This is a genomic window from Streptomyces rishiriensis, assembly GCF_003112535.1.
GTDB classification, from domain to species: Bacteria; Actinomycetota; Actinomycetes; order Streptomycetales; family Streptomycetaceae; genus Streptomyces; species Streptomyces rishiriensis.
On record NZ_BEWA01000008.1, the window covers coordinates 227,826 to 283,891 of the forward strand.

The window sequence follows — 56,066 nt, forward strand, 5'->3', positions numbered from 1 at the left end:
GGTGCGCGGCGACGCCCTGCTCCTCGCGCGGGAGGAAGACCAGCCCGGTCTCGAAGAGCGCCAGATCGTGCGAGCCCCGCCCGTCGTTGCGCCGCAGCGCGCCCAGCAGGCCCGGCAGCAGCGACGTGCGGAGCGCGGGCTCCTCGTCGTTGAGCGGGTTGGTGAGCTTCACGACGCGGCGGGCCGGGTCCTCGGCGTCCAGACCGAGCTGGTCGAAGACCTGCTCGCTGACGAACGGGTAGTTCGGCGCCTCGACGTAACCGGCCCCGGCCAGCGCGCGGCCGACCCGGCGGTGCAGGCGCTGGCGGTGGGTGAGTCCGCGGCCCGAGGGCGGCTTGGGCAGCGTGGAGGGCAGGTTCTCGTAGCCCTCCAGCCGGATGACCTCCTCCGCCAGGTCGTTGACCTCGGCGAGGTCGGGCCGCCAGGACGGGACGGTGACGATCAGCTCGTCCTGCCCGTACACGTCGCAGCCGATCTCCTGGAGGCGGCGGACGACGGTCTCCCGCCCGTACTCCACTCCCGCGACCTTGTCCGGGTGGTCGGCCGGGACGCTGATCGAGTGCGGGGCGGACGGGGCGATGATCTCCGTGACGCCCGCGTCGGCGGTGCCGCCCGCGAGCAGCACCAGCAGGTCCACCGTGCGCTGTGCGGCGGCAGCGGCGGCCTGCGGGTCGACGCCCCGCTCGAAGCGCCGGGACGCCTCGGAGGACAGCTTGTGGCGACGCGCCGTGCGCGCGATCGACACCGCGTCGAAGTGGGCGGCCTCGATGACCACATCGGTCGTCGGGCTCTGCGCGTCGTCGTGGTCGGCGATCTCGGTGTTCGCGCCGCCCATGACGCCGGCGAGGCCGATGGGACCGCGGTCGTCGGTGATGACCAGGTCCTCGGCGTGCAGCGTGCGGGTCACGCCGTCGAGGGTGACGATCTGCTCGCCCTCCGCGGCCCGGCGCACGCCGATCGTGCCCTGGACCAGATTGCGGTCGTAGGCGTGCAGCGGCTGGCCGATCTCCGTCATCACGTAGTTGGTGACGTCGACGGCGAGCGAGATCGGGCGCATGCCGACCTTCTGCAGCCGGCGCTTCAGCCAGATCGGCGAGCGCGCCTCGGGGCTCAGACCGGTGACGGTGCGGGCGGTGAAGCGGTCGCAGCCCATCGGCTCGGAGACCTTCACCGGGTAGCCGAAGGCGTTCGGCGCCGGTACGTCGATCAGGGCGGGGTCGCGCAGCGCCAGACCGTAGGCGATGGCGGTCTCCCGGGCGACGCCGCGGATGGACAGGCAGTCGCCGCGGTTGGCGGTGACGGCGATGTCCAGGACCTCGTCGACCAGCTCGAGGAGCTCGATGGCGTCCTTGCCGACCTCGGTCTCCGGCGGCAGCACGACGATGCCGTGGCTGCCGTCGTCGCCCATGCCCAGCTCGTCGCCGGAGCAGATCATGCCGTGGGAGGTCTTGCCGTACGTCTTGCGCGCGGCGATCGCGAAGCCGCCGGGCAGGACCGCGCCCGGGAGCACCACGACGACCTTGTCGCCGACGGCGAAGTTGCGGGCGCCGCAGACGATCTCCTGCGGCTCACCGGTGCCGTTGGCCGTGCCGACGTCGACCGTGCAGAAGCGGATCGGCTTCTTGAAGCCCTCCAGCTCCTCGATGGTCAGGACCTGACCGACGACGAGCGGGCCCTTGAGGTCGGCTCCGAGGTGCTCGACGGTCTCGACCTCCAGGCCGGCCGACACGAGCTTGGCCTGCACGTCACGGCCGGTCTCGGTGGCCGGCAGGTCGACGTACTCCCGCAGCCAGGAAAGCGGGACGCGCATCAGATCTCCATCCCGAACGGCCGGGTGAACCGGACGTCACCCTCGACCATGTCTCGCATGTCTTCGACGTTGTGGCGGAACATCAGCATCCGCTCGATGCCGAACCCGAAGGCGAACCCGCTGTACTTCTCCGGGTCGACGCCGCAGGCGGCCAGCACCTTGGGGTTGACCATGCCGCAGCCGCCCAGCTCGATCCAGCCCTCGCTGGAGCAGGTGCGGCAGGGGCGGTCGGGGTTGCCGACGGACTCGCCGCGGCAGACGTAGCACACCATGTCCATCTCGGCGGACGGCTCGGTGAACGGGAAGAAGTTCGGCCGCAGCCGGGTCTTCATGCCCTCGCCGAACAGCGACTGGACCATGTGGTCCATCGTGCCCTTGAGATCGGCCATGGTCAGGCCCTCGTCCACGGCGAGCAGCTCGACCTGGTGGAAGACCGGGGTGTGCGTGGCGTCCAGCTCGTCGGTGCGGTACACGCGGCCGGGGCAGATCACGTACACCGGCAGCTCGCGGCTGAGCAGCGAGCGGATCTGGACCGGCGAGGTGTGGGTGCGCAGCACGACGCCGGACTCGGTGCCGCCCTGCGGGCCCTGCACGAAGAACGTGTCGGCCTCGCCGCGGGCCGGATGGTCCGGGCCGATGTTGAGCGCGTCGAAGTTGAACCACTCGGCCTCGACCTGCGGACCCTCGGCGACCTCGTAGCCCATGGCCACGAAGACGTCCTCGATGCGCTCGGAGAGCGTGGTGAGGGGGTGGCGGGCGCCGGCCGGGATCCGGTCGTGGGGCAGCGTGACGTCCACCGCCTCCTCGACCAGCACCCGTGCGTCGCGCTCGGCCTCCAGCTCCTCCTGGCGGGCGGCGAAGCCCTTGTTCACGGCGCCGCGGGCCTGCCCGACGAGCTTGCCGGCGGCGGCCTTGGCGTGCGGGGGCAGGGCGCCGATCTCGCGGTTGGCGAGGGCGAGCGGGGAGGTGCCGCCGGTGTGGGCGACCTTGGCCTCCTGGAGCGCGTCGAGCGAGTCCGCGGCGGCGAAGGCGGCGAGCGCCTCGTCCCGCATGCGCTCGATCTCTTCCGGTTTCAAGGCCTCGACCTCTACCGGGTCGTACGACTTATTCGGTGCCGACATCTCTTCCCGTGCTTCCGGTTGGCTGGCTGAAGGTCCCCGTCACCGACTCACGCAGAGGTCAGAGGGCCGTCCATGGGACACAAGGGTGCCAAAGGCCGAGTCTAACGGGGTGACGATGTGCGGATGCGCCCGTGGGCCGCCCGGCCGGCTCTCAGGTGAGATACGCCGGGGTGCTCACGGGCAGCGTAAATCGGAACTCCGCGCCGCCGCCGGGGGCGCGGCCCACCGTGATGGCGCCGCCGTGGGCTTCGACGATGCCCTTGACGATGTACAGCCCGAGGCCGGTGCCGCCGCGCTTGCTGCCCCGCCAGAAGCGGGTGAACACGCGGTTCATGGACTCCTCCGGGATGCCTGCGCCCTCGTCGCTCACGGTGACCGATGTGCCGGTGTCCTCCCCTTCCCGGGGGGACGCGGCGGGCGTGACGTCAATGGTGACGGTTCCCTCGCCGTGGCGCACCGCGTTTTCGATGAGGTTGCTGAGCACCTGGTCGATCTTGTCGGGGTCGGCCCACAGTGCGGGCAGCGGCTGCTCGATGCGCAGCAGGAACCGGTCGGCGGGCTGACCGGCGGCCACGTAGGCCTGGATGTGCCGTCCCACGGCCGCGCCCATGTCGACGGGCTGGCGGCGCACCTCCAGCCGTCCGGAGTCGATGCGGGAGATGTCGAGCAGCTCGGCGATGAGGCGGGTGACCCGGTCCGCGTCGGCGTCGACGGTCTCCAGCATCAGCCGCTTCTGGTCGTCGGTGAACCGGGACCACTTGGCGAGCAGGGTGGCGGTGAAGCCCTTGACGGAGGTGAGCGGGGAGCGCAGTTCGTGGGCCACGGTGGCGATCAGCTCGGCGTGGCTGCGCTCGGTGCGGCGGCGGGCCTCCGTGTCGCGGATCGAGACGACGACGCGGCGGACGGGACCGGTGGGCTCGGCGCGGACGTACCGGGCGGAGACGAGGACCTCACGGCCGCCCGGCAGCAGGAGGTTGCGCTCGGGCTGGCCGACGCGGATGGCGAGGCCGCCGTAGGGGTCGGTCAGCTGCCACCAGCGGCGGCCCTCCAGGTCCTCCAGCGGAAGGGCCTTGTCGAGGCGCTGCCCGAGGGCGTCCTCGGCGGCGACGGCGGTGATGCGCCGGGCGGCGGCGTTGAAGCAGACCACGCGGCCGTTCTCGTCGGCGACGACGAGCCCGTCCGGCAGGTCGTCGGGGTCGACGCCGAGTCCGGCGAGGTCACCGGCCGCCCGGGCCGCTCCCCGTGCGCTGGTCGTGCCGACACTCATCCCCGTACCCCACCTCCCGTCCTCCCGGAAGAGGCCCGCGAACTCGTCACCCTACTAGCTGTCGGTCACGGAGCGGCACCCTCCGGAGGCGCGCTGTGCACGGGCCGACGCGTAGAGACATACGGCGGCGGCGGTCGCGAGGTTCAGACTCTCCGCCTTTCCGTGGATCGGGACGCGCACGACGGCGTCCGCGAGCGCGCGGGTCTCCTCGGGAAGTCCCCAGGCCTCGTTCCCGAACACCCACGCGGTGGGGCCGCCCATGGTGCCCTCGTCGAGTTCGGCGTCGAGGTCGTCGTCCCCCGCGCCGTCGGCGGCCAGGATCCGCACGCCGGAGTCCCGCAGCCCCGCCACGGCCTGCTCGACGGGGACGCCCACGGCGACGGGCAGGTGGAAGAGGGAGCCGACGGAGGCGCGGACGGCCTTGGGGTTGTAGACGTCGACGGAGGCGTCGGTCAGCACGACGGCGTCGGCGCCGGCGGCGTCGGCGCACCGCAGCACGGTGCCCGCGTTGCCGGGGTCGCGCACATGGGCGAGGACGGCGACGAGGCGGGGCCGGGCGGCGAGGATCCGCTCGAAGGGCGTGTCCAGGAACCGGCAGATCCCGACGAGCCCCTGCGGGGTGACGGTGGTGGAGACGTCCTCGATGACCTGTTCGGCGGCGAGGTGGACCCGGGCGCCGGCCGAGCGGGCCTCGGCGATGACGTCGGCGTAGCGCTCGGCTGCCTCGACGGTGGCGAACAGTTCCACGAGCGTGGCCTGTCCGTCGGCGCGGTGCGCCGCGGCCTCCCGCACGGCCTGCGGCCCCTCCGCGAGGAACAGCCGCTCCTTGCCCCGGAAGTTCCGCCTGGCCAGCCGCCGCGCGGCCACGACGCGGGGGGAACGGGGAGAGATCAGCTCGGGGGTGGCGGAGGGCATGTGGTTCACCTTCGGTATCAGGGCGGCCGACTGGGCGGCGGGGGCGACTGCGGCCCCCGAGGGGCGCGGGGCTCTGTCACGTGCGGCTGCGCCGCACGGGTGCGGCCGGCCACGCACGGCCGGTGCCCGGACGACGGAGGCAGCGGGCGTCAGCAGCAAAAGGACCCGCAGGCCGAAACCTGCGGGTCCTTCAGTCACGTCGGCCTAGAGCCGGCGCGGCGTCACGCGGCCTTGGGCGCGTTCACGTCCGCGGGCAGGGCCTTCTGCGCGACCTCGACCAGCGCGGCGAACGCGGTGGCGTCGTTCACGGCGAGCTCGGCCAGGATCTTGCGGTCGACCTCGATGTTCGCGGCCTTCAGACCCTGGATGAGGCGGTTGTACGTCATGCCGTTCTGGCGGGCCGCAGCGTTGATGCGCTGGATCCACAGCTGACGGAAGTCGCCCTTGCGCTTCTTGCGGTCGTTGTAGTTGTAGACCAGCGAGTGGGTGACCTGCTCCTTGGCCTTGCGGTACAGGCGCGAACGCTGACCGCGGTAGCCGGAGGCCGCCTCGAGGATCGCCCGGCGCTTCTTGTGGGCGTTGACTGCCCGCTTGACGCGTGCCACTTTTTAACTCCTTGTAGCGGGGCCGTGGTGGGACTCACACGACCCGGAAACGATTGGGTCCCGGTCAGAGGTCAGGCGCGACGCTTGCGCCCGACGTCACTTGCCGAGAAGCTTCTTGATCTTCGCGGCGTCGCCCGGGGCCATCTCGGCGTTGCCGGTGAGGCGGCGCGTCACGCGGGACGACTTGTGCTCGAGCAGGTGGCGCTTGCCGGCGCGCTCGCGGAGCACCTTGCCGGAGCCGGTGATCTTGAAGCGCTTGCTGGCACCGCTGTGCGACTTGTTCTTCGGCATAGCGCCGTTCTCTCCTCGTCGGTGGCGTTCCGGTGCCCGGTCGTGAAACCGGGCACGGTGGAACGTCGCTGGTATCGGTTATGTCCGCGGGACTCGCGCCCCTCGGATCACGCCTCGGCGGAAGCCTCGGCAGGGGCCTCGGCGTCAGCCGCCTCGACCTCGACGTCGCTCTCGCCCTCGGCGTTCACGGCGTCGGCGTCAGCGGCGTTCTGCGAGCGACCGGGGTTGGCCTTCGCCTCGGCCTTGCGGGCCTCCTGCGCCTGCCGGGCCTCGGCCATGGCCTCGGTCTTCTTCTTGTGCGGACCGAGAACCATGATCATGTTCCGGCCGTCCTGCTTCGGGTTCGACTCGATGAAGCCGAGGTCCTCGACGTCCGACGCGAGACGCTGCAGCAGTCGGAAGCCGAGCTCCGGCCGGGACTGCTCGCGACCACGGAACATGATCGTGATCTTGACCTTGTCGCCCTGCTTGAGGAACCGGACGACGTGACCCTTTTTGGTGTCGTAGTCGTGCGGGTCGATCTTCGGCCGGAGCTTCATTTCCTTGATGACCGTGTGCGCCTGGTTCTTGCGCGCCTCACGGGCCTTCATGGCCGACTCGTACTTGAACTTCCCGTAGTCCATGAGCTTGCAGACCGGCGGGCGTGCGCTCGCGGCCACCTCGACCAGGTCGAGGTCGTACTCCTGCGCAAGCTCCAGGGCCTTGGCCAGCGGCACGATGCCGACCTGCTCGCCACTGGGACCGACAAGTCGCACTTCGGGAACGCGAATCCGGTCGTTGATGCGGGGCTCGGTGCTGATGGATCCTCCTCGGTAGCACCACACGGCAGTCTGGCGGACGGCCGCGTAACGTCTGTGTTCGATAGATTGGCAACCACGTCGAAGCACAAAAAATGCCCCGAACGGTCACATGCGGGGCTCCAAGCACTACCGGAGCACCGCCGCAAGGATCGCGGGGCGCGCTACCGGGCGACTCCATCGTCCGTACGGAACGATGGGGGCCGCCTGACCGGGGTGACCCGCCGTCCTGCGAGGACAGTCGGGTGGGAGCTCGGAGTCTCCACTTGTGGGCCGGATCCGCCTGCTGAGGGGCACGCGTGTCCGACCGGTCGTTAACCGAGATTACCAGTCCCCGCCGCGAACGGCCAATCGAGCCTCGCGACCGGACCCCGCGCGGCCTGCGCCTATCGTGTGCTGCATGAGTGACACCTCCCCCGCCGGCTCCGCCGGGACGCCCGACGCCCCCGACTTCGACGAGATGACCCGCGACATCGCCGAGGTCCCCGCCGTCGAGGTGATCGTGACGGTCGCCGTCAACCTGATGAGCGCCGCCGCGGTGAAGCTCGGCCTCACCGAGGAGGGCGACACGTACAAGGACCTCGACGAGGCCCGCAAGCTGGTGACGGCCCTCGCCGGGCTGCTGGACGCGTCCGCGACCGAGATCAGCTCCTTCCACGCGGCCCCGCTGCGCGACGGTCTGAAGTCGCTGCAACTGGCGTTCCGCGAGGCGTCGATCGTCCCGGACGAGCCGGGTCAGGGCCCGGGCGAGAAGTACACGGGCCCGGTCTACGGCTGAGCCGGGTTCCGGCGGATTCAGCTCTTCACGTACAGGGGCTCGCCCGGAGGCGTCGTCCCGGCCGGCAGCACTGCCAGGTCGAGGCCGCGCACCAGGCGGGCCCTCAGCGTTTCGTCGGCCGCGAGACGGCGGGCCACGGCCCGGGCCGTGTCGGCGGGCGCGGCCGCCGGGTCGAGGACGAGGGCCAGGGTGCCGTCGGCCTCCCCGGGCCCGAGGTGGGCGCTGAGGATTTCCGGTTCGGCGGCCACGGCGGCCCGTACCGCCGCGACGACCGCCGGGTCGGCGAGCGGATCGGTGGAGGCCCGGCCCTCGGCGAGCGCCAGCAGCGCAGGCCCGGTCAGCTCGAAGGCCACCGGTCCGGCCAGGTCGAGGACGACCGTGTCGGCCTTCTCGTGCGCGGCCGCCTGCAGCGCCTGGTGCAGGGGGACGGCGACCGGGCGGGCAGCGGGATCCCAGCGGGCGAGGGAGTCGGTGGAGGTGAAGGCGGGCAGCGCGGTGCGCGAGCCCGCCTTGAGGGTGGGGACGGCCATGTCGCTGGTCTTCTCGCGGCGCAGCCCGTGCTCGTCCTCCTCGACCTCGCCCAGCACGGCCACGACGGGGACGAGGAGCCGGGCGCCCTTCAGGGCCGCCAGCACCGGGGCCACGGCGGTGCGGTCGTCGGCCCAGGCGGCGAGCGCCGCACTCAGCCGGGGGTCGGCGGAGCCGTCGTCGTCGGAGAAGCCGGGGTCGGGAATGTTCTTGTTCGCCACGGTCGTCGACCCTATCGGGGGCAGGCCCGTGGGCCGGTGCGGGGCCCGGGTCGCCGTGCCGACGCCGTTCACGCGATTCTCAGACTCCCCTGACCCCGCTCTCACGCCGGTCCCACGCCCCGCACAGCCGTCGGCCCGACCATCACGGCCATGGAGTCCCCCGGAGCACGCCGTGGCCGCCGCGCTCGTCCCTCCCGCCGCCCCCTCCTCCCCCTCGCGCTCGCCGCGGCCGCCGTGCTGGGTGCGACGGCCGGCGGCGCCGCCTATGTGAAGGCGCGGGCCGACTCCGGCGCGCGGGCCGTATCGTCGTCGTCCTCCGCGACGCCGTCGGCATCGGCATCCACGTCGCAGTCGCAGTCGCAGTCGGAGTCGGAGGACGAGGAGGTGTCGGTGGAGAGCGAGGCGGCGCTCGGGGCGGACCGCGACGCGCAGTTGGCGGCGGCGATGAGGTCGGTGACCGTGCCGAGGGACGCGGCCGTGTCCGTGGCCGTGCTCGACCTGGCCTCCGGCGTCGGCGCCGCGTACGGCGGGGGCGTCTTCGAGACGGCGAGCATCGTCAAGGCGGACATCCTGGCCGCGCTGCTGCTGCGGGCGCAGGACGAGGGGCGTCGTCTCTCGGCGGCCGAGAAGACGTACGCCACGGCCATGATCGAGACCAGTGACAACGACGCGGCGTCGGCACTGTGGCGGACCATCGGCGAGGCCGAGGGGCTCGACGCCGCGAACGAGCGGCTCGGACTGACGCGGACCGAGGGCGGCGAGGGCATGCTGTGGGGGCTCACCCGGACCACGGCGGCCGACCAACTCACGCTGCTGCGGCAGGTGTTCGGGGACGAGTCGGAACTGAGCGAGGCATCGCGGACGTATCTGAGGGGGCTGATGGGGCGGATAGCCGCGGGCCAGGACTGGGGCGTCTCGGCCGCGGCCGACGGGTCCTCGTGGGCGCTGAAGAACGGCTGGCTGCCGCGCAGCACGACGGGGCTGTGGGTGGTCAACAGCATCGGCCGGGTGGGCGTCGGCGGCCGCGACTACGTGGTGGCCGTGCTGTCGAACGGCAACGCGACGCAGGCGGCGGGCATTTCGCTGGTGGAGGGCGCGGCGAAGGCGGCGGTGTCGGCCGCCGTCCCCTCCGCCGGCGCGGTCGGGTAGCCGGCCCGGACGCTAGGGAGTCTCGTAGGCCTCGTAGTTCTCGTAGACCTCGTAGTTCTCGCGGGCCTCGTGTGCCTCGCGCCGGTCGCGTTCCCTGCGGCCGCGCCACAGGACGACCGACGTCAGCAGCAGCACCCCGCCTGCGCCGCCCGCGAGCAGGCCCGCCCAGCTCGACGTGCCGTCGTCCGCCTTCGCCCGGTCGGGACCGGAACCGAAGTACCGCGCGCCGTAGGCGGCGGACTGCAGGCCCTCGGGCGTGAGGGCGGCGGCCGCGCGGATCGCGGCGGCCGGGTCGATGAAGCCGTAGCCGCGGGAGTCGTCGCGGCCGCCGGCGGGGGCGTTGCGGGCCGTGTCCTCCAGCAGCTTCTTGATCTGTGCGGGGGTCAGACCGGGGTGGGCGGCCTTGACGAGCGCGACGGCTCCCGAGACGAAGGCGGAGGCGGCGCTGGTCCCCCAGCCCTGGTAGTACTTGTGGTCCGGGTCGGCGATGACGACGTCGACGCCGGGCGCGCTGACGGTCGCGTACCAGCGGCGGGTGGAGAACGAGGCGCGCGTGCCGTACCGGTCGACGGCGGTCGCGGCGATGACGCCCGGGTAGGCGGCCGGGTAGGAGATGTGGTCCCCCTTCTCGCCGCCGTTGCCGGCCGAGGCGACGACGACCGAGCCCTTCTTCAGGGCGTACTGGACGGCCTCGTCCTCGGCGGGCTCGGGGTGGGCGGAGGCGGAGTCGTCGCCCAGGGAGAGGTTGATGACGTCGGCGCCCTGGTCGGCGGCCCAGCGGATGCCCTCGGCGAGGGCGTTGCCCCGGGTGTTGCGGGCCTTGGTGCGCTGCGGGTCGCCGTCCTCCAGGATCACGCGGACGGGAAGGATCTTCGCCTCCGGGGCGATCCCGAGCACCCCGTCGTCGTCGCCGTCGCCATGCCCGTGACCGGCGATGATGCTGGCCATCGCGGTGCCGTGGCGGGCCCAGGCGCGCTCACCGGGCTTCGCTCCGAAGCCCACCATGTCCTTGCCCGCGAGGACGTTGCCGACGAGGTCGGGGTGGTCGGCCTCGACGCCGGTGTCCAGGACGGCGACGGTGATGCCCCGGCCCCTGGTGGTCTGCCAGGCCTGCTGGGTGTGCAGGGCGTCCAGGGCCCACTGCTGGGCCCGGATGCCGTCGGCGTGGGCGACGGAGGGCGGCGCCAGGACGACGACGACGGCGAGGAGGCAGCTCAGGAGCCCGGCCCTGCGGGGCGTGCGCGTCGTACGGGTCCCAGGGGTCGTACGGGCCCCATGGGTCGTCCGGGTCCCGGGGGTCGTCCGGGTCCCAGGGGTCGTCCGGGTCCTGCGGGTGCTCATGAGGGCTGCTCCGAGGGCGTGACGGCGGTCTTGCGCAGGCCGCGCTCGACGCGGTCGGCGAGGCCCTGGGCCTCGTTGCCGAGGCCGGCCTGGGCGGGGTCCGTGGTGGCGCCGGTCGCGGTGGCCCGGGGGGCGGGCTGCGGGGTGTCGACGGTGCGGCCGTCGGCCCAGCCGGAGACGGCGTAGACGACGACGGGCGCGTCGGTGAGGACCGAGACCGTCCACGCGGCCCGCTGCCGGTCGCCGAACCCGGCGGCCGCGGTGCCCTTCGCGGCGTACGGGCGCGGCATCAGATCCGCCCGCTGGGCCAGGCCCTCCTTGGCGAAACGGGCGTCGAGCGCGCGCATGGCGGCGGCGTCCGCCTTGGTGAACAGCAGGCCGACGGTGGTCACGTAGCTCTGGGTGGCGTCGGTGTAGGTGGCGCGCAGGAGGCGCTGGCAGCCGACCGGGGCGAGCACCTTGAGCAGCAGCGGGTCGAAGGCGTCGGCGCAGCCGCCGTCCGGGGCGACGGCGATCCGCGTCCAGGTGCGGTCGGCGCCGCCGGGGCCGGCGCCCTGTCCGTCCACGGTGGGCGGGAACAGCTGGTCCACGGGCACGTTGTGCCACAGACCGCCGGCGCTCGTGTAGGCGCTGCGTTCGGCGCTCTCCCCCGAGCCGCCGAGGAGCCAGCTGCCGGTCGCCGCGCCGCCGATGAGGCCCAGTCCGAGGACGACGCAGGCGGCGGCCGCGGCGGTGCGGGCGCGTCTGCCGAGGATACGGGGCGTGTATCCCTCGGGCCGGGCGAACGTGACCACGGGCCGGGTGGCGCCGGGAGCGCCGCCGGGCGTCATGGGAGCGCTCCAGGAGAGCGCCGGATCGGGTCCGTCCGCCGTCCCCGGAGTGCCGTCGGGCCGCCGTGGGATCTCCGGCCGCTGTTCCGCGGACGGCGGCGGGGCGATGGTGAAGTCGGGTTGCCGCACGGCCGCCCCAGGACTCCAGGCGGGCGCCTCGTCCGCCGCCGGACCCGGTCGGGAGCCGCCGCGCGGTCCGGTTCCGGCGCCGTCCGTCCACGTCTCGTGCCGGACCGCCCCGGGCACGGGCACCCAGCCGCGCGGCAGGGGCGACCAGGCCCGCTCGCCCGCGCGGTCGGCGGCGGGTCCGGGGGCGGTCGCGTCGTCCGGGCCGGCGGAGCGCGTGCTCCCCGCCTCAGCGGGACGGCCGCCGCCCGCGCCGGAGCGGCCGGGAGCCGTCGGACCGGTCACGCGCGCGTCCGACGCGGACACCGCGTCGGACGGGGGCGCGCCGAAGGGGCGACGGGGGGCGGAGGCGTCGGCGGACGGCGGGGGGTCCGTGGGGGCGGGGCGGGGGGCCGGCCTGGCGGGGCGCGGGGGCCGGCGGAAGTCGTGCGGCGGGCCGGAGCGCGGGACGTCCGGGGCGGAAGGGCGCTCCTCGGCGCGTCCGGGCGTCGCGGTGTCGTCTCGACGGGCGGCCGGGGCGGGGCGGCTCGGGGGCGGCGGGGTGTCCGGGAAGCGTGCCGACGCTGGCGGCGGGGGCGGGGTCATGGCGTCCGTGTGCTGGGCCCGCAGCCTGACGAAGCGGGGGGCGGTGCGGGAGAGGGGGCCGGCGGTGTCGGAGGCGGCCGGGGCGCCGTTGCCCGCGCGCTCCTCGGCGGCCTGCGCCTGCGCCGGGCCCGTGGACGTCCCGCGCGCGGGATCCGTCCCGGCCGCCTCGGACGTGGTCCGGCGTGCGAAGCCGCGCTCCTGCGGGCCGGGCGTCGCACGCGGAGCGGGAGCCCGCTCCGGTCGGCCGCCGGTCGCTGGGCGGGCCGGCTCGGCGGCTTCGGCGGCAGCCGGGTCCGCCGGTCGCGTCGGTTGCGCCGGGACGGCGTCCGGCGTCGGGGGCCGGGACGGGCGGGGCGGAGCCGTCGGGCGCGGGGGGACGCCGGGCTGGGGAGGCACGTCGGGTCGCGGCGGGACCGAGGCGCGGCGTGCTTCCGTGCTCATGCACCCCCCGTTTCTTCGTCCGCGGGCCGTCGTTCTGGTACGCGGGCCGTCGTTCTCGTCGCCCGGCGGCCCGGTCGGACGCGGCGGTCCGTTCCGGGCAGCCATACCCGCACGGGCGGAGCGGCATCCCGACGCGGGCGTCCGGTCGGAGCCGTCCCTGCGTGCGTGCGCGTCACTCTACGGCTTGTCGCCCGGCAAACGGGAACCCGTCCGCGCCGTCGGGGGCTTCTGCCCGGAACGTCCCCCTACCCTGCGGTAATCCTGTCTGGCAGGCTGCGTCCATGACTGCGCGCGCCGCCGACCGGGCCCGTTACGACCGGGCCACCGCCCATCTCGACGCCCCCCTCGCCCTCGTGGACCTGGAGGCCTTCGACGCCAACGCCGACGACCTGGTGCGCCGGGCCGGGGGCAAGCCGATCCGCGTCGCCAGCAAGTCGGTGCGCTGCCGGACGCTGTTGGAACGCGTCCTGGCGAAGGACGGCTTCGCCGGGATCATGTCGTTCACCCTCGCCGAGTCCCTGTGGCTGGCCCGCTCGGGGTTCGAGGACGTCCTCCTCGCCTACCCGTCGGCCGACCGCGCCGGCTTCGCGGAGCTCGCCGCCGACCCCAAGCTCGCCGCGACCGTCACCGTCATGGTCGACGACGTCGCCCAGCTGGACCTGATCGACGCGGCGCGCGGCGAGGGCGCCGAAGTGATCCGCGTCTGCCTGGAGTTGGACACCTCGCTGAAGCTGCTCGGCGGCCGGCTGCGGGTCGGCGCCCTGCGTTCTCCGCTGCACTCCCCCGCCCAGGTGGCGGACGTGGCGAGGGCGGTGTCCCGGCGGCCCGGTTTCGCCCTGGTGGGGATCATGGCGTACGAGGGGCACATCGCCGGGGTGGGGGACGCCGTCGCGGGGCGGCCCCTGCGCTCCCGGGCCGTCCGGCTGATGCAGGCCGCCGCCCGGCGCGAGCTCGCCGAGCGGCGCGCCGCGGTGGTGCGCGCGGTGCGGGCCGTCGTCCCGGACCTGGAGTTCGTCAACGGCGGCGGCACCGGCAGTGTGCAGCACACGGCCGCCGAGGACGCGGTCACGGAGATCGCGGCCGGTTCGGGGCTGTACGTGCCGCGTCTGTTCGACAACTACACGTCGTTCAGCGGGCGTCCGGCCGCGCTGTTCGCCCAGCCCGTCGTGCGGCGGCCCGGGGTGGGGATCGTGACCGTCCTCGGCGGCGGGTATCCCGCCTCCGGCGCCGCCGGACCCGACCGGCTGCCCGTGCCGTATCTGCCCGAGGGGCTGCGGTACGACCCCCAGGAGGGCCCCGGCGAGGTGCAGACCCCGCTCATCGGCTCCCCCGCCGACGATCTGCTGATCGGCGACAAGGTGTGGTTCCGGCACGCGAAGGCCGGTGAGCTGTGCGAGCGGTTCGACGAACTGCACCTCGTCGAGGGGGAGTCGGTGACGGCGACCGTGCCGACCTACCGGGGCGAGGGCCGGACGTTCCTCTGACCCGGGGCGCGGCCTACAGCGGGGTCACGTAGGCGCCGGAGATCCCGCCGTCCACGAGGAAGTCGGTGGCGTTGACGAAGGAGGAGTCGTCGCTGGCCAGGAAGGCGACGGCGGCGGCGATCTCCTCGGCCTCGGCGAACCGGCCCACGGGGATGTGGACCAGGCGGCGGGCGGCCCGCTCGGGGTCCTTGGCGAACAGCTCCTGCAGCAGCGGGGTGTTGACCGGGCCGGGGCACAGGGCGTTCACCCGGATGCCCTCCCGCGCGAACTGCACGCCCAGCTCGCGGGACATGGCCAGGACGCCGCCCTTGGACGCCGTGTACGAGATCTGCGAGGTCGCCGCGCCCATCCTCGCCACGAACGAGGCCGTGTTGATGATCGAGCCCCGGCCCTGGCGCCGCATGTAGGGGATGGCGGCCTTGCAGCACAGGTAGACGGAGGTCAGGTTGACCTCCTGGACCCGCTTCCAGGCCTCCAGGCCGGTCTCCAGGATGGAGTCGTCGTCGGGCGGTGAGATCCCGGCGTTGTTGAACGCGATGTCGACGCTGCCGTAGGTGTCGTGAGCGGTCCTGAACAGCGCCTCGACCTGTTCGGGGTCGGTGACGTCGACCTTCACGAAGACGCCGCCGATCTCCTCGGCGGCGGCCTTGCCGCGTGTCTCGTCGACGTCGCCGCAGACCACGTGCGCCCCCTCGGCGGCGAGCCGGCGGGCGGTGGCGAGTCCGATGCCGCTGCCGGCTCCGGTGACGACGGCGGTGCGGCCGACGAGCCGGCGGCAGACGATCTCTCTGGTCACTGTGCGGGGCCCTCCGTGCTGATGAAGACGTTCTTGGTCTCGGTGAAGGCGGTCAGGGCGTCCGGACCCAGCTCACGGCCCACGCCGGACTGCTTGTAGCCGCCGAAGGGGGTCCAGTAGCGGACGCTGGAGTGGGAGTTGACGGACAGGTTCCCGGCCCGCACGGCCTGCGAGACGCGCAGGGCGCGGCCCACGTCCCGGGTCCAGACGGAGCCGGAGAGGCCGTAGGGGGTGTCGTTGGCGAGCCGGATCGCGTCCGCCTCGTCGGTGAAGGGGAGCAGGACGGCCACGGGGCCGAAGATCTCCTCGCGGGCGGCGGGCGAGTCGGGCGCGGCGCCGGTGAGGACGGTCGGCGGGAACCAGAAGCCAGGGCCCTCGGGCGCGCCGCCGCGCAGCGCTCGGGCGCCGTCCGGCACGAACGACCGTACGCGGTCCACCTGCTGACGGGAGATCAGCGGGCCCATCTGCGTGCCCTCGTCGGCCGGGTCGCCGACCACGACGGCGGCCAGTTCGCGCGCCAGGTGGTCGGCGACCTCGTCGTAGACCGACTCCTGGACGAGGATGCGGGTGCGGGCGCAGCAGTCCTGGCCGGAGTTGTCGAGGAACGAGAACGGGTCGACGGCCCGCTTCAGGTCGGCGTCCGCGAAGACGACGTTGGGGCTCTTGCCGCCCAGTTCGAGGGTGACCGGCTTGACCTGGCCGGCGCAGCGCTGCATCACCTCGCGGCCGGTGCGGGTGGAGCCCGTGAACACGATCTTCGCGACGCCGGGGTGGTCGACGAGCGCCCGTCCGGCGACCGCGCCGTGGCCGGGCAGCACCTGGAAGAGGTGCTCGGGCAGGCCTGCCTCCAGCGCCAGTTCGGCCAGGCGCAGGGCGGTGAGGGGGGTGGTCTCGGCGGGCTTGAGGACGACGGCGTTGCCGGCGGCGAGGGCCGGGACGGAGCCCCAGGCGGCGATCGGCATCGGGAAGTTCCAGGGGGCGATCACGCCGACCACGCCGAGGGGTTCGTGGAAGGTGACGTTCCAGCCGCCGGGGACGGGGATCTGGCTGCCCAGGAGCCGCTCCACGCCGCCGGCGGCGTAGAGCAGCAGGTCGCGGGCGTTGCCGGCCTCCCAGCGGGCGTTGCCGAGGAGATGGCCGGCCTCGCGGACCTCCAGCAGCGCCAGTTCCTCGACGTGGGCGTCGACGGCGTCGGCGAAGCGGCGCAGCAGGCGGGCCCGGTCGGCGGGGGCGGCGGCGGCCCAGGCGGCCTGGGCGGCGCCCGCACGGGTGACCGCGCGGTCGACGTCGGCCGCGTCGGCGGCGGGGACGGTGGCGACGACCTCCTCGGTGGCCGGGTTGAGGACGGTGAGCTCGGGCGGGAGCGGCTCGGGCGGGGACGGGGCGTGCGGGTGGGACACGGCGGGACCTTTCACAAGCGTTCGAAGGAGCGGCGCAGCTCCCAGTCGGTGACCGCGGCGTCGAAGGCGGCCAGCTCGACGCGTGCCATGTTGCGGTAGTGGGCGACGACCTCCTCGCCGAAGGCGGCCCGCGCGATCGGGCTGTTCTCCCAGAGCTCGGCGGCCTCGCGCAGGGTGGTGGGCACGTGCGCGTAGTCGGCGGTGTAGGCGTTGCCGGCGCAGGCCTCGGGCAGCTCCAGTTTCTGCTCGACGCCGTACAGGCCCGCGGCGATCAGCCCGGCCACCGCGAGGTGCGGGTTGACGTCGCCGCCCGGCAGCCGGTTCTCGAAGCGCATGGAGCGGCCGTGGCCGACGACCCGCAGCGCGCAGGTGCGGTTGTCGTGCCCCCAGGCGACGGCGGTCGGGGCGAAGGAGCCGGGCTGGAACCGCTTGTAGGAGTTGATGTTGGGGGCGTAGAGCAGGGAGAAGTCGCGCAGGGCGGCGAGCTGCCCGGCGAGGAAGTGGCGCATGAGGCCGGACATGTGGTCCGGGTCCTGGTCCGTGCCGGCCATGACGTTCGCGCCGTCGGCGTCGGCGAGCGAGAGGTGGATGTGGCAGGAGTTGCCCTCGCGCTCGTTGTACTTGGCCATGAAGGTCAGCGAGACGCCCTCCTGGGCGGCGATCTCCTTGGCGCCGGTCTTGTAGACCGCGTGCTGGTCGCAGGTGACCAGGGCTTCGTCGTAGCGGAAGGCGATCTCGTGCTGGCCGGGGTTGCACTCGCCCTTGGCGGACTCGACGGTGAGTCCGGCGCCCGCCATCTCGTTGCGGATGCGGCGCAGCAGCGGCTCCACCCGGCCGGTGCCGAGCACCGAGTAGTCGACGTTGTACTGGTTGACGGGGGTGAGACCCCGGTAGTTCGCGTCCCAGGCGGCCTCGTAGCTGTCCTTGAAGACGATGAACTCCAGCTCGGTGCCGACCTGCGCGGTGAGGCCGTGCTCGGCCAGACGCTCCAGCTGGCGGCGCAGGATCTGCCGCGGGGCGGCGGTCACGGGCGAGCCGTCGTGCCAGGCCAGGTCGGCGATCAGCATCGCCGTGCCGGCGTTCCAGGGCACCCGCCGCAGGGTGGACAGGTCGGGATGCATGGCGAAGTCGCCGTAGCCGCTCTCCCAGGAGGACATGGCGTACCCGTCGACGGTGTTCATCTCCGCGTCGACGGCGAGGAGGTAGTTGCAGCCCTCGGTGCCGTTCCGGAGGACCTCGTCGAGGAAGAATCCGGCGGCGAAGCGCTTGCCCTGGAGGCGCCCTTGCATGTCCGGGAAGGCGAGGACGACAGTGTCGATCTCACCGCCCGCGACGAGGGCGTGCAGTTCCTCGACGGCGAGCGGGGGTGTGCGGTCTGCCACGGGAGGGCCTCCTCAGGCTTCCTGGCTTCTGTCGCCTTCTGCGGGTCGGCCGGTGACCGATGGCCATAAGGTATTGCGGAGAACCATTGCTTGGGAAGGGGGCGCGGCCCGATGGCGGTGAGCGCTGACGGCGGACCGGACGACCGGCTGACCCCGGTGCTGCGGCCGGTGCGGGCCGGCAACGGTTTCGAGGAGGCGCTGGAGCAGATCCTGCAGGTGGTGCGGCTGGGTCTGGTACCGGGGGGCGAACGGCTGCCGGCCGAGCGGGAGCTGGCGGAGCGGCTCGGCATCAGCCGGGTGACGCTGCGCGAGGTGCTCAAGGTCCTCCAGGACCAGGGCCTGGTGGAGGCCCGCCGGGGCCGGTACGGCGGGACGTTCGTGCTGCCGCGCACGGACGCCGGCGGCGAGGACGAGCTGCGGCGGCGCGTCGCGAGGACCGACATCGAGGACGTGCTGCGCTTCCGGGAGGTGCTGGAGGTGGGCGCCGCCGGGCTGTGCGCCGCGCACGGCCTGTCGGACGAGCGGGCGGGGCGGCTGCGCGAGGCTCTGGCCGGCACGGCGGACGCCCCGCTGGCCGACTACCGCCGCCGGGACACGCTGCTCCACCTGACCCTGGCCGAGCTGTGCGGTTCCCCGTCGCTGACCGCGCAGTACGCGGCGGTGCGGGCCACGGTGAACGACCTGCTGGACTGCATACCGCTGCTCGTGCGCAACCTGGAGCACTCCCAGCGCCAGCACGCGGCGCTGGTCGACGCGGTGCTGGAGGGGGACGCGGACGGCGCGCGGGAGATGATGCGCGAGCACTGCGCCGGGACGGCGGCCCTGCTCAGGGGCTTCCTCGCGTGAGAGACGCGCGCGCAGGGGTCGCACAATGGTAGGAAGGCGGTCCATTGAACGGCCGGAGGGGCACATGACGACTACGGCGGAGGCGACGGAGGCCGCGGCCGGCGCGACGACGACGGGCGGCAGGCCGCTGATCGGCGTCAGCACGTATCTGGAGCCGGGTGCGCGCTGGGGTGTGTGGGAGCTGGAAGCGGCGCTGCTGCCCGCCGGATACCCACGGCTCGTGCAGCGGGCCGGCGGACTGGCCGCGATGCTCCCGCCGGACGCGCCCCGGCACGCGCCGGCGACCGCGGCCCGCCTCGACGCGCTGGTGATCGCGGGCGGCCCCGACGTCGAACCCTGCCGCTACGGCGCGGAGCCCGACCCCCGCACCGGGCCCCCGGCGCGGGAACGCGACGCGTGGGAGCTGGCGCTGATCGAGGCGGCGCTGGCGGCCGGTCTGCCGCTGCTCGGCATCTGCCGGGGCATGCAGCTCCTGAACGTCGCACTCGGCGGCACCCTCACGCAGCACCTCGACGGGCACGTCGAGGCCGTGGGCGTCGTCGGCCGCCACCCGGTCGAGCCGGTTCCGGGCACGCTCTACGCCCGGGTGGTCGCGGAGGAGACCTCGGTGCCGACCTATCACCACCAGGCGGTGGACCGCCTGGGCACGGGTCTGGTCGCGTCGGCGCACGCGGCGGACGGCACCGTGGAGGCCGTCGAGCTGCCGTCGGCCGGCTGGGTGCTGGGGGTGCAGTGGCATCCGGAGATGGGCGAGGACATCCGGGTCATGCGCGCCCTGGTCGCCGCCGCCTCCCGCCCCGCCGCCTCCCGCCCCACGCAGCCCGCCTCCTGAGGGACGCCGGGCGGGCGGCCGGTCAGCCTCGGGTCAGGGTCAGGAGTTCCCTCGCCGGGCCTGTCGGGCGGTGCCCGGTGGGCCACACGGCGCGCAGGTCCCGGGTCAGCGACACCCCGTCCACCGGTATCGCCACCAGCCGCCGCAGCGCCAGCTCCTCGCCCACGGCGAGCTCGCTCAGCACCGCAGGGCCGGCCCCGCTCACCGCCGCCGCCTTCACCGCCGTCGTCGAGGAGAGCTCGATCAGCGGCCGGGCCAGGCCGCCCAGGGCCGTGTCGAGGACCTGACGGGTTCCCGAACCCTTCTCCCGCAGGATCAGTGGCGTCGAGGCCAGCTCGGCGGCGTCCAGCGGCCGCCGGCGGCGGGCCCAGGGGTGGCCGGGCGCGACGACCACGACGAGCCGGTCGTGCGCTATCACGGCGGAGTCCAGGCCGGCCGGCGCCGTGAGCCCCTCCACGAAGCCGAGATCCGCCTCCCCCGCCAGCAACCGCTCCGCGACGGCCGCCGAGTTGCCCGCGAGCAGCGACACCGCCGTGTCCGGCCGGCCCGCGCGCAGCGCGAGCAGCCAGCCGGGCAGCAGGTACTCCGCGATCGTCATGCTGGCCGCCACCCGCAGCCGCGAGTCCCGCCGGTCCCGCAGCGCCTGCGCCCCCGCGTCGAAGGCCCGCGCCGCCTCGACGATCCGCCCCGCCCAGTCCGTCACCAGGGCGCCCGCGTCGGTGAGCCGGGAACCGCGCGGCGAACGGTCCACCAACGCCACGCCCAGCTGGCGCTCCATGGACCGGATCCGGCTGCTCGCGGCGGGCTGGGTGATGCCCAGCTCCCGCGCGGCCGCGCCCAGGCTGCCCAGCCGGGCCACCGCCAGCAGCAGCTCCAGCGCGCCCAGGTCCGGCACCCGGTGCGCGATCGAGCCGCCGCCGTCCCGTCCCTCTTCCTCCACGCTCCCCATAAGCCCAGCTTATGTCCCCATAGAGCCGTCCTCCCTGGTCGCGGGCGCGCCCGCGGGCGACCGTGGAGACATGGTCACCGCCGCCCAGCCCCTGTCCGTCCTGCCCCGCCCGCGCGCCGACGCCGTCCGTCATCTCGGACCGAACTGGTACGCCGCGGTGATGGGCACCGCGATCGTGGCGACCGCGGGCGCCGCGCTGCCGGTCCGGGTCCCGGGACTGCGGCCGCTGTGCGCCGCGTTCTGGGCGCTCTCCCTCGTCCTGCTGGCGGCGCTGCTCCTCGCCCGCGCCCTGCACTGGCGCCACCATCGCGACCGGGCCCGCGCGCACCTCCTCGACCCGGCGACGGCGCCCTTCTACGGCTGCCTCGCGATGGCGCTGCTCGCCGTCGGGGGCGGCGCGCTCACCGTGGGCCGGGACTGGATCGGCGTCGACGCCGCGGTCGCCCTCGACGCCGTGCTGTTCACGGCCGGCACGGTCGTCGCCCTCACGGCCGCCGTCGCCGTGCCGTATCTGATGGCCGTGCGCCATCGCGTGACGGCGTCGCAGGCCACGCCGGTGTGGCTGCTGCCGCTCGTCGCGCCGATGGTGTCCGCCGCGCTCGGCCCGCTGCTGGTGCCGTATCTGCCGGCCGGGCAGCCGCGGCAGACGCTGCTGTTCGCGTGCCTCGCGCTGTTCGGGCTGAGCCTGCTGGCCACGTTCGTCATGCTGCCGCTGGTGTTCGGGCGGCTGGTGACCGGCGGGCCGCCGCCCCTCGCGCTCACACCGGCCCTGTTCCTCGTGCTCGGGCCGCTCGGCCAGTCCACGACCGCCGCCGGGAAGTTCGCCGAGGTCGCTCCGGGCGTGGTGCCGGGGCCGGACGGCCGCGCTCCCGGCGGACTCGGTGGTCTCGGTGGTCTCGCCGTGCTGTACGGGGTGCCCGTCATGGGCTTCGCGCTGCTGTGGCTGTGTCTGGCCACCGCGCATGTGGCGCGGGCCCGCCGGCACGGGATGGGCTTCACGATGACGTGGTGGGCGTTCACCTTCCCGGTCGGCACCTGTGTGACCGGTGCGGCCGCGCTGGCCCGGCCCACCGGGCTGGTCGCCTTCGACGTGCTCGCCTGCGCGCTGTACCTCGTGCTGGTCGCCGCCTGGGGCGTCGTCGCCGGGCACACCGCCCGCGGGCTGCTCAGCGGCGCGCTGCTCGCAGCGCCTCGCCCAGCGCCTGCGGGGCCTCGGCGAGGGACGGGCCGTACCACGTCAGGTGCCGTCCGCTGACCAGAGCGCAGGGCACGTCGGGGAAGGCCTCGGGGCCGTCGTCGGCGGTGAAGCGGTAGGGCTCGTCCGGGAGCACGACGAGGTCCGGCGCGGCCGCCCGCAGTTCCGCCACCGGGATGCGCGGATAGCGCTCGGGGTGCCCGGCGTGGAGGTGGTCGACGCCCAGGCGGGCCAGCACGTCCCCGGCGAACGTGTCCCTGCCCAGCACCATCCAGGGGCGGCGCCAGATCGGCACGACGGCCGTCCGGCGGTCGGCCGGCGGCGGCTCCGCCCAGGCCTCCTCGGCCCGCGCCAGCCAGTCAGGACGGAGCGGCCCCCCGCAGGCGTCGAGGACCCGCGACAGTTCCCGGAAGGCCTGCGGGACGTCCCGCACCTCCGTCACCAGGACCCGCAGTCCGGCCGCCCGCAGAGCGGTCAGGTCCGGTTCCCGGTTCTCCTCCTCGTTGGCGATCACCAGATCGGGGGCGAGGCCGACGATCCGGTCCACGGCGGGGTTCTTGGTCCCGCCGATCCGGGTGACGTCGAGGTCCGCGGGGTGGCTGCACCAGTCGGTCGCCCCGACCAGGACGCCGGGCACGGTGACGGCCACGGCCTCGGTGAGCGACGGCACCAGGGAGACGACCCGCACTACCGCTTCCGCCCCCGGTCCCGGACCGCCTCGATGTGCTCGGCCACCGCGACGACGACCACGCGGGTGTCCGCCACGGTCGCCCGCCAGCGGTGGCGGACGCCGCCGGTGAGGTACAGGGTGTCGCCGCGGCCGAGCCGGTAGGCGCGGCCCTCCGCCTCGATCTCCACCGCGCCGTCGGCGACGTACATCAACTGGTCGTTGCGGTACTGGAATTCCCGCCCGGCGTCGTGATCGCCGGTGAACTCGGAGGCGTGCATCTGGTGGTGCCCGCGCACCAGGGAGCGGGAGCGGGGCTGGGCGTCGGACGTCTGCCCCTGGAGCTGTTCGGCGACCTCGGCGCGCACGACGTCCACGCTGCAGGCCGGGTCGGCGGCGGCGAGGAGTTCGACGGCGGTGGTGCGCAGCGCGTCGGCGACCTTCTCCAGGGAGCCCGTGCTGGGCCGCGCGCGGTCGTTCTCGATCTGGCTCAGGAAGGGCACCGACAGGCCGCTGCGCTCGGCCACGACGGCGAGGGTGAGCTCCAGGGAGCGGCGCCGGCGGCGCACGGCCGCGCCCACCCGCAGGGGCTGTTCTTTGTGGTCGCCCATCGCTCCGGCTCCCTCCTTCGCTCGTCGGCGCCGTGTGCCCGGTGTGCTCTCGGGCACGTCTTCTGGTGAGTTCTCTGCACCCTATGCAGGTTCGGCAAACCGTTTCATGCGCCCGTCACATCGAGGACACGCGGGGTGACACGCGACCTCACAGTTCACGCCAGTCGACCGGAGCCCGGAGGCGGCGGGTGCGGCGCCGCCCTCCCGTCGTCCGGTTCAATGCGCGGGCGGCCCCGAGTGTTCCCGCTCGTCCCCGGCGTCGCCGGCGGTCCGGCTCGGGGATGAGTGTAGCTCTGCGTGGTTGGCCGAATTCCTCCCCTCGGCTTCCGGCCCGGAGGCGGCCCCCGGCTTCCGGCGCGCACGCGCCCGCCGGGGCGGGAGGAGCGAGGGAACGGCGCGAGGGGGGCGACCTCCGGCGCGGGCCGTGAGGCCGTGCGCCGGTGCCCGCCCCTCGTCGGACGGCCGCGGTGCTGTCAGGTCACCGGGCCGCCGTGCTCCGTGAAGCCGTCGACGACCGTGGAGGCGCCGTCGAGGCCGTGCTCCCCCATGACGCGGCCGGGCGGCCCGCAGCACGTTCACGTGTGCCACGGGAGTGAGCACGCACCGGCCACCCGGCCGCCCGTGCGGCATGATGCGTGGCGTGACCGGACGACTGATGCTCCTCGACACCGCCTCGCTCTACTTCCGCGCCTACTTCGGCGTCCCGGACTCCGTGAGGGCGCCGGACGGCACTCCGGTGAACGCCGTGCGCGGTCTGCTGGACTTCATCGACCGGCTGGTGAAGGACCACCGGCCGGACGAGCTCGTCGCGTGCATGGACGCGGACTGGCGGCCCGGCTGGCGGGTCGACCTGATCCCCTCCTACAAGGCGCACCGGGTCGCCGAGGAGCGCGCGAGCGGGCCGGACGAGGAGGAGGTGCCGGACACGCTCTCGCCGCAGGTGCCGATCATCGAGGCGGTCCTGGACGCACTCGGCATCGCGCGCGTGGGGGTGCCCGGCTACGAGGCGGACGACGTGATCGGCACGTTCACCGGCATCGCGAAGGGCCCGGTGGACATCGTCACGGGCGACCGCGACCTCTACCAGCTGGTGGACGACGCGCGCGAGGTGCGCGTGCTCTACCCCCTGAAGGGCGTCGGCACGCTCCAGCTGACGGACGAGGCGTGGCTGCGCGAGAAGTACGGCGTCGACGGGCGCGGATACGCCGATCTGGCGCTGCTGCGCGGCGACCCGAGCGACGGACTGCCGGGGGTGCCGGGCATCGGGGAGAAGACCGCGGCCAAGCTGCTGGCCGAGTTCGGCGATCTGGCCGGGATCATGGCGGCGGTCGACGACCCGGCGGCGAAGCTGACGCCGTCGCAGCGCAAGCGGCTGGACGAGTCCCGGCCGTACGTGTCGGTGGCGCCGAAGGTGGTCAAGGTCGCCGATGACGTGCCCCTGCCGGAGGTGGCCACCGCGCTGCCCCGTGCACCGCGGGACGGGGCGGCGCTGGAGGCGCTGGGTCAGCGCTGGGGGCTCGGCGGTTCGCTGCAGCGGCTGCTGACGACCCTGGCGGTCCGATGACGATCCCGCGGTCCGGCAGGGGGGCGTCTCCCCGGAAAGCGGTGCTAACTTAGGTTGACCTAAGTGCATCGACATGGGAGGCCGTCATGGCAGAACGTCCGGCACGGAAGCCGCGCAAGCCTCACTCCGCGCAGGTCGTCCGCACCGAACGGCTCACCCCGCACATGCAGCGGGTCGTGCTCGGCGGCGGGAGCCTGGCGGAGTTCACCGCCGGGACGTGCACGGATCACTACGTGAAGCTGCTCTTCGGCCCCGAGGGCGTGAGCTATCCGGAGCCGTTCGACCTGGAGCGGATCCGGGCCGACTTCCCCCGGGAGCAGTGGCCCGTGACCCGGACGTACACCGTGCGCCGCTGGGACGCCGAACACCGCGAGCTGACCCTGGACTTCGTGATCCACGGCGACGAGGGCCTGGCCGGACCGTGGGCGACGCGCGTGCAGCCGGGCGAGACGGTCCGCTTCCTGGGCCCCGGCGGCGCCTACGCGCCCGACACGGCCGCCGACTGGCATCTGCTGGCCGGCGACGAGAGCGCCCTGCCCGCCATCGCGACCGCCCTGGAGTCGCTGCCCGACGGCGCCGTCGCCCACGCCTTCATCGAGGTGGCCGGGCCCGAGGAGGAGCAGAAGATCGACTCCGACGTGGAGGTCGTCTGGCTGCACCGCGGCGAGCGGCCGGTCGGCGAGCGGCTCGTCGAGGCCGTACGGGGGCTCCGGTTCCCCGAGGGCCGCCTGCACGCGTTCGTGCACGGCGAGGCGGCCTGCGTGAAGGAGCTGCGCAAACTGCTGCGCGTCGAGCTTCAGATCCCGCGCGAGGACCTGTCGATCTCCGGTTACTGGCGGCTCGGCCACAACGAGGACGGCTGGCAGGCCTCCAAGCGGGAGTGGAACGCCCGCGTGGAGCAGGAGCAGGAGCAGGAGGGCGCGACGCCCACCGCGTGACCCCGACGGCCGGCGGCCCGCCCTCATGAGGGCGGGCCGCCGGCCGCACCCACCCCCGCCGCACCCACCCCCGCCGGACCGGCCCCACGGCGCACCGGCCGCACCCTCGCCCGCCCTCCCCGTCCGCCACCGGCCGCCCTTCCGTCCGCCACCGGCCGCCGGTCCCGGTCGACGACGGCGACCCGCTCCGCGAGCCGGCCGGCCCCCGCCGAGCGCCGCGTCGAGCCCGGCGCGGCAGGCCGCAGGCCGCAGGCCGCAGGCCGCAGGCCGCAGGCCGCAGGCCGCATCAGCTCTTGCCCCGGCGACGGTCACGCCGGGGGGCGAGAGGGCGCTGACGGGGGGTGACGATCCTGACCGCGGTGGACTCTCCGGCACCGGATCGAGTGACCCCGCGGGGACGTGAGGACTTGGGCCCGCCCCGGACACGACGGCGTGACGCGGACGAAACAGCCCGTCCCTAATTTCTGTCGCCCGACAGGAATTACCGTCCCCACTGGGCCAAGGCAGGTTCCGCCGTGACGACAACGACACCCACCGACGTACGCCCCGACCCGCCGCACTCCCCCGACGCCGGCGACGGCGACGGCGACGGCTCCCTCGCCGAGTTCGGCTACCCCCAGGAGCTGCACCGCAGCCTGGGCCGGTACGCCTCGTTCGCCGCCGGGTTCTCCTTCATCTCCGTCCTGACCACCGTCTTCCAGTTCTTCGCCTTCGGATACGCCTTCGGCGGCCCGGTCTTCTTCTGGGCCTGGCCGGCCGTCCTGGCCGGCCAGTTGCTGGTCGCCGCGTGCTTCGCGGAGCTGGCCGCGCGCTACCCGATCTCCGGCGCCATCTACCAGTGGTCGTCGCGGCTGTCGACGCCCTCGTTCGGGTGGTTCGCGGGCTGGATCATGGTGATCGGGCAGATCGTCGTGGTCGCCGCGGCCGCGCTGGCCCTGCAGATGGTGCTGCCGGCCATCTGGTCCGGCTTCCAGCTGATCGGCTCCGACCCGGCCCCCACCTCCCCGGACGGCGCGGCCAACGCGGCACTGCTCGGCGTGCTCCTGCTGGTGCTGACGACGCTCGTGAACGTCTTGGACAACCGCGTGATGTCCGTGATCAACCGGGTCGGCGTGACCGCCGAGATCATCGGCGCGGTGCTCATCGTCGTCCTCCTGCTCACCCACTCCGAGCGCACCCCCGGCATCACCTTCCACACCGAAGGGGCGGCGGGCGACGGCCTGTTCGGGGCGCTGCTCGTGGGCTCGTTCACGGCCGCCTACGTGATGATCGGCTTCGACAGCGCGGGCGAGATGAGCGAGGAGACGCACCACCCGAGGCGCACCGCGCCCCGCACGATCCTCACGGCCCTCGGCGCGGCCGGCCTGCTCGGGGGGCTGATCGTGCTGGGCGGGCTGCTGGCCGCGCCCAGCCTGACGGACGGACGGCTCGGGGTCGACGGACTCAGCTACGTCCTCACCAGCAGCCTCGGCGACGGGGTCGGCAAGGCACTGCTGGCGGACGTGGTGGTGGCGATCGCGGTGGCGACGCTCGCCATCCAGACGGCGGCCTGCAGGATGCTGTTCTCCATGGCCCGCGACGGTCAGCTCCCGTTCTCCGCCCGCCTCGCGCGCGTCAACGCCCGCACCGGCATGCCGAGCGCCCCCGCACTGGTCGTCGGCGTCCTCGCCGCCGCCCTGCTGCTGCTGAACTTCGCCTCGCCGGACGCCTTCCTGGCCATCGGCACCACCTGCATCGTGATGCTGTACCTGGCGTACGCGATGGTCACCGGCCCGCTGCTGCTGCGCCGGCTGCGCGGCGGGTTCTCCCCGGCCGGCACGGACGAGACCGGCGCCCGTCTGTTCTCCCTGGGCCGCTGGGGCGTCCCGGTCAACGCCCTCGCGCTCCTGTACGGCCTGCTGATGACGGTCAACCTGGCCTGGCCGCGCGCGGCGGTGTACGACCCGGCGGGCGGCCACTGGTACTTCCAGTGGTTCACCGTGCTGTTCCTCGGCGCGACGGTCGGCGTCGGCGTGGCCTACCGGGCCTGGCGCAGGCGGTCGGCGGAGCCCGCCGGGGCCGTGCCGGGGACGGCCCCCGCGTGAGGCCTCCACGCGCGCGTGCGCGACGCGGGCCGCTCAGTCGCCCTGCACACGCGCGTGGACGTGCATGTCGTGCCAGCCGTCCGGGTGGAGACAGGCGCTGCGCTTGGTGCCCTCCAGGGTGAAACCGGCCTTGGCGGCGACACGGCAGGAGGCCGCGTTGGCGGTGGCGTGATGCAGTTCGAGCCGGTGGAAGCCGATCTCGTCGAGGGCCCAGCGCGTCAGCGCGGCCGTGGCCCGGGGCGCGACCCCCCGGCCGCGGGCCGTCCTGGTGGTCCAGTACGCGACCTCGGCGACGCCCTCGTCGAGCAGGACGCGGCGCAGCGCCACCCGGCCCAGCAGTTCGTCGGTGCCCGGGTCGACGACGGCCCACTGGGCGCCGCGCTCCTCCTCCCAGGCCCGGCGCCAGTCCCTGATCCAGCCGGCCGTCTCTTCCTCGGAGTCGGCGGCCCGGATGTGCCACTGGTGCATCGCCGGGTCCTGGAAGGCGGCGTGGACGGCGGGGGCGTCCGCGGGCCGCCAGGGACGCAGGAGGAGCCCGTCGCCGGTGGGGAGCACGGGTTGCGGGGCGCCCGAGAGGGTTCGGGCGGGCAGGACGGGGCCGACTGTGTAGGGCATGACCCGCATCCTGCCGACGGCGCGCGAGGAGTCAACCGGGTTTGCCGTCGCCGTAGGCTTGACCCCGATGAGACGCCGTACGCCGCCCCCGCCCTCTCCTCTGCCGCAACGCGACGGGATCGATCCGGTGCGGGTGCGGCTGCCGGGCGACGGCTCCTGGGCCACTGTCCGGGAGCACCTGGTCGAGCGGCTGGGCGCGGCGCGCGCCGGCGTCGTGGACGCGATGCTGGAGGCCGGTCACGTCGTCGGCGCCGACGGCCGGGCGGTGACGGCGGACACGGCCTACGCGCCGGGGACGTCCGTCTGGTACCACCGCGAGCTGGCGCCCGAGGCGCCCGTGCCGTTCCCGCTGGAGATCGTGTACCGCGACGAGCACCTGGTCGTCGCCGACAAGCCGCACTTCCTGGCCACCACCCCGCGCGGCAGCCATGTCGTCGAGACCGCGCTGGCCCGGCTGCGGCGCGAGCTGGGCGTCCCCGCGCTGGGCGCCGCGCACCGGCTCGACCGGCTCACCGCCGGTCTGGTGCTGTTCGTCGTGCGCCCCGAGGAGCGCGGCGCGTACCAGACGCTGTTCCGCGACCGCCTGGTGCGCAAGGTGTACGAGGCGGTCGCGCCGTACGATCCCGGGCTCGCCCTTCCTCGCACGGTGCGCAGCCGGATCGTCAAGGAGCGGGGCGTCCTGGCCGCCTACGAGGTGGCGGGCGAGCCGAACGCGGTGAGCCGCGTCGAGCTCGTCGAGCACGGGGCGCGGGGGCTCGGCCGGTACCGGCTGCTGCCCGCCACCGGCCAGACCCATCAGCTGCGCGTCCATATGAACGCGCTCGGCGTGCCGATCCTCGGCGATCCGCTGTACCCCGAGGTGGCCGCCCCCGTGCCGCCCGGCGACTTCCGGCGTCCGCTGCAACTGCTGGCGCGGGAGCTGGAGTTCACCGATCCGGTCACGGGGAGGATGCACCGGCTGCGCAGCGGGCGCGTCCTGGACGCCTGGGCGTCGTACGACCGTTGGGCCGGCCTCCCGCAGCCGCGGGACGCCCGGCCCTCGGACGTCGTTCAGTAACCGCGCCACCAGGCCAGGAAGCGCCGCCAGGCGTTCGGCCGGCGGGCCGGCCGCGTCGGCTGCGGGGCGGCCGGCGCGGGCTGCGGAGCCGGGGCGGCCGCGGGCTCGTGGACGGGAGCCGGGGCGGACTGCGGGGCCGTGACCACCGGCCGCGTCAGACGCTGCGGCGGGATCGGGGCGTGACTCGGCTTGTGCTTGACGTCCTGCTGGTCCTTGGGCTCGAAGCGCACCGGCAGCGCGACCAGGTGCCGCGAGGCGATCGACATCGTCCACCGCAAGTCGTCCTCGGCGCAGTCGAGTTGCACGTCGGGCAGTCGCATCAGCAGCGCGTCGACGCCGACGTCGGCGATCGCCCGTCCGATGTCCTGGCCGGGGCACTCGTGCGGACCGCTGCCGAAGGCGAGGTGGGAGCGGTTGCCCTGCATGTGGGCGGACAGGTCGGGGCGCACCCGGGGGTCCACGTTGCCCGGCGCGGGCGCGAAGAAGAGGCCGTCGCCGCGGCGGATGCGCTGGCCGCCCAACTCCGTGTCCTGCTTGGCGAAGTAGCCGAAGATGGTGCTGAAGGGGGGCTCGTCCCACAGGGACTGCTCGACCGCCTCCGCCACCGTCATCTGCCCGCCGTTGAGCCGGGCGAGGAAGCGCGGGTCGGTGAGGACCATGCGCAGCACGTTGGAGAGCAGGTTGACCGTGTTCTCGTAGGCGGCGAAGAGCACCAGGCGCAGGTGCTCGCGCACCTCGTCGTCGGTGAGGGCGGCCGGGTGGGTGATGAGGTGGCTGGTGAAGTCCTCCTCGGGCTCGGCGCGACGGCGGGCGGTGAGCCGGGCCAGGGCCCCGACGACGTACTCGTGGCTGGCGACGGCGGTCTCGCTGCCCTTGAGGGCGTCGCGGGCCGCGTGCACCATCTTGTCGTTGTACTCGTCGGGCATGCCGAGGACGTGGCACATCACGGCCATCGGGAGGTGCTCGGCGAAGTCGCCGACGAGTTCGGCCCGGCCCTGCTCGCAGAAGCGGTTGACCAGGCGCTGACTGGAGCGGTTGATGTAGCGGCGCACACTGCGGTCGTCGATGGTCGCCATGGCCGCCGTGACCGCGCCGCGCAGCCGCCGGTGCTCGTCGCCCTCGGCGTGGGCGCAGATGGGCTGCCAGGCGATGTGCGGCATCAGCGGGTGGTCGGGCCGGACCCTCCCCTGCACCAGCTGCGACCAGATACGGCTGTCCTTGGTGAACTGCGAGGGCGTGCGGACCATGCGCAGGTTCTCGGCGTGTCCGAGGACCATCCACATCGGCAGGTCGTCGTGGATCAGGACCGGCGCCACGGGGCCGTGTTCCTCGCGCAGCCGCTCGTACAGTTCGTTCAGGTCCTCGGCGCCGGGGCCGTAGAGGCGGGCCAGTCCGCCGGGACCCCTCGTGTGGGCGGGGCAGCCGGGCGGCGGGTCCAGGGCGAGGTCGCGCGGGCCGGTCGGGGTGGGGTGTTCGGGAGTCACAGGGGGTCGCTCCGCAACTGTGCCGGATTCGGTGTCGTGCTGGATCCGGGCTCGGTGGATGGTGGTGTCGTGGGGGTCAGGTGAGGCTGCGGCTCAGGGCCAGGGAGTGCAGGAAGCGCATGAGGGTCATCAGCACGTCCCGGCTGGAGGCGCGACGGCGGACGTCGCACTCCACGATGGGGATCTCGGGCGGCAGGTCGAGGGCGGCCCGCAGGTCGTCGAGGGGGTAACGGGGCCCGTCGGGAAAGGTGTTGACGGCGACGACGAACGGCACGCCGCCCTCCTCCAGCCGGCCCATCACCTCGAAGCTGACCTCGATGCGGCGGGTGTCGACCAGGACGACCGCCCCGAGCGCGCCCTCGAACAGCCCGTTCCACAGGAACCAGAAGCGTTCCTGGCCCGGCGTCCCGAAGAGGTAGAGCACGACCTGCTCGGTGATGCGGATGCGGCCGAAGTCCATGGCCACGGTGGTGGCGGTCTTCGTCTCGGAACCGTAGTTGTCGTCGACCCCGATGCCCGCCTGGGTCATGGTCTCCTCGGTGGTCAGCGGCCTGATCTCGCTGACGGAGCCGACCATGGTGGTCTTGCCGACGCCGAAGCCGCCCACGATGACGATCTTCGCCGCGGCCGTGGTGGTGTGCGGCAGATGGTCCTCGGCCCGTGGGCCGGGAATCGTGTCAGAGCCGTTGAAGTCCATGCATCACCGCTTCGAGGAGGGAACGGTCGGGGAGCTGCTGCCGGACGATGGGGGCCCGCGCCTGCACGAGCTCGGCCGCCAGCATCTCGGTGAGCAGCACCGTCACCACGCTGAACGGCAGGCGCAGATAGGCCGAGATCTCGGCCACGGACAGCGGGGCGGCGCACATCCGCAGGACCGCCGTCTGCTCCGGGGTCGCCGACGAGGGCGCTTCGGCGCGCGCCACGATCAGCGTGACGAGGTCGACGGGCGCGCGTTCGCCGTCCGCGCACGTGATGATGTACAGCCGCTCGGGGTTCTTGCCCTCCCCCTCGGTCCCTTCCTGGCCGTCCGCCGGGGACGGCGCGGACCGGGGGACCGGTGGGGGCGGCGCGGGCGGCTGGGGCAGGGGTTGTCGCCGGCGGCGTTGCGGAGGGGTCATACGCTCTGCCCGTTGCGGCGCGGCGGGCTGGTCAGATGCGCGCCGATGCGGACCACGAGGTCGCGCATCATGCCGCTCATCCGGCCGGCCTCGCAGCGCACGTCGGCGAGGACGGCGAGGTAGGCGTTGGCGCCGGCCGACATCATGTAGAAGTAGCCGCCGCACAGGTCGATGACGACCATGTCCATCTCGCCGCTGCTGGAGTGGATCTCCTGGCCGACCGCGGCGGCCAGGCTCTGCAGGCCGGCGCAGGCTGCGGCGACCCGGTCGGCGGCGTCGGGGTCGCCGGCGTAGCGGGCGATGCGCAGTCCGTCGGCCGAGAGCACGACGATCATCTCGATGCCCGGAACCCCGTCATAGAGCTCCTTGAGCAGCCAGTCGAAGTTTTGGCGCTGCTGGATCACGTGAGGTCCCCTTCATCGTCGGCCTCGGTCTCGGCCTTGTCCTCGAGCAGGTGCAGGTACGCGGTGGGATTGCGGGTGAAGTCGGTGGGGTGCGCTCCCGGCGGGGCCACCTTCACCAGGCCCTCCCAGAAGGCCTCGAAGGCGAGGCCGGGCTCGCGCCTCTTCTCCTCGGGCTGCGGCTCCGGTTCGGGCCGCGCGAACGGGTCGGGCTTGCCCTCGCGTGCGGCGTCCTGGGCGGCGTACGCCTCCCGGTAGCGCTGGGCGATGGAGACGGTGGTCTTGCTGCGGCGTTGCGGCAGGCCCTGCTCGGTCCACTCGGTGACCTCGGGCACCTCGTCGTCGGTCAGGGACACTCCGGCGGGGATGCGCGCGTTGGTGGGGCGGCGCTTCTTCGGCGGGCGCTTGGGGCCCTCGCCGATCTGGCTCAGGTCGATCTGGGGCACGGCGGTGGCGCCGATGCCGTGCGCGAAGCCCGGGGCGGGATCGGAGGTCTGCATCTCGCTCGGCACGATGAGGACGGCCCGGACACCGCCGTAGGCCGACGTGCGCAGGGAGACCTGGAGGTTGAACGACGTGCACAGACGGCCGACGACCGCGAGACCCAGGCGCGGGGTGCCGCCGACGTCCTGGATGTCGACGCCCGCCATGGCCTGTTCCAGCATGCGTTCGGCCTTGGCGCGGGCCTCTTCGCTGAGGCTGACGCCGGCGTCCTCGATCTCGATGGCGATGCCGGTCTGCACCTCGACGGCGTTGACGTGCACCTTGCTCTGCGGTGGCGAGTAGCGGGTGGCGTTGTCGAGGAGTTCGGCGAGCGCGTGGATGAGCGGCTCGACGGAGAGGCCGCCGATGTTGACCTTGGCGATGGAGTCCAGCTGGATGCGCCGGTACTCCAGGATCCGGGACATGGCGCCGCGCAGCACGCTGTACAGGGGGACGGGCTGCGGCCAGTTGCGGCTGGGGCGGCCGCCGCCGAGCACACCGATGGAGTCGGCGAGGCGGCCGATCAGCGCGGTGCCGTGGTCGATGCGCAGCAGGTCGTCGAAGACCTCGGGGTTGCGTCCGTGGTCCTCCTCCATCTCCCGGAGTTCCGCCGCCTGTTGGTGGACGAGGGCCTGTACGCGGCGGGCGATGCTGACGAAGGAGCGCTGGGCGGAGTCGCGCAGGGACTCCTCGTGGTCGACGATGTCGAGGATCTTCCTGACCACGGCGCGCTGCGCGTCGTCGAGTGCACGGAAGGCGGGATCACTCTGGCTGAGGTCGCGCATCACCTCTCTGGGGGAGTTTCCGGCGCGCAGCCAGGCCACGGCGCTGGGCACGTGCTCCTGGGCGAGGCGGCGGTTCTCCTCCGCGTGATCGGCGACGCGCCGTTCCAGGTGGGCGATGCGCTGGTCGGTCTCCGCGCGCAGTTCCCGCAGCCGCCGGCCACGGCGGACCGACTCGGCTCCCGCCGCGAGCACCAGGAGGGTCGCGACGGCTCCGCAGACGCCGACGGCGAGGCGGGCCGGCGTCGCCACCAGGGCGACGGCGGCTCCGGTCGCCGCGGCCATCAGTATCGCCGGCAGCAACAGCACGCGCGCGTAGGGAAGTTCTCGGCGACCGGGTGGGGACTGAACACTCACCATGTGGGCACCCTCTGTAGGGATCTGTCGGCATCTTCGGGATATTGGGGAACAAGCGCACGAATACGCCTCAACTCGGTGCGCCGCGGGCGAGCTTAGTCCGACAGGATCATCGCCGTGTCATATTCGGCGACCGCCTGAAACCACTCCCGTACGTGGAGTAACGTCAGCCCTTTTGAACGCTCCGTGAAACATCGAGTACATTCAGTGACGGCGAACGGGTGCGCGAATCAGTTCACCGGAACGGATGAGGCGACCGCGGACCGGCGATCACCCGCCGCGGCAGGAGCCCTCAGGCGCCGACGATGCGCAGGGCCGCGTCGGCGGTGGCGCGCGCGAACTCCGCGATGGAGCGGTCGGGGTCGGAGCGGTGGACGAGGATGACGCCCTCGATGAGCCCGAAGACCAGATCGGTGCGCAGATCGAGCTCGCTCTCGGCCGGCACACCGCCCGCGGCGGCATCGGTGGTCGCGGCGATCAACTGCCGGTAGGCGGCCTTGAGTTCGGCGCGCACGGCATGGAACTGGGCGAAGCGCCCGGTGCGCACCTCGGGCAGCAGATAGAGGCCGCCGAGGTCGTGGGCGCCGCCGCACAGCAGCTCCACGTCGGCGCGGCACAGCTCCCGGAGCCGGTCCGCGGCGGGCCGCGTGTCGTCGGCGAGCAGTTCACCCGCATAGGCGAGCGACGGCGTGACCGTCGACTCCAGCAGCGCGGCGAGCAGCTCCTCCTTGCCCGACACGTAGTGGTACATGGAGGCCTGGCGCATGCCCGCGCGCTCGGCGACGGCCCGGGTGGTGGTGGCGGCGTAGCCGCGGGTGGTGAACAACTCCGCCGCGGCCACGAGCAGTTCCGCGCGCGGCGCGAGCCCGCTGTCCGGACGCTGCGCGGCGCGCGGCCGGCCCACTCGACGCCCGCTGCCCGACTCCATGCGTTCGATCCTCGCACACGGCGCACCGCGACGATCTTCGGGCGGAGCCGGTGAGGACTCGGTAACCGCCCCGCAACCCGAGGGCAACGGAGACGACCCGGCGCCGCCCTAATTTCTGTCGCGCGACAGAAATACCGCGACAGTGACGGAACCGAGCTGCGGAGGTCCGCGAATGGCGGCGACAGCGACCACGTACGGAGCCCGCGCCCACGCCCGGGCGCAGGAGGGCGCCCGGGCCGAGGCGATGCCGGTCGTCCCGGCCCGGGACTGGCCGAACCCGCCCTGCGAGGCCGGTCATCTGGTGTGGGCCGAGACGGTCGCGGGCGGCAACTACACCCACCGGGTCCTCGCCCGCGGCACCGAGCTGCGCCTGACCGACCCGCACGGCGACGCCTGCGCCCATCTGCTCCTCTACGTCGAGGGCCGCCCCTGGGAGCGGCTGAACGTGGCCGACACCGTCAAGGTCCAGTGGAACGCCTACCTCGGCGAGGGGGTGCTGCTCCTGTCCGACCAGGGCCGCGTCCTCGCCTCGGTCGTCACCGACACCGCCGGCCGGCACGACGCCCTGTGCGGCACCTCCACCCTCGTCCGCAACACCGAGCGCTACGGCGACGGCGCCCCCCAGGGCCCCTCCCCCGCCGGCCGTGAGCTGTTCAAGCTGGCCGCCGCCAAGAACGGCCTGGAGCCCCGCGACCTGCCGCCCTCGCTCTCCTTCTTCCAGGGCGTGCGGATCAGTGAGGACGGCTCCCTCGACTTCACCGGCTCGGCCGGGCCCGGCGGCAGCGTCACGCTGCGCGCCGAGCAGGACGTCACGGTCCTGATCGCCAACGTGCCGCACCCGGCCGATCCCCGCCCCGAGTACGTCAGCACCCCGCTGGAGGTGCTGGCCTGGCGGGCCGAGCCGACCCGGCCGGGCGACCCGCTGTGGGACGCGACCCCGGAGGGCCGCCGCGCCTTCCTCAACACCGCCGAATTCCTCGCCGCCAGGGGGCGCGCATGAGCACGAAGACCGTCGTCCCGGCACGGGCGGCCTGGTCGTCCGTCGTCCTCGCCGGCCACACGCTCACCATCACCGACCTGCACGGCAACCAGGCCGTCGACTTCCTCGTGTACGACGCCCACGACACGGCCGTGCGCTACAGCGCGCCCGACACGATCCACGCGCAGGGCGGCGTCTTCCTCACCACGGGCAGCGTGCTGATGTCCAACGAGCACACCCCGCTGATGACGGTGACCGCCGACGCCGTCGGCCGCCACGACACCGTCGGCGGCGCCTGCTCCAAGGAGTCCAACACCCTGCGCTACGGCCACCACACCTTCGCGCAGCACGCGTGCGTGGACAACTTCCTGGCCGAGGGCGCGAGACACGGCCTGGGCAAGCGCGACCTCGTCTCCAACGTCAACTGGTACATGAACGTGCCGGTCGAGAAGGACGGCGCCCTCGGCATCGTCGACGGCCTCTCCGCCCCCGGCCTCTCGCTCACCCTGCGCGCCGAACGGGACGTCCTCGTCCTGGTGTCCAACTGCCCCCAGATCAACAACCCCTGCAACGGCTTCGAGCCGACCGCGGTGGAGATGACGATCAGCGCCCCCGACGGCGACGAGGACCCGGCATGACCTTCGACAAGCTGCTCGTCGCCAACCGCGGCGAGATAGCCGTCCGCATCATCCGCACCGCCCGCGAACTGGGCCTGCGCACCGTCGCGGTGTACTCCGACCCCGACCGGTCGGCGCCCCACGTCCGGCTCGCCGACGAGGCGGTACGGCTCGGCCCGGCCCCCGCGAAGGAGTCCTACCTCGACGCCGGCCTGGTGCTGAAGGCGGCCGAGGAGACCGGCGCGGGCGCGATCCACCCCGGCTACGGGTTCCTCTCGGAGGACGCGGCCTTCGCCCGCCGCTGCGCCGACGCCGGCATCGTGTTCGTCGGCCCGACACCGGACCAGCTGGAGCTGTTCGGCGCCAAGCACACGGCCCGCGCGGCGGCGCAGGCCGCCGGGGTGCCGCTGGCGCCGGGCACCGGACTGCTGGCCTCCCTGGCCGCGGCCGAGAAGGAAGCCGAGGCCATCGGCTATCCCGTCATGCTCAAGGCGACCGGCGGAGGCGGCGGGATCGGCATGTCGGCCTGCCGCTCCCCCGGCGAGCTCGCCGACGCCTGGGAACGCGTCCAGCGCGTCGCCGCCGCCTCCTTCTCCTCGGCCGGCGTCTTCCTGGAACGCCTCGTCGAGGACGCACGCCACGTCGAGGTCCAGGTCTTCGGCGACGGCGAGGGGAAGGTCGTCACCTTCGGCGACCGCGACTGCTCGCTGCAGCGCCGCAACCAGAAGGTCGTGGAGGAGGCCCCCGCGCCGGGGCTGCCCGACCGGGTGCGCGCGCAACTCGCCGCGTCCGCGCGGGAGCTGTGCGCCTCCGTGGGCTACCGCTCGGCGGGCACCGTCGAGTTCGTCTACGACGCGGCCCGCGAGGAGGCCTACTTCCTGGAGGTCAACACCCGCCTGCAGGTGGAGCATCCGGTCACCGAGGAGATCTACGGCGTCGACCTCGTCGCCTGGATGCTGCGTCTGGCGCGCGGCGAGCGGGACGTCGTCCGCGAGCCGGGTCCGCCGCGCGGCCACGCCGTCGAGGCCCGCCTGTACGCCGAGGACCCCAGCCGCGGCCACCGTCCCAGCGCCGGCCTGCTCACCCGGGTCGAGTTCCCGGGCGGAGTGCGCGTCGACGGCTGGGTGGAGACGGGCTGCGAGGTGACGACGTCCTACGACCCGATGCTCGCCAAGGTGATCGCCTACGGAGCGGACCGCGCCCTCGCGCTGCGACGGCTCGACGAGGCGCTGGCCCGCACCCGCGTCGACGGCGTCGAGACCAACCTGGGCCTGGTGCGCGCGGCGCTCGTGGACCCCCGCTTCGTGGCGGCGTCCCACTCCACGGCGACCCTCGCCGAGGTGCACGACCCGACCCCGCGCATCGAGGTGGCGGCCGGCGGCACCCTCACCACCGTGCAGGACTGGCCCGGCCGCACCGGTCACTGGCAGGTCGGCGTCCCGCCGTCCGGCCCGATGGACGACCGCTCGTTCCGGCTCGGCAACCGGGCGCTCGGCAACCCCGAGGGCGCGCCGGGCCTGGAGTGCACCCTCCAGGGCCCGTCGCTGCGGTTCACGCACGCCACGACGGTGTGCGTGACGGGCGCGCCCGCGACGGTCACCGTGGACGGCGCCGCGGTCGCGCAGTGGGAACCGGTGACGGTCCCCGCGGGATCCCTGCTGGAGGTCGGCGCGCCCGTCGAGCACGGTCTGCGCACCTACGTCCTGTTCGCGGGCGGTCTCGACGTCCCCGCCTTCCTGGGCAGCGCGAGCACGTTCACGCTGGGCCGGTTCGGCGGACACGGCGGCCGCGCGCTGCGCACGGGCGACGTCCTGCACGGCGGGACCGTCGCCGAGGGCGCTCCCGCGACGGACCGCCCCGCCTTCGGTCCCGTCTGGCACATCGGCGCCGTCGAAGGCCCGCACGCGGCACCGGAGTTCTTCACCGAGGAGGACATCCGCGACTTCTACGCCGCCGACTGGAAGGTGCACTTCAACTCCGCCCGCACCGGGGTGCGCCTCATCGGCCCGAGGCCGCGGTGGGCGCGCACCGACGGCGGTGAGGCGGGCCTGCACCCCTCCAACATCCACGACACCCCGTACTCCGTCGGGGCCGTCGACTACACCGGCGACATGCCGGTGCTTCTCGGCCCGGACGGCCCCTCGCTCGGCGGCTTCGTGTGCCCGGCCACGGTGCTCACCTCCGAACGCTGGAAGCTCGGCCAGCTGCGCCCCGGCGACACCGTCCGCTTCCGGCCGGTGGACGTGGACGGCCGTCCGCGCCCGGAGATCGTCGACGGCGGGATCCTCGCGACGGACGGCGACGTCGTCTTCCGCCGCAGCGGCGACGACAACCTCCTCGTCGAGTTCGGTCCGCCCCACCTGGACCTCGCCCTGCGGATGCGCGTCCACGCCCTGATGGAGGCGGTGGCCGCGGCGGATCCGACGGGCGTCACCGACCTCACCCCGGGCATCCGCTCGCTGCAGATCCGCACGGACCCGGGCCGGCTGCCCCTGCGCGAGCTCCTCGCGATCGTCCGCGAGACGGCGGCGGCGCTGCCCCCCACGGACGAGCTGGTCGTCCCCTCCCGCACGGTGCACCTGCCGCTGTCCTGGGACGACCCGGCCACCCGCGAGGCGATCGCCCGCTACATGGCGGGCGTCCGCGACGACGCCCCCTGGTGCCCCTGGAACATCGAGTTCATCCGCCGTGTCAACGGCCTGGAGTCGACGGCGGACGTCTACGACACCGTGTTCGCCGCGGAGTACCTGGTCCTGGGCCTCGGCGACGTCTACCTGGGCGCCCCGGTCGCCACCCCCCTCGACCCCCGCCACCGGCTCGTGACCACGAAGTACAACCCGGCGCGCACCTGGACGGCCGAGAACTCGGTCGGCATCGGCGGGGCGTACCTGTGCGTCTACGGCATGGAGGGCCCCGGCGGCTACCAGTTCGTCGGCCGGACGACCCAGGTGTGGTCGCCGTGGCAGCAGCGCGGCGCGTTCGAGGCGGGCTCCCCCTGGCTGCTGCGGTTCTTCGACCGGATCCGCTGGCATCCGGTCGACGCGGACGAACTGCTCGGCCTGCGGGCCGACATCGTCTCCGGACGGTTCGTCCCGCGCATCGAGGAGGGCACCTTCTCCCTCGCCGGACACCAGGCCTTCCTCGCCGAACACGCCGACTCCATAGCGGAGTTCGGAGCCCGCCAGCGGGCCGCCTTCGCGGCCGAGCGGGACGCCTGGGAGGCCGCGGGCGAGTTCGCCCGCGCGCAGGCCGCCACCGCCCCGGCCGTCGCACCGGCCGAGGTGACGGTCCCGGCCGGCGGACGGCTCGTGGAGGCCGAGTTCGCCGCCTGCGTATGGCAGTTGAACGTGTCGCCGGGCGACGAGGTGACGGCGGGCCAGCCGCTGCTCGCCCTGGAGGCGATGAAGATGGAGTCCAGGGTGCACGCGCCGGTCGACGGCGTCGTGGCACAGGTCCTGGCCCGACCCGGCGACCAGGTCGAGGCGGGGACGGCACTGCTCGTCCTCGCGCCGGCCGGCGTCTGAGAGAGGAACCGCAGATGTCCAGCACGCTCAGCCGCGTCCGCGCCGCGTACGCCCGCATCGAGGCCACGGACCGCCCCGAGATCTGGATCGACCTGCGGCCCCGGGACGAGGTCGAGGCGGAGGCGGAGGCGATCGACCGGCGCGTCGCCTCCGGAGACCGTCTTCCGCTCGCCGGCCGGCTGCTCGCCGCCAAGGGCAACATCGACGTGGCCGGCCTGCCCACCACGGCGGGCTGTCCCGCGTACGCCTACCGGCCGGCCCAGGACGCCCCGGCGGTGGCCGCTCTGCGCGCGGCCGGGGCACTGCTGCTGGGCACGACGAACCTCGACCAGTTCGCGACGGGCCTGGTGGGCACCCGCTCCCCGCACGGCGCGGTCCGGGGCGCCTTCGACCCGGAGCGGATCAGCGGCGGCTCCAGCTCCGGCTCGGCCGTGGCGGTGGCCCTCGGCCTCGTCGACCTCGCGCTCGGCACGGACACGGCGGGCTCGGGCCGGGTCCCGGCCGCCTTCAACGGCGTCGTCGGCCTGAAGCCGACCCGCGGTCTCGTCCCGACCGAGGGCGTCGTCCCCGCCTGCGCCTCGCTCGACTGCGTGACCGTCTTCGCCCGCACCCTGCCGGAGGCCGAACAGGCCCTCGCCCACATGGCGACCGGCGCCGTCCCGCCCCCGCCCGGGCGGCCCGCCGGCCCCTGGCGCGTCGCGGTCCCGCCGCTCGACCAGCTCGGCGAACTGGACGCCGGCTGGGCGCAGGCCTACGAGGCGGCGGCACGGCAGCTCGCGGCGGCCGGGGCCGAGCTCCGCACCCTCGACCTCAGCCCCTTCACCGAGGCCGCCGCGATGCTGTACGAGGGCGCGTTCGTCGCCGAGCGCTACACCGCCGTGGGGAGCTTTGTCGACAAGTTGCTCGCGGAAGGCGGTGCGGGCCTGGACCCGACGGTCGCCGGCATCATCACCCGGGCCCGCGACGTCCCCGCCCACCGCCTCTTCGCGGACCAGGACCGACTGGCCGCCCTGCGCACCCGCGCTTTCGCCGAACTGGCCGACGCCGACGCGCTGCTGCTGCCCACCGCCCCCGGCCACCCCACCCTCGCGGAGGTCGCCGCCGACCCGCTGGGCGCCAACGCCCGCCTGGGCCGCTTCACCAACTCCACCAACCTCTTCGACCTGGCGGCGGTGGCGGTCCCGGCCGGCGAGGTGAACGGCCTCCCGTTCGGCGTGATGCTGATCGGGCCGGCTCACACGGACGAGCGGCTGGCCCGGATCGCCGCGCTGCTGCGGCCCGGGACACGGGTGGCGGTGGTGGGCGCGCACCTGTCGGGCCAGCCGCTGAACGGCCAGCTCCTGGCCCTGGGCGCCCGCCTGGACCGGACGACGGTCACCGCCCCGGTCTACCGGCTGCACGCCCTGCGCACGAGCCCGCCGAAGCCGGGCCTGGTGCACGTCGGCGCCGAGGACGGCTCCGGAGCGGCGATCGAGACGGAGGTATGGCGTCTCCCGGCCGAAGGCCTCGGATCCCTGCTGGCCGCGCTGCCCCGCCCGATGGCCCTGGGCCCGGTGGAACTCGCCGACGGCACCCGCGTCCCCGGCTTCCTCTGCGAGCCCTGCGCCCTCGCGGACGCCGAGGACATCACCGCCTACGGCGGCTGGCGCAGCTACCTGAACGAGCGCCAGGGGCAGCGCACCTAGAACCTCTCGTTCGGCTCCCGGCGGGTAGGAAGGGTGCGGGGAGCGGGTGGCCGGCCACCCGCTCCCCGCACCCGCCGTCCACTCTCAGCCCACCGACGAGTAGGCCACGACGCCCCGCAGCAACGCGTCGACCGCCTTACGGGCGTTCTTCGCCACCGTCGTGCTCTCGGCGGGAGCCGCCGCCGCGATCTGCCCGAGTACGTCGATGACCTGCTTGCACCAGCGCACGAAGTCTCCGGCGGGCATCTCCGCCTCGCGCAGCACCTCGTCCAGCCCCTTCCCCGAGGCCCACATGTACGCCGACCAGGCGAAGCCCAGGTCAGGTTCGCGCTGTCCGACGCCCTCGGTCTGGCTGATCCGGAAGTCCTCCTCCAGCGCGTCCAGCCGGCCCCAGATGCGCACCATCTCGCCGAGCGCGGCCTTCGCCTTGCCCGAGGGCAGCTTCGGCGCCATCGCGTCGTCGCTCATCCGCGCCTCGTACACCAACGCCGAGACGCAGGCGGCGAGTTCAGCGGGGCTGAGCCCCTCCCAGACACCCGCGCGCAGACATTCGCTGGCGAGCAGGTCGAGTTCGCCGTAGAGGCGGGCGAGCCGCTTGCCGTGCTCGGTGACCTCGTTGCCGCGCAGGTAGTCCAACTCGGTCAGCAGCGCCACGATCCGGTCGAAGGTACGGGCGATGGTGTTGGTGCGGCCCTCGATGCGCCGCTCCAGCTGCGAGGTGTCGCGCAACAGCCGGTGGTAGCGCTCGGCCCAGCGGGCGTGGTCCTCGCGGTCGGAGCAGCCGTGGCACGGGTGCGCCCGGATCTCGGTGCGCAGCCGGGCGATCTCCCGGTCGTCCGCGGCCTGGGAGCGCTGCTTGCGGGCCCGCTCCGGCGGGATGTGCCCGGCCTTGGTGCGCAGCGCGGAGGCGAGGTCGCGGCGGGACTGCGGCGAGCGCGCGTTGAACGTCTTGGGGATCCGCATCCGCTCCAGCGCCTCGACCGGCACGGGGAAGTCGATCGACGCCAGCCGCTTGACCTGCCGCTCGGCGGTCAGGACCAGCGGGCGCGGCCCGTCCTGGTGGTCGAAGCCGCGGTGCCCGTTGGCCCGCCCGGCGGGCAGGCCCGGGTCCAGCACCAGCGCCAGCCCCGCGTACTTGCCGGCGGGCACGTGGATGACGTCCCCGGGCTTGAGCCTCTCCAGCGCCACGGCGGCCTCCGCGCGCCGCTGGACCGCGCCCTGCTTGGCCAGTTCGGTCTCGCGGTCCTTGAGGTCGCGGCGCAGCCGCGCGTACTCCTCGAAGTCGCCGAGGTGGCAGGTCATGGAGGCCTTGTAGCCGTCCAGGCCCTCCTCGTTGCGCTGGACCTGCCGGGAGATCCCGACCACCGACCGGTCGGCCTGGAACTGCGCGAACGACGTCTCCAGCAGTTCGCGCGAGCGGTGCCGCCCGAACTGTTCGACGAGGTTGACCGCCATGTTGTAGGACGGCTTGAAGCTGGAGCGCAGCGGGTACGTGCGCGTGCCCGCGAGGCCGGCGAGGTGCTCGGGGGCCATCGCGCGCTGCCACAGCACGACGGCGTGTCCCTCGACGTCGATGCCGCGCCGGCCCGCGCGCCCGGTGAGCTGGGTGTACTCGCCGGGGGTGATGTCGGCGTGCTGTTCGCCGTTCCACTTGACGAGCTTCTCCAGCACCACCGACCGGGCGGGCATGTTGATGCCGAGGGCGAGGGTCTCGGTCGCGAAGACGGCCTTGACCAGGCCGCGCACGAACAGCTCCTCGACGACCTCCTTGAACGTCGGCAGCATGCCCGCGTGGTGGGCGGCGATACCCCGCTCCAGGCCCTCCAGCCACTCGTAGTAGCCGAGGACGTGCAGGTCCTCGTGCGGGATGGCGGCGGTGCGCTCCTCGACGAGGGCGCGGACCTCGGCCCGCGCCTCCTCGTCGTTCAGCCGCAGTCCGGCGTACAGGCACTGCTGGACGGCGGCCTCGCAGGCGGCGCGGCTGAAGATGAACGTGATGGCGGGCAGCAGCCCTTCGGCGTCGAGCCGCTCGATGACCTCGGGCCGGCCCGGCGTCCACACCCGCGAGCGCTGCCTGCGCTCGCGCTCGCGGTCGGCCTCGCGCATGCTGCGGCCCCGCCTGCGGTCCTGGTACGACGGCCTGGAGGCCTCCATGCGGGCCAGGCGCATGAGGTCGGGGTTGACGGCCCTTCGATGGCCCTCGCCCTCCTCGAACAGGTCGTACATCCGCCGCCCGGCGAGCACGTGCTGGAACAGCGGCACGGGCCGGTGTTCGGAGACGATCACCTCGGTGTCGCCGCGCACGGTGTCCAGCCAGTCGCCGAACTCCTCGGCGTTGGACACGGTCGCGGACAGCGAGACCAGGGTGACCGACTCGGGAAGATGGATGATCACCTCTTCCCACACGGCGCCCCGGAAGCGGTCGGAGAGGTAGTGCACCTCGTCCATCACCACGTATCCGAGGCCGAGGAGCGTCTGCGAACCGGCGTAGAGCATGTTCCGCAGCACCTCGGTGGTCATCACGACCACCGGCGCTTCGGAGTTGACGCTGTTGTCGCCGGTGAGCAGACCCACCTTGTCGCTGCCGTAGCGGCGGCACAGGTCGGAGTACTTCTGGTTCGACAGCGCCTTGATGGGGGTCGTGTAGAAGCACTTCTTGCCCTGTTGCAGGGCGAGGTGGACGGCGAACTCGCCCACGATCGTCTTGCCCGAGCCGGTGGGGGCGGCCACCAGGACGCCCTTGCCCGCCTCCAGCGCCTGACAGGCCTCGATCTGGAAGGGGTCGAGACCGAAGTCGTACATCTCGCGGAAGGACGCGAGCGCGGTGGCCTGCTCGACAGCGCGCTTACGTGCTGCCGTGTACCGCTCGGCCGGTGAGAGATCCTCTGTCATCGTGCTTTCGAGCGTACCGGGCCGCACTGACAACAGGACGATCATTATCCGGATCAGGTGCTTCCGAACCCGGGTACGCCCAGCTCACGCAGGGCCGCCGGGCTCCGGCGCGCGGGCCGGGCGACACGCCCCGGCCCAGGCGCCCGCGACACGCCCCGACCCGGTCACGCGACGCACGCTGAGCGGCGGTGTCCCGCGCCGCTCCCCGTCCCCGCGCCGCTCCCCCGCCCGCGCCCCGGCGGTCGCCGGCCGCCCGCGACGCGGAAGCGGCCGGGGCGCCGTGCGGGCGCCCCGGCCGCGGCCCGCAGCGGGATGGACGAAAGAGGGTGATCTCGCGGGTCGCGAGGGCGACCCGGGAGTCCGGCGGCGTCTGTCAGGTCACGTCGTCGTACCCGTTGACCCGGTCCGTGCTCGACTGCTCCGGCAGCGAGCGCGAGGCGGCCACCGTCTCGACCCCGCCGATGTCCTCCGGGGTGAGATCCAGCTCGGACGCCTCGTCGTCGGCCGGGCCGAGGGCGTCGCGGCGGTGCTTGCGGCGGTCGTTCAGCACGGAGAAGGCGGTCGCGCAGAAGTACAGGACCCAGATCGGACCGGCGAGCGCCAGCATGGTCAGCGGGTCGGTGCTGGGCGTGGCGACCGCGGCGAACACCGTGATGCCGATGATCATCCCGCGCCACCAGCCGAGCATGCGCTTGCCGGTCAGCACCCCGGTCAGATTGAGCATCACCAGCAGCAGCGGCAGCTCGAACGAGAGGCCGAAGACCAGCACCATGCGGACGATCAGATCGAGGAGATCGTCCAGCGGCAGCTGGTTGTCGAGGTCGGCCGGCGAGAACTGCAGGAGCACCTTGGCCATGGTCGGGAGCGTCTTGTACGCGAAGAACGCCCCGCCGAGGAACAGCGGAACGCCCGTGCCGACGAACGCGTAGGCGTACTTGCGCTCGTGCCGGTGCAGACCGGGCGCGACGAACGCCCACAGCTGGTAGAGCCAGACCGGCGACGCGAAGATCACGCCGGCCATCAGGGAGACCTTGAGGGCGAGCGTGAAGGGGGTGAGCAGACCGTTCAGCACGATACGGGCGCAGGTGCCGCTCCGCTGGGTCGCCAGCTCGGAGAAGGTCGAGTCGCACCCCACCGCGTTGAGAATCGGGTTCGTGAAGAACTCGATGATGTTCTTGTAGAAGAAGGCGGCCACGATCGTGACGACGACGATGGCCAGCATCGCCTTCGCGAGCCGGTTGCGAAGCTCACGAAGGTGATCCGCGAGGGGCATCCGCCCCTCGGGGTCCTTCTCCTCTTTGCGGGCAGACTTCAGCAACCCACGTTCCCATCTCGTGCGGCGGGCCGGAGGTCACCGGCCCTGCGTCAGCGCTTGGTCGTGTCCGTCGGCTCGGTGACCGGACGGGAGCTGGTCACGTCGCCGGGAGCGGCCTGGATGGTGCGCGTCGCCGGGGTCTGCTCGTCGGCGGGGGGCGGGCCGGCCGGCGTGGTCGTGCTGCCGCCGTCCTCCTTCATCGCCTTGGCCTCGCTCTTCAGGATGCGAGCGGACTTGCCCAGCGAGCGCGCCATGTCGGGAAGCTTCTTCGCGCCGAACAGCAGGATGACGACGACGAGGATGAGAATGATCTCGGGGGCGCCGAGCCTTCCGAACATAAGTCTTTACCTTCTCACCGAGGCTGCGGGGGCGGGTTGCCGTCCGACCGGTCGGACGCGTGTCCGAACGATCGTGTTGACAGCGATCGTAACGCTCAGGGGTAAACGTGAGGCAATCCCCGTGCGTACTCCCGGTATGCGGTCCGGGCCTCGTTCTCCGAGCCGCGACCAGCAGCGTACCTGCCCCCACCACCGGCGCGGGAGGCCGAAGCGGCCCACAACGCATCGGTCTCAGGACTCACACGAACGGCTCCGCACCCGGCGGGACCAGGCACGCGGCCGTCACAGCGTGTCCACGGCGCGCGCCGCGCTCGCCGCCGCCCGCTCCAGGTCCTGGGCGGCCCGGTCGACCCTGCGCGCGGACTCGGCGACCTGCCGCCCCAGCCGCTGCGCCTCGACGAAGACCCGCACGGCGAACACCGCGAGGACGGCGAGACCTGCAAAACCCAACGCAACCGCGAACATCGCCCAGAACATGGAGCGAGCCTAGACCCCCTACGGGGCATGCAGCCGCAGGGTCCTGACCCCGCCGCCGGTCAGCAGCTCCACGATCCGCTCGCCGGCCGGCTTGCGCACCGCCGCCCCGCAGTCCGGGCAGGTGAACGAGTAGAAGGTGGTGCGGCTGGAGGCGCCGATGGCCAGCCGCAGCGCGCTCGCGGCGAGCTCGAAGGCGCCCCGGCAGTCCGGGCACCCGGCTCTGAACCGCACCGGGGCCACGCTGCGCATCCCCGCGAACGCGGACGCCACCGAGATGTCCCGCACGCCGGACGCCGTCGACTCGCTCACTGCTCCCCCTGCTCCCGTCCGTCCGACCTGCCCTCGCCGTGCGCCGCGAGCGGCGCTCCGGCCGCCCCGGCCGCCTCGATCCCGTCGTACGCGGCCAGCGCCTCGCGGGCGGCCCGGCGGGCGCTGTCGGCGAGCTCCGGCGGCGAGACGATCCGGCCGTCGCGGCCGAGCCGCAGGGCCAGCCGCCTCAGCGAGGCCGGCTCGGGCGTACGCAGAGCAATACGCAGCCCGCCCTCGGGCAGTTCATCCGCACTGTCGTGCGGGTAGTACTCGGCGACCCAGCGGCCGCCCGGCCCCACCTCGACCACGACCTCCGGATCCTCCGCGGCCGGCTGCACCAGCCCCTCCGACAGGTCCCGCAACTCGATCTCGGGCGGCGCCGAGGGCTCGTCGAGGATCTTGATCTCGGCGACCCGGTCCAGCCGGAACGTGCGGCGCGCCTCGGAGCGGCGGCACCAGGCCTCCACATAGGTGTGCCCGACGCTGACCAGCCGGATGGGGTCGATCTCTCGCTCGCTCAGCTCGTCACGAGCGGGCGAGTAGTAGCGGATCCACAGCCTGCGCCGCTCCGAGATCGCCCGGTCGACGTCCGCGAAGACCCCGCCCTCCGACTCGAACGTCACCGACAGGCGCGCGCTCGCCCCCGCCGCCTCGCCGGCCGCCGCCTCCACCTTCGCCGTGGCCCGCAGCAGCGCCTGCCGGTCGCCCTCCCGCAGCCCCGGCAGCGTCGCCACGGCACGGGCCGCCACCAGCAGCGCGGTCGCCTCGTCGGCGGCAAGACGCAGCGGCTCGGCGGCGTCCGCGCCCAGCGCCGCCGGATTGTGCCACCAGATCCGCTCGCCGTCGGTGTCGATGTCGAGAAGGTCGCCGCCGCGGAAGCTGGTCCCGCACATGGGCAGCACGTCGAGGTCCGAGACCAGCTCGTCCTCGGTGATGCCGAAGGCGCGCGCCACGTCCTCGATGCGCGCGCCGGGCCGCTCCCTGAGATACGTCACCAGGGAGAGCATCCGCCGGGTCTGGTCGATCGCGTTCGCCGGCCTGACCGGTTTGCCTGCCACTGTGTTGCTCGCTCCCCCTCAGCCCTTGGCCACGGCCCGCAGCCGGTCCACGACGTCCGCCCGCAGCTCGGCCGGTCCCAGGACCACCACGTCCGGCCCGAACTCCACCAGCCAGGCGTCCAGCCCGTGCCCGTACGGAATCTCCAACTCGTCCCAGCCGTCCCCGAGTTCCCGCACCGCGGTGGCCTTCGCCCGCAAGGGGTACCCCGAGCCCGTCCGCAGCCGGATCAGCGCGCTGCGGTCGGCGGTCTCCCCCGCCCAGCTCGCGACCGTCTCACGCACCGTGACGACGTCGGGAACCGGCACGGTGAACGCCGACCCGCGCGAGCGCACCCGGCCGGTGATCCGCGACAGCCGGAACACCCGCTCGGCGCCCCGGTCACGGTCGAAACCGGCCAGGTACCAGTGGCCGCGCCAGCACTCCAGCGCCCACGGCTCCACATGCCGCGGCTCCGGGTGCGCGGCGGTGGCCTTGCGGTAGTCGAACACCACGGGCCGACGGTCCCGGCAGGCCAGCATCAACGGCTCGAAGGCCGCCTCGTGCACGGGGATCCGGGGCTCCAGCGCGCCATGGGCCTCGTAAGGGTCCACGTCCTCGGGAAGGCCCGCCGCCCGCAGCTTCTGCAGCGCGCCGCTGGCCGCTCCCGCCAGCCGGGCCTGCTGCCACACCTTGGCCGCCAGCCCGAGAGCCGCGGCCTCCTCGGCGTCGAGAGTGATGGGCGGCAGCCGGTTGCTGTCACGGCGCGCGAGGTAGCCGATCTCGCCGTCCAGGCTCTCCACGGTCTCGATGACCAGGCCGAGCTCGCGCAGATCGTCCTTGTCGCGCTCGAACATCCGGTTGAAGGAGTCGTCCGACGTCGCGGCCCCGCCGCCCGACCGGAGAGCCGCACCCCTGCCCGGCCCGAAGGCCTCGACGTATGCCTCGATGGAGTCGCGCAGCTCACGCTTGCTGAGCGGCCGACGCGTGCCGAGCAGACACAGCGCCAGGTTCATCAGCCGCTCGGCCTTGGCAATGGCCATCGACGCCCTTCGCCTCCCCTATGGTGCTTACGATCGAGACCGTACCGCCCCGCGTGCCCCGGACAAAAGCCGAGGGCCCACGCCCGGGCAGGCATGGGCCCCAGATGATCGGCACCGGTCGCACCGCGACCAACGCCGACCGGCGGTGGGACGATCAGACGCCGAGCAGGTCCACCACGAAGATCAGCGTCTCACCGGGCTTGATCGCCGGCGTCGGGCTCTGGTCGCCGTAGGCGAGGTGGGCCGGGATGGTCAGCTGGCGGCGCCCGCCGACCTTCATGCCCTGCACGCCCTGGTCCCAGCCCTTGATGACCCGGCCGCCGCCGAGCGGGAAGCGGAACGGCGTCCCGCGGTTCCAGCTGGCGTCGAACTCCTCACCGGTGCTGAACGCGACACCCACGTAGTGGACGGAGACGGTCTGACCGGCCTGCGCAACCTCGCCGTCGCCCTCCCAGATGTCCTTGATCTCGAGGTTCGCCGGGGGCTCGCCGCCGGGAAAGTCGATCTCGGGCTTGTCAATGCTCACGTCACTGGCTCCTGCATGTCTCACGGAAAGGCAACAACACGGACAGTCTTACACTTCTGGCGGCCTCACATCTTCGCGAGGATGTCCACCGAGAACACCATCGTGGAGTCCTTCTCGATGCCGCTGCCGCTCGGCGGGCTGTCGCCGTAACCCAGCGACGGCGGGACGACGATGACGACCCGGCTGCCCACCTTCTTGCCGGTCAGTCCCTGCGCCCAGCCCTTGACCACCTGCTGGAGCGAGAACGACGTCAGCGTGTGGTGGCCGTACGTCGAGTCGAACTCCTTGCCCGTGTTCCAGATGACGCCCTTGTACTGCACCAGCACGGTGTCGGCCGCCGCGAGCACCGGGCCGTCCCCCTCGATCACGTAGTTCGACACCAGCTTCGTCGGCGGCTTCGTCTTGGGAATGTCGATCGAGGGCGCTTTGCCGTCGGTGTTCGTGCCCACCTTCGGCACACCGGCCCCGTCCTGCGGCACGTTCTTGCCCTTGGCGGAACTGTTCGCGTTGAACGAGTCCTTGATGTCGAACACGAACACCAGCGTGTCCGTGCCCTTCACCCCCACCTGCGCATTGCCCTTCTTACCGAAGGCCCAGGTCGGCGGCACCGCGAACTCCACCCGGCTGCCCACCTTCTTCCCCGTCAGCGCGTAACGCCAGCCCTCCAGGGTGCTGCCCTGCGCGAGCTGGGTCAGCAGCGGCACCTTGTGGTCGTAGGTGTTGGTGAGGACCCTCGCCGTGTCCCACACCTGGGCCAGATAGTCGGCCTGGATGTAGTCGTTCTCCGCGACCGTCTTCCCGCCGCCGGCGATCACCGTCCTGACCGCCAGCTGATCCGACGGCTTGCCCGGACCCTTGGCGACCGTCGGCTTCTCACCGAACTTCGCCCCCGCCGTGATGGCCGGCAGCGGACCGTCGACGATCTTCGGCGGAGGCGCCGCCGACGGAGCCGCGGCCGAAGCCGAGGGCGACGCCTTGTCGCTCGCCTTGCTCGAGTCGGACTTGTCGGCACCGCACGCGGACAGCGTGACCAGTCCCGCGGGTACGGCGGCAAGGATGAGGGAGCGTCGGCGCACGATGAAGCCTCGTAATCGGTCGATCTTCGGATGGCGTGCGCAACTCTACGACGCAACACGGGCACCGTACGGGAAACGTACGGTGCCCGTGTTGCGTTCCGCACCCGCGCCGAGCCCGAGCGGAACACGTGCTCACATGCCGGCGATCAGCTTCTCCACCCGGTCGTCCACCGAACGGAACGGGTCCTTGCACAGCACGGTGCGCTGCGCCTGGTCGTTGAGCTTGAGGTGCACCCAGTCCACCGTGAAGTCCCGGCGCTGCTCCTGCGCACGCCGGATGAAGTCACCGCGCAACCGCGCCCGAGTCGTCTGCGGAGGCACCGACTTGCCCTCGAAGATCTTCAAGTCGTTGCAGATCCGCGCCGCTTGGCCCTTGCGCTCCAGCAGGTAGTACAGACCACGACGACGATGGATGTCGTGGTAGGCGAGGTCTATCTGCGCCACCCGCGGATGCGACATCGTCATGTTGTGCTTGGCCCGGTACCGCTCGATGAGCTGGTACTTCATCACCCAGTCGATCTCGGTGCCGATCCGGTCGAGGTCCTCCGCCTCGATCGCGTCCAGCGTGCGGCCCCACAGCTCCAGGACCTGGTCGACGGTGCCGGTGCGGATCCCGCGGCGCTCGACGAAGTCCACGGCCTTCTCGTAGTACTCCCGCTGCACCTCCAGCGCGGAGGCCTCACGCCCGCTGGCCAACCGCACCTTGCGACGGCCCGTGATGTCGTGGCTGACCTCGCGGATCGCCCGGATCGGGTTCTCCAGCGTCAGATCCCGCATCACCGTGCCCGCCTCGATCATGCGCAGCACCAGATCCGTCGCGCCGACCTTCAGCAGCATCGTCGTCTCGGACATGTTCGAGTCGCCCACGATGACATGCAGACGGCGGTACCGCTCGGCGTCCGCGTGCGGCTCGTCACGCGTGTTGATGATGGGCCGCGAACGGGTCGTCGCCGAGGAGACGCCCTCCCAGATGTGCTCGGCCCGCTGGCTGACGCAGTAGACCGCCCCACGGGGCGTCTGCAGCACCTTGCCCGCCCCGCACAGCAGCTGCCGGGTCACCAGGAACGGGATCAGGATGTCCGCCAGCCGGGAGAACTCCCCGTGCCGCGCCACCAGATAGTTCTCGTGACAACCATAAGAGTTGCCCGCCGAGTCCGTGTTGTTCTTGAAGAGGTAGACGTCGCCCGCGATTCCTTCCTCGTGCAGGCGTCGCTCCGCGTCCACCAGGAGTCCCTCGAGAATGCGCTCGCCGGCCTTGTCGTGGGTGACCAGTTCGGTCACGTTGTCACATTCCGGTGTCGCGTATTCCGGATGCGAACCCACGTCGAGATAGAGGCGGGCGCCGTTCCGCAGAAAGACATTGCTGCTTCGGCCCCATGACACGACACGGCGGAAGAGGTACCGCGCCACCTCGTCGGGAGACAGCCGACGCTGTCCCCTGAACGTACATGTGACGCCGTACTCGTTCTCCAGCCCGAAAATGCGGCGGTCCATGAGTGAACATTACGCCCGATCCCCTGAACTGAAACGGGGTTCGGCAGCACGGTTTGGATCATTTTCCGATGAAGCCGCAACCACCCCGGTTCCCGCGGGAACTGCCATTACCCGCCTTGTGGCCAGCAAAACCACCAAGGACACGGCCCCCGCGGCGCCCGGCACCGCGAACCCCCACAACGCGCCACCGGCCTCCACGACCGGCCCCGCCACACCCGTCCCCACCGACGCCCCCACCGTGAAGGTCGTCACCAGCCAGGAGAACGCCTCCGTCACCGTTCCCCGCGGCGCGTGCCGGTCCACGATGACGAACGCACACGCGAGGGCAGGAGCCAGGAACACGCCCGCCAGCGCCGTCAGCGCCACCATGGCCACCGCGCCCGGCATCAGCGTCAACGGCAGGTAACACACCGCCAGAGCGGCCACCAGCCCGACCAGTCGCCGCTCCGGCGCCCCGGCCCACCGCCGCGCCCCGTACGCCACCCCGCCCGCCAGCGCGCCCAGCCCCAGCGCCGCCATCAACCAGCCGTACACCGCGTCCCCGCCGTGATCGTCCGCATACGACACCGACGCCACCGTGATCGAACCCAGCGCCACACCCACGAACAGGAACGCCCCCAGCAGTGCCAGCAGACCCGGCGACCGCAGCGCCCCCAGCCAGTGCGCCTCACGCGGAGCCGACCGCCACGCGCGCGAGGGCGGCGACACGACCACCCACAGCGCGCCCAGCACCCCCAGGGCGTTCAGCACCAGCAGCGCGGCCTGCGCCGACCACACCGACACGCACACCGTCACCAGCAGCGGCCCGACGGTGAACATCACCTCCTGCGCCACCGCGTCCATCGCGTAGGCCGTGTGCACCTGGTCCTCGCGCCGCAGCACCGCCGGCCACAGGGCGCGCAGCCCGCCCTCCAGCGGCGGCGTGAAGAACCCCGCCGCGGCCACCGCCCCATAGGCGACCGGCAGCGGACCGGTGCCCGCGAACGCGAACACCGCCATCGAAAGCGCCGAGGCGAGCGCCGCCGGCAGCTGGACCCGAGGCTGCCCGTAGACGTCGACCAGCCGCCCCAGCGACGGCTGCCCCACGGCGTTCGCCACGCCGTACACCGCGGCCAGCGCCCCCGCCAGGCTGTACGTGCCGCCCTCGGCCCGCACGAACAGGACGATCGCGATCGCGGCCGTGGCGTTGGGCAGCCGGCCCACCAGCGTGCCGGCCAGCAACCGGGCCGCGTGCCTCGCCCTGAGGATCTCCAGGTATCCCGCGGCCAATGTCCTGCCTCCGTCGGCTCGCCCGAGGCAGTGAGCCACCCCGAAGTTTTACGTATAACGCCTCTTGTCATACGTACCATGTGCGCTGTTCGCCCGTCCAGACGAAGGAGCAGGCCCACCGTGGCACGAGGTAGCACCCGCCCCACGAGCCGCGACGTCGCCCTGGCCGCAGGCGTCTCCCAAGCCGCCGTCTCCCTCGTCCTCGGCGACAAATGGCGCGGCCGCGTCTCCGAGACCACCGCCCAACGCGTACGCGAAGCAGCCCGCGAACTCGGCTACCGCCCCAACCTCGCCGCCCGCAACCTCCGCCTCGGCCGCACCCGCACCGTCCTCCTCGTCGTCCCCGCCCTCACCACCGAATTCTTCGCCGGCGTCTACACCGGAGCCGCACGCGTAGCCGCCGCACACGGCTTCGGCGTCGTCCTCTACCCCTCCCCCGAAGGCGTCGGCCCCGCCCGCGACCCCTTCGCCTCCGCACAGGCCGCCCTCGACGGCGTCCTCGCCTCCTCCATGGCCGCCGACGCCCTCACCGCCATCCGCGGCGACCAGCTCCCCCTCGTCATGCTCGACAGCGACCCCGCCGGAAGCCTCGGCGCCGCCACCGTCAACCTCGACATCGCCGACGGCGCCCGCCAGCTCGCCGACCACCTCCTCGGCCTCGGCCACCGCCACTTCCTGCACCTCGCGGCCGACGTCCCCTCCTGGACCTTCGACGTCCGCGCCCACGCCCTCACCACCCGCATCGCCGCCACCCCCGGCACCACCCTGCGCACCGCACCCGCCCCCATCTCCATCGACGAAGCCCGCGCCGCCGCCGAAACCGCCCTCACCGCCCCCGGCCCCCGCCCCACAGCCGTCGTCTGCGACGACGACAAACTCGCCGCCGGCGCCTACAAGGCCCTGCGCCGCCTCGGCCTGCGCATCCCCGACGACATCTCCGTCACCGGCCTCGACGACCTCGCCCTCGCCACCGCCCTCGACCCCGAGCTCACCACCGTCCGACTCGACGCCGAACTCTTCGGCGAACGCGGCATGCAAGCCCTCCTCGACGTCCTGGAAGGCCGCACACCCGACGCCGCGGACATCCCCGTCCACCTCGTCGTACGAGCCTCCACAGCCCCGCCCAGCGCCCCCTGAACGCCCTGTGCCCCGGCCGACGACCCGACCGGGGCACACAGGGATCCCACACACACCTGACGGGCTACTCCTCCTCGGAGCTCTCCGCCTCCGTCGACGCACCGTCCGTCTCCAGCAACCGGCCCAGCTGACGCCCCACGATCCGCTTGAACTTCCGCTGCTGCGGCCGCGTCCGGTCCAGCACCGCGACCTCCAACCGCTCCGCCGGAATCTCCCGCTGCGTACCGTTGGTGTCCCGCGACAGCGCCTGCACCGCCAGCTTCAACGCGTCCGCCAGACTCATCCCGTCCTGATGACGCTGATCCAGATAACTGCTGATCTGCTCCGCATTGCCGCCCACCGCGACCGAACCGTGCTCGTCCACGATCGACCCGTCATGCGGCAACCGATAGATCTGATCACCGTCCGGAGTCTCACCGACCTCCGCCACGACCAGTTCCACCTCGTACGGCTTCTCACCCGCCGAAGAGAAGATCGTGCCCAGCGTCTGCGCATACACGTTCGCCAGACCACGCGCCGTCACGTCGTCACGGTCATAGGTGTAACCCCGCAGATCGGCGTACCGCACACCGCCGATCCGCAGATTCTCGTACTCGTTGTACTTGCCGGCGGCCGCGAAACCGATCCGGTCATAGATCTCGCTGAACTTGTGCAGCGCACGGGACGGGTTCTCACCGACGAACACGATGCCGTCGGCATACTGCAGCACGACCAGGCTGCGGCCACGCGCGATGCCCTTGCGCGCGTACTCCGCGCGGTCCGCCATCGCCTGCTGGGGTGAGACATAGAACGGCGTCGACACCGGTTAACCGTCCCTTTCTGTCGAAGTCACTGGATCACCTGGGACAAGAACGAGCCCGCCGACTACAGCAGAGCGGCACGCGGGCCGTCCGGCTGCTCCAGACGACGCTCGAGAATGGAACGGGCGATCTCCGACGACTCCTCGTCGGTCAACCGACGGAAACCGTCCTCGGTGATCACGGTGACGATCGGATAGATCCGACGCGCGACATCGGGACCACCGGTCGCCGAATCGTCGTCCGCCGCGTCGTACAGAGCCTGCACCACCAGCGTCGTGGCCTGCTCCTCGGACAGATCGGCACGGTAGAGCTTCTTCATCGCCCCCCGCGCGAACACCGAGCCCGAACCCGTCGCCGCGAAGTGATGCTCCTCCGACCGGCCGCCCGTCACGTCGTACGAGAAGATCCGGCCCCGGTCCCGGTCCACGTCGAAACCGGCGAACAACGGCACCACCGCCAGACCCTGCATCGCCATGCCCAGATTCGACCGGATCATGGTCGACAGCCGGTTCGCCTTGCCCTCCAGCGAGAGCTGCGCCCCCTCGACCTTCTCGAAGTGCTCCAGCTCCAGCTGGAACAGCTTCACCATCTCCACGGCCAGGCCCGCCGTGCCGGCGATGCCCACGGCCGAGTACTCGTCGGCCGGGAACACCTTCTCGATGTCCCGCTGCGCGATGACGTTGCCCATCGTCGCGCGACGGTCGCCCGCGAGCACGACGCCCCCGGGGAACGTGACGGCCACGATCGTCGTCCCGTGCGGAGCCTCGATCAC

At 73.1% G+C, this 56,066-nt stretch carries 51 protein-coding genes (2 of these 51 cut by a window edge); 15 read left to right on the plus strand and 36 right to left on the minus strand.

The annotated features are described in order from the left end of the window. The 7 genes from pheT to infC form a co-directional block, all read right to left on the minus strand. Window positions 1-1,810 carry the 5' portion of a phenylalanine--tRNA ligase subunit beta gene (gene pheT, locus Sri02f_RS15320; protein WP_109001769.1) on the minus strand. 704 nt of this gene lie to the left of the window's left edge, so the window shows 1,810 of its 2,514 coding nt (coding positions 1-1,810); its start codon is at window positions 1,808-1,810; the stop codon falls past the left edge of the window. Next, window positions 1,810-2,931 (minus strand): phenylalanine--tRNA ligase subunit alpha, encoded by a 1,122-nt coding sequence (pheS, locus tag Sri02f_RS15325; protein WP_109001771.1) that lies wholly within the window; start codon window positions 2,929-2,931, stop codon window positions 1,810-1,812. The genes pheT and pheS overlap by 1 nt, the downstream gene beginning before the upstream one ends. 151 nt (window positions 2,932-3,082) lie before the next feature. After that, window positions 3,083-4,198 (minus strand): sensor histidine kinase, encoded by a 1,116-nt coding sequence (locus Sri02f_RS15330; RefSeq protein WP_109001773.1) that lies wholly within the window; start codon window positions 4,196-4,198, stop codon window positions 3,083-3,085. A 54-nt stretch (window positions 4,199-4,252) separates the two neighbouring features. Next, a complete protein-coding gene (locus Sri02f_RS15335) occupies window positions 4,253-5,113 on the minus strand; it encodes a TrmH family RNA methyltransferase (RefSeq protein WP_109001775.1) in 861 nt (286 codons plus the stop codon). Window positions 5,114-5,334: 221 nt separating this feature from the next. Further along, window positions 5,335-5,718 (minus strand): 50S ribosomal protein L20, encoded by a 384-nt coding sequence (gene rplT, locus Sri02f_RS15340; protein WP_057580434.1) that lies wholly within the window; start codon window positions 5,716-5,718, stop codon window positions 5,335-5,337. Window positions 5,719-5,814: 96 nt separating this feature from the next. Beyond that, on the minus strand, window positions 5,815-6,009 hold the full coding sequence (gene rpmI / locus Sri02f_RS15345) for a 50S ribosomal protein L35 (RefSeq protein WP_003977225.1): 195 nt from the start codon (window positions 6,007-6,009) through the stop codon (window positions 5,815-5,817). A 107-nt stretch (window positions 6,010-6,116) separates the two neighbouring features. Then, window positions 6,117-6,833 (minus strand): translation initiation factor IF-3, encoded by a 717-nt coding sequence (infC, locus tag Sri02f_RS15350; RefSeq protein ID WP_109001777.1) that lies wholly within the window; start codon window positions 6,831-6,833, stop codon window positions 6,117-6,119. 373 nt (window positions 6,834-7,206) lie between these two features. Here infC and Sri02f_RS15360 point away from each other — a divergent pair, with 373 nt between their 5' ends. Then, the gene (locus tag Sri02f_RS15360; protein ID WP_109001987.1) at window positions 7,207-7,584 is read left to right on the plus strand and encodes a DUF1844 domain-containing protein; all 378 of its coding nucleotides are present in this window, start codon (window positions 7,207-7,209) and stop codon (window positions 7,582-7,584) included. 17 nt (window positions 7,585-7,601) lie between these two features. Here Sri02f_RS15360 and Sri02f_RS15365 read toward each other — a convergent pair whose 3' ends face one another. Then, window positions 7,602-8,333 (minus strand): SseB family protein, encoded by a 732-nt coding sequence (locus tag Sri02f_RS15365; RefSeq protein WP_109001988.1) that lies wholly within the window; start codon window positions 8,331-8,333, stop codon window positions 7,602-7,604. Between the two features lie 150 nt (window positions 8,334-8,483). Here Sri02f_RS15365 and Sri02f_RS15370 point away from each other — a divergent pair, with 150 nt between their 5' ends. Further along, window positions 8,484-9,482, plus strand: a complete 999-nt coding sequence (locus Sri02f_RS15370) for a serine hydrolase (RefSeq protein ID WP_109001779.1) — start codon at window positions 8,484-8,486, stop codon at window positions 9,480-9,482. Between the two features lie 12 nt (window positions 9,483-9,494). On the opposite strand, the gene mycP is transcribed toward Sri02f_RS15370, so the two are convergent. Further along, the gene (gene mycP / locus Sri02f_RS15375; RefSeq protein WP_109001781.1) at window positions 9,495-10,823 is read right to left on the minus strand and encodes a type VII secretion-associated serine protease mycosin; all 1,329 of its coding nucleotides are present in this window, start codon (window positions 10,821-10,823) and stop codon (window positions 9,495-9,497) included. Further along, on the minus strand, window positions 10,820-12,805 hold the full coding sequence (locus Sri02f_RS44080; RefSeq protein ID WP_373865100.1) for a hypothetical protein: 1,986 nt from the start codon (window positions 12,803-12,805) through the stop codon (window positions 10,820-10,822). The genes mycP and Sri02f_RS44080 overlap by 4 nt, the downstream gene beginning before the upstream one ends. Window positions 12,806-13,086: 281 nt before the next feature. Between Sri02f_RS44080 and Sri02f_RS15385 the strand changes: the two genes are divergently transcribed. After that, window positions 13,087-14,289 carry an amino acid deaminase/aldolase gene (locus tag Sri02f_RS15385; RefSeq protein WP_109001783.1) on the plus strand — a complete coding sequence of 401 codons (1,203 nt, stop codon included), beginning with the start codon at window positions 13,087-13,089 and terminating at the stop codon, window positions 14,287-14,289. Window positions 14,290-14,302: 13 nt separating this feature from the next. Here Sri02f_RS15385 and Sri02f_RS15390 read toward each other — a convergent pair whose 3' ends face one another. The 3 genes from Sri02f_RS15390 to Sri02f_RS15400 are packed head-to-tail and all read right to left on the minus strand — an operon-like array spanning window position 14,303 to window position 17,867. Continuing rightward, the gene (locus Sri02f_RS15390) at window positions 14,303-15,085 is read right to left on the minus strand and encodes a 3-oxoacyl-ACP reductase (RefSeq protein WP_109001785.1); all 783 of its coding nucleotides are present in this window, start codon (window positions 15,083-15,085) and stop codon (window positions 14,303-14,305) included. Next, window positions 15,082-16,485, minus strand: a complete 1,404-nt coding sequence (locus Sri02f_RS15395; protein ID WP_109001787.1) for an aldehyde dehydrogenase family protein — start codon at window positions 16,483-16,485, stop codon at window positions 15,082-15,084. The genes Sri02f_RS15390 and Sri02f_RS15395 overlap by 4 nt, the downstream gene beginning before the upstream one ends. Window positions 16,486-16,496: 11 nt before the next feature. Next, window positions 16,497-17,867 carry a glutamine synthetase family protein gene (locus tag Sri02f_RS15400; RefSeq protein ID WP_109001789.1) on the minus strand — a complete coding sequence of 457 codons (1,371 nt, stop codon included), beginning with the start codon at window positions 17,865-17,867 and terminating at the stop codon, window positions 16,497-16,499. 111 nt (window positions 17,868-17,978) lie between these two features. Between Sri02f_RS15400 and Sri02f_RS15405 the strand changes: the two genes are divergently transcribed. Next, window positions 17,979-18,713, plus strand: coding sequence for a FadR/GntR family transcriptional regulator (locus Sri02f_RS15405; RefSeq protein ID WP_109001791.1), 735 nt, complete (start codon window positions 17,979-17,981; stop codon window positions 18,711-18,713). Window positions 18,714-18,777: 64 nt separating this feature from the next. Beyond that, window positions 18,778-19,545 (plus strand): gamma-glutamyl-gamma-aminobutyrate hydrolase family protein, encoded by a 768-nt coding sequence (locus Sri02f_RS15410; protein WP_109001793.1) that lies wholly within the window; start codon window positions 18,778-18,780, stop codon window positions 19,543-19,545. Window positions 19,546-19,567: 22 nt separating this feature from the next. Here the strand turns inward: Sri02f_RS15410 and Sri02f_RS15415 are convergent, their stop codons facing one another. After that, window positions 19,568-20,494: a LysR family transcriptional regulator gene (locus tag Sri02f_RS15415; protein WP_109001795.1), complete on the minus strand. Its 927-nt coding sequence runs from the start codon at window positions 20,492-20,494 to the stop codon at window positions 19,568-19,570. A gap of 70 nt (window positions 20,495-20,564) precedes the next feature. Between Sri02f_RS15415 and Sri02f_RS15420 the strand changes: the two genes are divergently transcribed. Next, window positions 20,565-21,749, plus strand: coding sequence for a TDT family transporter (locus Sri02f_RS15420; protein WP_109001796.1), 1,185 nt, complete (start codon window positions 20,565-20,567; stop codon window positions 21,747-21,749). On the opposite strand, the gene Sri02f_RS15425 is transcribed toward Sri02f_RS15420, so the two are convergent. Both Sri02f_RS15425 and Sri02f_RS15430 read right to left on the minus strand, forming a co-directional pair. Beyond that, window positions 21,661-22,377: a helical backbone metal receptor gene (locus Sri02f_RS15425; RefSeq protein WP_109001797.1), complete on the minus strand. Its 717-nt coding sequence runs from the start codon at window positions 22,375-22,377 to the stop codon at window positions 21,661-21,663. The two genes, Sri02f_RS15420 and Sri02f_RS15425, sit on opposite strands and share 89 nt — an antisense overlap. Then, entirely contained in the window at window positions 22,377-22,967 is a 591-nt protein-coding gene (locus Sri02f_RS15430) for a helix-turn-helix domain-containing protein (RefSeq protein WP_109001799.1), read from the minus strand. Before Sri02f_RS15430 ends, Sri02f_RS15425 begins: the two co-directional genes overlap by 1 nt. A gap of 655 nt (window positions 22,968-23,622) precedes the next feature. Between Sri02f_RS15430 and Sri02f_RS15435 the strand changes: the two genes are divergently transcribed. From Sri02f_RS15435 to Sri02f_RS15445, 3 genes are all read left to right on the plus strand, one after another. Then, window positions 23,623-24,531, plus strand: coding sequence for a 5'-3' exonuclease (locus Sri02f_RS15435; RefSeq protein ID WP_109001990.1), 909 nt, complete (start codon window positions 23,623-23,625; stop codon window positions 24,529-24,531). 86 nt (window positions 24,532-24,617) lie between these two features. Then, entirely contained in the window at window positions 24,618-25,469 is an 852-nt protein-coding gene (locus Sri02f_RS15440) for a siderophore-interacting protein (RefSeq protein ID WP_109001801.1), read from the plus strand. Between the two features lie 515 nt (window positions 25,470-25,984). Further along, the gene (locus Sri02f_RS15445; protein WP_109001802.1) at window positions 25,985-27,553 is read left to right on the plus strand and encodes an amino acid permease; all 1,569 of its coding nucleotides are present in this window, start codon (window positions 25,985-25,987) and stop codon (window positions 27,551-27,553) included. Between the two features lie 33 nt (window positions 27,554-27,586). Here Sri02f_RS15445 and Sri02f_RS15450 read toward each other — a convergent pair whose 3' ends face one another. Then, window positions 27,587-28,168, minus strand: coding sequence for a GNAT family N-acetyltransferase (locus Sri02f_RS15450; protein WP_109001804.1), 582 nt, complete (start codon window positions 28,166-28,168; stop codon window positions 27,587-27,589). Between the two features lie 67 nt (window positions 28,169-28,235). Between Sri02f_RS15450 and Sri02f_RS15455 the strand changes: the two genes are divergently transcribed. Continuing rightward, complete coding sequence (locus Sri02f_RS15455; RefSeq protein ID WP_109001991.1) at window positions 28,236-29,225, plus strand: RluA family pseudouridine synthase; 990 nt, start codon at window positions 28,236-28,238, stop codon at window positions 29,223-29,225. Here Sri02f_RS15455 and Sri02f_RS15460 read toward each other — a convergent pair. The 6 genes from Sri02f_RS15460 to Sri02f_RS15485 form a co-directional block, all read right to left on the minus strand. Next, window positions 29,219-30,709, minus strand: a complete 1,491-nt coding sequence (locus Sri02f_RS15460; RefSeq protein ID WP_109001806.1) for a cytochrome P450 — start codon at window positions 30,707-30,709, stop codon at window positions 29,219-29,221. The two genes, Sri02f_RS15455 and Sri02f_RS15460, sit on opposite strands and share 7 nt — an antisense overlap. A 76-nt stretch (window positions 30,710-30,785) precedes the next feature. Next, complete coding sequence (locus Sri02f_RS15465) at window positions 30,786-31,406, minus strand: GTP-binding protein (RefSeq protein WP_069771797.1); 621 nt, start codon at window positions 31,404-31,406, stop codon at window positions 30,786-30,788. Further along, a complete protein-coding gene (locus tag Sri02f_RS15470) occupies window positions 31,387-31,827 on the minus strand; it encodes a DUF742 domain-containing protein (protein WP_109001808.1) in 441 nt (146 codons plus the stop codon). The genes Sri02f_RS15465 and Sri02f_RS15470 overlap by 20 nt, the downstream gene beginning before the upstream one ends. Continuing rightward, window positions 31,824-32,231 carry a roadblock/LC7 domain-containing protein gene (locus Sri02f_RS15475; RefSeq protein WP_109001809.1) on the minus strand — a complete coding sequence of 136 codons (408 nt, stop codon included), beginning with the start codon at window positions 32,229-32,231 and terminating at the stop codon, window positions 31,824-31,826. Before Sri02f_RS15475 ends, Sri02f_RS15470 begins: the two co-directional genes overlap by 4 nt. After that, on the minus strand, window positions 32,228-33,802 hold the full coding sequence (locus Sri02f_RS15480; RefSeq protein ID WP_109001811.1) for a sensor histidine kinase: 1,575 nt from the start codon (window positions 33,800-33,802) through the stop codon (window positions 32,228-32,230). The genes Sri02f_RS15475 and Sri02f_RS15480 overlap by 4 nt, the downstream gene beginning before the upstream one ends. A gap of 340 nt (window positions 33,803-34,142) precedes the next feature. Beyond that, window positions 34,143-34,778, minus strand: coding sequence for a TetR/AcrR family transcriptional regulator (locus tag Sri02f_RS15485; protein WP_109001813.1), 636 nt, complete (start codon window positions 34,776-34,778; stop codon window positions 34,143-34,145). A gap of 172 nt (window positions 34,779-34,950) precedes the next feature. Here Sri02f_RS15485 and Sri02f_RS15490 point away from each other — a divergent pair, with 172 nt between their 5' ends. From Sri02f_RS15490 to atzF, 4 genes are read left to right on the plus strand one after another with little or no spacing between them, the layout of a single operon-like run. Further along, a complete protein-coding gene (locus Sri02f_RS15490) occupies window positions 34,951-35,778 on the plus strand; it encodes an urea amidolyase associated protein UAAP1 (protein ID WP_109001815.1) in 828 nt (275 codons plus the stop codon). Next, window positions 35,775-36,395, plus strand: a complete 621-nt coding sequence (locus Sri02f_RS15495) for an urea amidolyase associated protein UAAP2 (protein WP_109001816.1) — start codon at window positions 35,775-35,777, stop codon at window positions 36,393-36,395. The genes Sri02f_RS15490 and Sri02f_RS15495 overlap by 4 nt, the downstream gene beginning before the upstream one ends. Beyond that, window positions 36,392-39,898: a 5-oxoprolinase/urea amidolyase family protein gene (locus tag Sri02f_RS15500; protein WP_109001818.1), complete on the plus strand. Its 3,507-nt coding sequence runs from the start codon at window positions 36,392-36,394 to the stop codon at window positions 39,896-39,898. The genes Sri02f_RS15495 and Sri02f_RS15500 overlap by 4 nt, the downstream gene beginning before the upstream one ends. Window positions 39,899-39,912: 14 nt before the next feature. Beyond that, complete coding sequence (atzF, locus tag Sri02f_RS15505; protein WP_109001820.1) at window positions 39,913-41,583, plus strand: allophanate hydrolase; 1,671 nt, start codon at window positions 39,913-39,915, stop codon at window positions 41,581-41,583. 84 nt (window positions 41,584-41,667) lie between these two features. Here atzF and Sri02f_RS15510 read toward each other — a convergent pair whose 3' ends face one another. The 11 genes from Sri02f_RS15510 to Sri02f_RS15560 all read right to left on the minus strand — a co-directional run bounded on the left by Sri02f_RS15510 (window position 41,668) and on the right by Sri02f_RS15560 (window position 53,357). Then, window positions 41,668-44,520 carry a DEAD/DEAH box helicase gene (locus tag Sri02f_RS15510; protein WP_109001821.1) on the minus strand — a complete coding sequence of 951 codons (2,853 nt, stop codon included), beginning with the start codon at window positions 44,518-44,520 and terminating at the stop codon, window positions 41,668-41,670. A gap of 328 nt (window positions 44,521-44,848) precedes the next feature. Continuing rightward, window positions 44,849-45,793 carry a twin-arginine translocase subunit TatC gene (gene tatC, locus Sri02f_RS15515; protein WP_109001824.1) on the minus strand — a complete coding sequence of 315 codons (945 nt, stop codon included), beginning with the start codon at window positions 45,791-45,793 and terminating at the stop codon, window positions 44,849-44,851. A 47-nt stretch (window positions 45,794-45,840) separates the two neighbouring features. Next, on the minus strand, window positions 45,841-46,128 hold the full coding sequence (gene tatA, locus Sri02f_RS15520; protein ID WP_109001826.1) for a Sec-independent protein translocase subunit TatA: 288 nt from the start codon (window positions 46,126-46,128) through the stop codon (window positions 45,841-45,843). A gap of 282 nt (window positions 46,129-46,410) precedes the next feature. Next, entirely contained in the window at window positions 46,411-46,605 is a 195-nt protein-coding gene (locus tag Sri02f_RS15525; protein ID WP_109001828.1) for a hypothetical protein, read from the minus strand. Window positions 46,606-46,623: 18 nt separating this feature from the next. Beyond that, window positions 46,624-46,914, minus strand: coding sequence for a hypothetical protein (locus Sri02f_RS15530; protein ID WP_109001830.1), 291 nt, complete (start codon window positions 46,912-46,914; stop codon window positions 46,624-46,626). Further along, window positions 46,911-47,972 (minus strand): helix-turn-helix transcriptional regulator, encoded by a 1,062-nt coding sequence (locus Sri02f_RS15535; RefSeq protein WP_109001832.1) that lies wholly within the window; start codon window positions 47,970-47,972, stop codon window positions 46,911-46,913. Before Sri02f_RS15535 ends, Sri02f_RS15530 begins: the two co-directional genes overlap by 4 nt. A gap of 18 nt (window positions 47,973-47,990) precedes the next feature. Beyond that, window positions 47,991-48,992, minus strand: coding sequence for a helix-turn-helix transcriptional regulator (locus Sri02f_RS15540; RefSeq protein ID WP_109001833.1), 1,002 nt, complete (start codon window positions 48,990-48,992; stop codon window positions 47,991-47,993). Window positions 48,993-49,146: 154 nt separating this feature from the next. After that, entirely contained in the window at window positions 49,147-49,518 is a 372-nt protein-coding gene (locus tag Sri02f_RS15545; RefSeq protein WP_109001835.1) for an FKBP-type peptidyl-prolyl cis-trans isomerase, read from the minus strand. A 65-nt stretch (window positions 49,519-49,583) separates the two neighbouring features. Then, window positions 49,584-50,594, minus strand: coding sequence for an FKBP-type peptidyl-prolyl cis-trans isomerase (locus Sri02f_RS15550; protein ID WP_109001837.1), 1,011 nt, complete (start codon window positions 50,592-50,594; stop codon window positions 49,584-49,586). Between the two features lie 132 nt (window positions 50,595-50,726). Next, on the minus strand, window positions 50,727-52,088 hold the full coding sequence (pafA, locus tag Sri02f_RS15555; RefSeq protein ID WP_069771814.1) for a Pup--protein ligase: 1,362 nt from the start codon (window positions 52,086-52,088) through the stop codon (window positions 50,727-50,729). A 9-nt stretch (window positions 52,089-52,097) separates the two neighbouring features. Then, the gene (locus Sri02f_RS15560) at window positions 52,098-53,357 is read right to left on the minus strand and encodes an MFS transporter (protein WP_109001839.1); all 1,260 of its coding nucleotides are present in this window, start codon (window positions 53,355-53,357) and stop codon (window positions 52,098-52,100) included. A gap of 120 nt (window positions 53,358-53,477) precedes the next feature. Between Sri02f_RS15560 and Sri02f_RS15565 the strand changes: the two genes are divergently transcribed. Next, the gene (locus Sri02f_RS15565; protein WP_109001841.1) at window positions 53,478-54,494 is read left to right on the plus strand and encodes a LacI family DNA-binding transcriptional regulator; all 1,017 of its coding nucleotides are present in this window, start codon (window positions 53,478-53,480) and stop codon (window positions 54,492-54,494) included. Between the two features lie 64 nt (window positions 54,495-54,558). Here Sri02f_RS15565 and prcA read toward each other — a convergent pair whose 3' ends face one another. Beyond that, complete coding sequence (gene prcA / locus Sri02f_RS15570; RefSeq protein WP_109001842.1) at window positions 54,559-55,296, minus strand: proteasome subunit alpha; 738 nt, start codon at window positions 55,294-55,296, stop codon at window positions 54,559-54,561. Window positions 55,297-55,358: 62 nt separating this feature from the next. Next, window positions 55,359-56,066: the 3' portion of a proteasome subunit beta gene (gene prcB / locus Sri02f_RS15575; protein ID WP_069771818.1), read on the minus strand. It continues 138 nt past the right edge of the window; the window shows 708 of its 846 coding nt (coding positions 139-846); its start codon lies beyond the right edge, outside the window; the stop codon is at window positions 55,359-55,361.

What these genes read in the sequence shown, in the direction of transcription:
- pheS (WP_109001771.1), bottom strand. Translation starts at nt 2,931, where the DNA reads ATGTCGGCACCGAATAAGTCGTACGACCCGGTAGAGGTCGAGGCCTTG.
- Sri02f_RS15330 (WP_109001773.1), bottom strand. Translation starts at nt 4,198, where the DNA reads ATGAGTGTCGGCACGACCAGCGCACGGGGAGCGGCCCGGGCGGCCGGT.
- Sri02f_RS15335 (WP_109001775.1), bottom strand. Translation starts at nt 5,113, where the DNA reads ATGCCCTCCGCCACCCCCGAGCTGATCTCTCCCCGTTCCCCCCGCGTC.
- rpmI (WP_003977225.1), bottom strand. Translation starts at nt 6,009, where the DNA reads ATGCCGAAGAACAAGTCGCACAGCGGTGCCAGCAAGCGCTTCAAGATC.
- Sri02f_RS15360 (WP_109001987.1), top strand. Translation starts at nt 7,207, where the DNA reads ATGAGTGACACCTCCCCCGCCGGCTCCGCCGGGACGCCCGACGCCCCC.
- Sri02f_RS15370 (WP_109001779.1), top strand. Translation starts at nt 8,484, where the DNA reads ATGGAGTCCCCCGGAGCACGCCGTGGCCGCCGCGCTCGTCCCTCCCGC.
- mycP (WP_109001781.1), bottom strand. Translation starts at nt 10,823, where the DNA reads ATGAGCACCCGCAGGACCCGGACGACCCCTGGGACCCGGACGACCCCC.
- Sri02f_RS44080 (WP_373865100.1), bottom strand. Translation starts at nt 12,805, where the DNA reads ATGAGCACGGAAGCACGCCGCGCCTCGGTCCCGCCGCGACCCGACGTG.
- Sri02f_RS15385 (WP_109001783.1), top strand. Translation starts at nt 13,087, where the DNA reads ATGACTGCGCGCGCCGCCGACCGGGCCCGTTACGACCGGGCCACCGCC.
- Sri02f_RS15405 (WP_109001791.1), top strand. Translation starts at nt 17,979, where the DNA reads ATGGCGGTGAGCGCTGACGGCGGACCGGACGACCGGCTGACCCCGGTG.
- Sri02f_RS15410 (WP_109001793.1), top strand. Translation starts at nt 18,778, where the DNA reads ATGACGACTACGGCGGAGGCGACGGAGGCCGCGGCCGGCGCGACGACG.
- Sri02f_RS15415 (WP_109001795.1), bottom strand. Translation starts at nt 20,494, where the DNA reads ATGGGGAGCGTGGAGGAAGAGGGACGGGACGGCGGCGGCTCGATCGCG.
- Sri02f_RS15420 (WP_109001796.1), top strand. Translation starts at nt 20,565, where the DNA reads ATGGTCACCGCCGCCCAGCCCCTGTCCGTCCTGCCCCGCCCGCGCGCC.
- Sri02f_RS15430 (WP_109001799.1), bottom strand. Translation starts at nt 22,967, where the DNA reads ATGGGCGACCACAAAGAACAGCCCCTGCGGGTGGGCGCGGCCGTGCGC.
- Sri02f_RS15435 (WP_109001990.1), top strand. Translation starts at nt 23,623, where the DNA reads ATGCTCCTCGACACCGCCTCGCTCTACTTCCGCGCCTACTTCGGCGTC.
- Sri02f_RS15440 (WP_109001801.1), top strand. Translation starts at nt 24,618, where the DNA reads ATGGCAGAACGTCCGGCACGGAAGCCGCGCAAGCCTCACTCCGCGCAG.
- Sri02f_RS15450 (WP_109001804.1), bottom strand. Translation starts at nt 28,168, where the DNA reads ATGCCCTACACAGTCGGCCCCGTCCTGCCCGCCCGAACCCTCTCGGGC.
- Sri02f_RS15455 (WP_109001991.1), top strand. Translation starts at nt 28,236, where the DNA reads ATGAGACGCCGTACGCCGCCCCCGCCCTCTCCTCTGCCGCAACGCGAC.
- Sri02f_RS15465 (WP_069771797.1), bottom strand. Translation starts at nt 31,406, where the DNA reads ATGGACTTCAACGGCTCTGACACGATTCCCGGCCCACGGGCCGAGGAC.
- Sri02f_RS15470 (WP_109001808.1), bottom strand. Translation starts at nt 31,827, where the DNA reads ATGACCCCTCCGCAACGCCGCCGGCGACAACCCCTGCCCCAGCCGCCC.
- Sri02f_RS15485 (WP_109001813.1), bottom strand. Translation starts at nt 34,778, where the DNA reads ATGGAGTCGGGCAGCGGGCGTCGAGTGGGCCGGCCGCGCGCCGCGCAG.
- Sri02f_RS15490 (WP_109001815.1), top strand. Translation starts at nt 34,951, where the DNA reads ATGGCGGCGACAGCGACCACGTACGGAGCCCGCGCCCACGCCCGGGCG.
- Sri02f_RS15495 (WP_109001816.1), top strand. Translation starts at nt 35,775, where the DNA reads ATGAGCACGAAGACCGTCGTCCCGGCACGGGCGGCCTGGTCGTCCGTC.
- Sri02f_RS15500 (WP_109001818.1), top strand. Translation starts at nt 36,392, where the DNA reads ATGACCTTCGACAAGCTGCTCGTCGCCAACCGCGGCGAGATAGCCGTC.
- atzF (WP_109001820.1), top strand. Translation starts at nt 39,913, where the DNA reads ATGTCCAGCACGCTCAGCCGCGTCCGCGCCGCGTACGCCCGCATCGAG.
- Sri02f_RS15510 (WP_109001821.1), bottom strand. Translation starts at nt 44,520, where the DNA reads ATGATCGTCCTGTTGTCAGTGCGGCCCGGTACGCTCGAAAGCACGATG.
- tatA (WP_109001826.1), bottom strand. Translation starts at nt 46,128, where the DNA reads ATGTTCGGAAGGCTCGGCGCCCCCGAGATCATTCTCATCCTCGTCGTC.
- Sri02f_RS15525 (WP_109001828.1), bottom strand. Translation starts at nt 46,605, where the DNA reads ATGTTCTGGGCGATGTTCGCGGTTGCGTTGGGTTTTGCAGGTCTCGCC.
- Sri02f_RS15540 (WP_109001833.1), bottom strand. Translation starts at nt 48,992, where the DNA reads ATGGCCATTGCCAAGGCCGAGCGGCTGATGAACCTGGCGCTGTGTCTG.
- pafA (WP_069771814.1), bottom strand. Translation starts at nt 52,088, where the DNA reads ATGGACCGCCGCATTTTCGGGCTGGAGAACGAGTACGGCGTCACATGT.